Raw genomic sequence first — 56,832 nt, forward strand, 5'->3', positions numbered from 1 at the left:
CCCAGGTTGGTGGTGGCGACCTCGTAGTCGCCACCCCCGGAGGGGTAGGCGTGGACGTTCTGCCGGTAGGACGCGACCACCGTGAACATCAGTACGACCACCGCGACCGCGATCCACGGGCTGAAGTGGTAGGCGGAGACGCCGGCGATCGAGAGGACGAGGAGCACCTCGCCGGGCGCATAGGCGACCGAGGAGAGCGGGTCGGAGGCGAAGACGGGGAGCGCGAGCCGCTTGGGCAGCAGCGTCTCGCCCAGCCTGTCGCTGCGCAACGCCCGGCCGATCAGAATCCGTTTCGGCAGGTCGGTCAGTTTGGACACCCCGCGATGTTAAGGGATGTCCCCGGCCCCCGTGCCTCCGAGTGCCGCACCGAGTGTGAAGAACCTGCGTCCGGCGCCCGCACGGAACTTCTGCGGGCCCGCGGCCCTGTGTAGCTTTGGGCGCGGTCCGAGACTTCGAGGCACGGTCTGAGAGTCTTGGACCAAATTGTGTTGGCAGCCGGAAGGACGGTCGTGCACGTCGTGATTATGGGATGCGGGCGAGTGGGTTCCGCTCTCGCGCACTCCCTCGAACAGCATGGTCATACGGTCGCGGTGGTCGACCAGGACCCGACGGCTTTCCGCCGCCTGGGGTCCGGGTTCGGCGGGCGCCGGGTGACCGGAGTCGGGTTCGACCAGGACACGCTGCGCGAGGCCGGTATCGAGGAAGCGGGCGCCTTCGCGGCCGTGAGCAGCGGCGACAACTCCAACATCATCGCGGCCCGGGTGGCCCGCGAGATGTTCGGCATCGAGAACGTGGCGGCCCGGATCTACGACCCCAAGCGCGCCGAGGTCTACCAGCGCCTGGGCATCCCGACCGTCGCCACGGTGCGCTGGACCGCCGACCAGATGCTGCGCCGGCTGCTCCCGTCGGGCGCGGAGCCGCTGTGGCGCGACCCCAGCGGCGGGGTGCAGCTCGCCGAGGTGCACACCTCCACCGCGTGGATCGGCCACAAGGTGAGCCGGCTCCAGGAGGAGACCGGGGTCCGTGTGGCCTTCATCACGCGCCTCGGCGAGGCCATGCTGCCGACCTCCGAGACGGTGCTCCAGGAGGGCGACCTCGTGCACGTCATGATGCGCACCGACGGAGTGGCCGCGGTGGAGGCGGCGTTCGCCGCGGGACCCGAGGGAGAGCAGTCATGAGGGTCGCCATCGCGGGAGCCGGTGCGGTCGGCCGCTCCATCGCCGGGGAGCTGCTGGAGAACGGCCACGAAGTGCTGCTGGTCGACAAGAACCCGACGTCGATCTCCGTGGAGCGGGTGCCGCAAGCGGAGTGGCTGCTCGCCGACGCCTGCGAGATCACCTCGCTGGACGAGGCCGCGCTCCAGCGCTGCAACGTGGTGATCGCCGCCACCGGCGACGACAAGGTCAACCTGGTCGTCTCGCTGCTGGCCAAGACCGAGTACGGCGTGCCGCGGGTGGTCGCGCGCGTCAACAACCCCAAGAACGAGTGGCTGTTCAACGAGTCCTGGGGGGTGGATGTCGCCGTGTCCACGCCGCGCCTGATGTCGGCGCTGGTCGAGGAGGCGGTGAGCGTCGGCGACCTGGTCCGGCTGCTGCGATTCAGCCAGGGTGACGCGAACCTCGTGGAGTTGACGCTGCCGGAGGAGGCCGCGCTGGTCGGCACCCGGGTCGGTGACGTGGAGTGGCCGACCGACACCTCGCTGGTGACGATCATCCGCGGCAACCGGGTGCTCACCCCCGCCAGGGACGACGCCCTGGAGGCGGGCGACGAGCTGCTGTTCGTCGCCGCACCGCACCGCGAGGAGCAGCTGGAGGACCTGCTGTCGGTCCAGGACGCCGACAAGGAGTAGCGCCCGGCCCGAGGGGGCGCCGGGCGCGCGGTCAGGACGACGCGGACGCCTGGCGCTCCTTCTCGGCCTTCTCCGCCTTCTCGGCCGCCTCCATCTCCGCGATCACGTCGATCGGCGGCGGCGCCTTCACCAGGAAGATCCAGGTGAGGTAGACCGACAGCAGGAACGGCGGGATGCCCAGCGCCACCTTGACCCAGCCGAGCTGGGTGGCGTTGCCCCACCAGTACAGCGGGAAGAGGATCGCGGACTTCGCGAGCAGGATCAGCCCCCACGCCCAGCTCGCCTTGGTGTAGGCGCGCAGCCGGCCCGGGTTGCGGGTGCGCCAGGAGAGGTTCTCCTTGAAGATCGGCCCGAGGATCAGGCCGAGGAGCGGCACCTTGGCGGCGGCGGTGACGATGTAGGCGACGGCGAGGCCGAGCGTGTAGAGCATGCCCGGCAGGTAGAAGTTCTTCGCGTTGCCCGACATCATCGCGAAGACCGCGCCGAAGGCGACCCCGAACACCCCGCTGAAGGCGTGCTTGAGGGTGTCGCGCCGCAGCAGCCGGGCGGCGCCCATCACGACGGACAGCGCGAGCGAGGCGACGGCGGAGATCTTGATGTCGTGGTCGACCGTGTAGATCGCCACGAAGACCAGCCCGGGCACGGTGGTCTCCACCATGCCGCGCACGCCGCCGAACGCCTCGAAGAGCGCCGCCTCGGTGACCGCGCGGGCCGCCTCGTCGGTGCCCGGCGGCTGGTCGGCGCCCACCGTCTGGTCCGTGTTGTCGATCGACGTCACCTGGTTCACTCCTGTCCGACCGGACGCAGTTCGTACTTGGGGTTGAACAGCACCGGACGGCCCCGGTTCATCGAGATCCGTCCGGACGCGATGATCATGCGTCCGGGTTCTATGCCGACGATGCTGCGGCGCCCCAGCCACACCACGTCGAGTGCGGCCGAACCGTCGAACAGCTCGGCTTCCAGTGCGGGCACGCCGGCCCGGGGACGGAGCGTGACCGTACGCAGCGTACCGGTCACCGACACGATCTGCCGGTCCGAGCAGTCGGAGATCCGCGTGCAGCCGACCTCGAGGGCCTGCTGCCGCAGTTCCTCGGAGTGCAGTTCCTCCTGCGAGGAGGACAGCCGGTCGAGCATGCGGCGAAAGCGGCCCGCGGGCCGATCGGGACGGATGCCACCACTCATGCCGCCAAGGGTACCGGGATGTCCGCGCGGGACCAGAGCCCGGAACCCGCCTGCGTACGGCCGGGGCCGGGGCCGGGCACCGCGGCTACGGCTTCCCCGTCCCCGCGCCCGGGGCGGCGTCCGTGCCCTCGTCGGCATCCGCGCCCGGGGCGGTCTCCTGACCGGCGTCGACGATCCGCCCGTCGCGCAGTTCCAGCACCCGGTCGGCCAGCGCCAGCAGCTGCGTGTCGTGCGTGGCGACCAGCGCGGTCACGCCCTCGCTGCGGACCACCGCGCGCAGCAGCTCCATCACCGCGAGCCCGGTGTCCGCGTCGAGCTGGCCGGTGGGTTCGTCGGCGATCAGCAGCACCGGGCGGTTGGCGAGGGCGCGGGCGATCGCCACGCGCTGCTGCTGGCCGCCGGACAGCTCCCCCGGCCGCTGCGCGGCGTGCTCGGCCAGCCCCACCAGGCCCAGCAGCAGCGCGACCCGCTCCTCGCGCTCGCGGGCCGGGGTCCTGCGCAGCCGCATCGGCACCCCGACGTTCTCGGCCGCGGTCAGGATCGGGATCAGCCCGAAGGACTGGAAGACGAAGCCGATCCGGTCGCGGCGCAGCGCCAACAGCTCGTCGTCGCCGAGCCCGGCCAGGTCCGTGCCGTCGACGGTGATCCGCCCGCCGTCGGGGGTGTCCAGGCCGCCGACCAGGTTGAGGATCGTGGTCTTGCCGGACCCGGAACGGCCCTTGAGCGCGACCAGTTCACCGCGCGGCACCCGGAAGGACACCCCGCGCAGCGCCGCCACCGCGGTGTCGCCCGAGCCGTAGGTGCGGCGCAGGTCCTCGACGACGACCATGTCGCCGTCGGCCGCCGCCGGCTCCGCCACGGCGACGGCGGACCCCGTCGCGGCTGCTGCCGCCCGGTCGCGGTCGGTGGACTGCTCGCTCATCGGTGCTCCTCCCCCGGTGCCGGCCCGCCCCCTGGTCGCGCCGCGCCACGCTGTGCCGGCAGCCCCCGGCCGCCGCGTATCCCGTACCGTACGCTGCGGTCGGGCCGAATCCAGCCGGGCGGCCGATAACGATCCCGAAGGGTCCGCGGAAACGACGCACCCGGCTGCCGTACGCGACGGCGGCCGGGTGCGCGGGGCTGAGCGCGGCGGTTCAGTGCAGCTCGGTGATCTCCGGACCGCGCCGCATCGGGTCGATGCCGTCGCCGAACTTCGACGGCTCGCCCTGCTCGGCCGCGGCGCCGTCGGGCACCATCTGCGCGTCGTTGGGGAGTTTGAGCACGATCGGGTCGCGGGGCGCCATCGGGGCCTCGCCGCGCAGCACGACGGTGTCGCGGAAGACCGACTCCAGCACGCCCGCCGCGGCCGGCTGCACCGCGCCCTGGCCGGAGATGACACCGCGCAGGAACCAGCGCGGGCCGTCGCAGCCGACGAAGCGCACGAGCTGCACCCCGTTGGTGCCGTCGGGCAGCTGGACCGGCACCTGCGCGCGCAGCTCCCAGCCGAGCGGACCTTCGACCTCGTCGACGACGCCGCCCTGCTGGGTGATGCCCGAGGCGATCTCCTCGCGCACCTCGCCCCAGATGCCCTCGGACTTCGGGGCGGCGAACGCCTGGAGCTGGACGGCGCTGTCGCGCAGGACCACGGTCGCGGCGACGATGGACTCGCCGGCCACCTCGACCCGCAGTTCCATGCCCTCGACGCCGGGCACGAACAGGCCGCCGAGGTCGACCCGGCCCTCGCCGGGCTCCTGGACCTCGCTGATGTCCCAGGGGCCGTCGGGCCGCGGGGCGGGCGGGAGGTTGTACCCGGGCGACTCCTCGGAGTCGTCCGGCTCCGCGGCGTCCTCGGCCGAGTCCTCCGGGCCCTCGGCCTCGTCGAGCTCGTCGATGGCGTCTTCGCGCTCCTTGCGACGACGGAACACGGTCACTGTCCTTCCCGGTCGCTGCCGACCGATGCGTATCCGTTGCTGGACGTGCCCGCCGACGGTGTCTGCACCGCGGCGTGACCCCCCGTGGAGCCGAAGCCCCCCGCGGCCCTGGCAGATCCCGGCAGTTCCGCGACCTCGTGGAAGCGGACCCGTTCGACCTGCTGGACGACCAGTTGGGCGATCCGGTCGCCCGGCTGGAACCTGACGGTCTCGCGCGGGTCGAGATTGACCACGATCACCTTGATCTCCCCACGGTACCCGGCATCGACCGTTCCCGGGGCATTCACCATCGCGACCCCGCAGCGCGCGGCGAGGCCCGAGCGGGGGTGGACGAAGGCCGCGTAGCCGTCCGGCAGTGCGAGGGAGATGCCGGTGGGCAGCACCGCCCGCTCGCCGGGCGCGAGTTCGGCGGCCTCGGTGGTGATCAGGTCGGCGCCGGCGTCTCCGGGGTGCGCGTAGGCGGGGACTGGCACCGACGGGTCGAGCCGGCGCAGCAGCACGTCGACGGGCGGCTTGCTCATGGGTTCACCTCGAAGGCGCGGGCGACCTTGACCTGGTCGGGGTCGGACAGTGCGGCCTGGATCTCGTCGGGGCGGCCGTTGCTGGTGAAGTGGTCGATCTTGACCTCGACGAAGAGCGCGTCGGCGCGGACGGCGACCGGGCCGTCGGGCCCGCCGATCCGGCCGACGGCACTGCTGTAGATCTTGCGGCCGTCCACCGCGGTGCAGCGCGCGGACAGGTGCAGCGTCGCGCCGACCGGGACCGGCCGGACGAAGTCCGACTCCAGCCGCCCGGTCACCGCGATGACCCGGAGTATCCAGCTCAGCGAGCCGAGCGTCTCGTCCAGCGCGGTGGCGAGCACCCCGCCGTGCGCGAGGCCGGGCGCGCCCTGGTGGGCGGGCTGGACGGTGAACTCCGCGGTGACGCTGACGCCTTCGCCGGCCCTGGCCGCCAGGTGCAGCCCGTACGGCTGGCTCTCACCGCAGCCGAAGCAGTGCTCGTAGTGCGCGCCGAGCAGTTCGCCGGGCGCGGGCGCCTCGGGGTGGCGTACGGGCGCGACGGCGCCGGGGGGCGGCACCAGACTCGATCGGCCCGGGTTGGGGGGTGTTGTGGCTGCACTCACGCCGCAGACCTTATCGCGCGAAGGTGTGAGCGCCCCCGGTTCGCGGCGACCCCGCCTCGCCCGTACCCGGGCCCGCGTCCGCGGGCGGGCGTGGGACGCTTGTGCCATGTCCGTTTCGCAGCCTTACGACGAACGCCTCACTGTGCCGCGCTCCTGGTGGTTCATGGCCGTCGGCGCCGGGGTCGGCCTGGCGCTGGTGTTCTTCCCCTTCGGTGTGCTCGCGATGCTCGGCGGGTTGGTGGTGGGCGGCGCGCTGGCGATGATGACGGTCAGCTCGTACGGGTCCGCGCGCATCCGCGTGGTGGCCGGGTCGCTGGTCGCCGGCAAGGCCCGCATCCCGCTGGAGGCGCTGGGCGACGCGCTGGTGCTCGACCCGGCGGAGGCGGTGGCCTGGCGGTCGTACAAGGCGGACCCGCGGGCGTTCATGCTGCTGCGGTCGTACGTGCCGACGGCGGTGAAGGTCGAGGTGACCGATCCGGCGGACCCGACGCCGTACGTCTACTTGTCGACGCGTTCGCCGAAGCGGCTCGCGGAGGCGCTGAACAGCCTCAGGACGGCCGGGCGGGCGGTCTAGGCGAGCGGGGCTCGCGGGCGGGCGCCGAGGGGCTCACAGGGCCCTGTGGCGCGCTCGCCGGGGGCGGTCTAGCCGCCGGTGCCGGTGGGCGCGGGGGCGTCCGTGAGCGGCGGCCACGGAAGCTGGTGCGCGCGCAGGTCCTTGCGGACCCGGTGGGCGAGTTTGCGGGTGTCGCGCCGGTTCATCACCGCGCCGACGGCGGCACCGATCATGAACGGGGTCAGGGCGGGCATGTGCCGCAGGCTGCGGCGCATCAGCCGCTGGCGCATCTCGCGCTTCATGCCGCTGCCGAGGGCCACGTTGAGGGTCGAGGGCCGCAGCGCGTCGATACCGCGCTGCTCGGTCCACGACCATAGGTACGCGGTGGCCCGCTGGCGGACGGTGCCGGGCGCGCGCAGGCCGTAGACCTCGTGCAGCTCGGCGATGAGCTTGTACTCCACGGCGGCCACGCCCAGGGTCTCGGTGGCCAGTTCGGTCGGCATGGCGGGCGGCACCGGCAGCATGGCGGCAGCGCCCACACCGGCGCCCACCGTCATGGTGCCCTTCACCGCGGCCGCGATCAGCCGGTCGGCGATCTCGTCCGGGCCCAGCCCGGGGAACTGGGCGCGCAGGGTGGCCAGTTCGCGCACCGGGATGCGCGGAGCGGTCTCGATGAGCCGCTCGGCGACCGACGTCATCCCGGCCCTGGCCAGCCGGCCGCTCGCGCGTGCTCCACCGCCGACGCCCCGTGTGACCCCGCGGGCGGTCGCGGCCGCGAGCGAGGCCGCACGGCCCCGCTCGACGTTCCCTCTCTTCTCCTCCGGTGTGCCGGTCACGGCGCCGACCGGTCAGGCCGCGCAGTCGCGGCAGATGGGGTTGCCGTTCTTCTCCGCGGCGAGCTGGCTCCGGTGGTGCACCAGGAAGCAGCTCATGCAGGTGAACTCGTCGGCCTGCCGGGGCAGCACGCGGACCGACAGCTCCTCGTTGGAGAGGTCGGCGCCGGGCAGCTCCAGGGACTCGGCCTGGTCGAACTCGTCGACGTCGACCGCGGAGGTCGACTTCTCGTTCCGCCGGGCCTTCAGCTCCTCGATGCTGTCCTCATTGACGTCATCGTCGGTCTTGCGTGGGGTGTCGTAATCCGTAGCCATTTCGCTCTCCCCCTGTGGGTGTCTGTGGTGTCTCCAGCGCACGTAACGCGCGGGAGGCCGGACTTGTGCCCGACCCGAGGCGGAGATTTTGCCTCACATCAAGGCTCGTTACTCAATCGACACCCAATGACGCCCCCGAAGAGGTGATCACCGAGGTGGCCGATCATGGTCCGCGGCGGCCTGAAAGCCCTCCGCCAGGGATGCCTCTCCGTGTACTTCCCGTGATCATGACCTGCGGAAACATGGAATTTGCCGCCGTTTCTCCCAGATCTGTGCTCACCGAGCGTACACACTGTAAGAGATCCGTGTGCAATCGATCACAGGTGCGGCACGGCCGCGCCAGAAGTGTCGATTACTCGCAAAGCGAACAGCATCCCGGCCGGCCCGGCGTGGCGCTGCCCGCCCGGGCGTGACGCGCTTCACAGCTCACATCGGGATCGCGACCCGCATGACCAGGCCGCCTCCCTCACGCGGCTCGGCGGCGATCACCCCGCCGTGGGCTCTGGCGACCGAGCGGACGATGGACAGCCCCAGCCCGACGCCCTTGTCGCTGCCCGTGCGCTCGGTGCGCAGCCGGCGGAAGGGCTCGAACATGTTGTCCACCTCGTACGCGGGCACCACCGGTCCGGTGTTCGCCACCACCAGCAGCGCCTGGCCGTGCTCCGCGCTGGTGGTCACATCGACCCAGCCGCCCTCGGGCACGTTGTAGCGCACGGCGTTCTGCACCAGGTTCAGCGCGATCCGCTCCAGCAGCACGCCGTTGCCCTGCACGACCGCGGGAGCCAGCGACTCGCGCAGCGCCACGCCCTTGTCCGCGGCCTCCCCGCGGCTTTGCTCCAGCGCTCTGGAGGCCGCCTCGGCCAGGTCGACGGGCTTGCGGTCCACGATCTCGTTCTCGCTGCGGGCCAGCAGCAGCAGTCCCTCGACCAGCTGCTCGCTGCGCTCGTTGGTGGCCAGCAGCGTCTTGCCCAGCTGCTGGAGGTCCGGCGAGGCGTTCGGGTCGGCGAGCTGCACCTCCAGCAGGGTGCGGTTGATCGCCAGCGGGGTGCGCAGCTCGTGCGAGGCGTTGGCGACGAAGCGGCGCTGGGCGGTGAAGGAGCGCTCCAGCCGGTCCAGCATGCCGTCGAAGGTGTCGGCCAGCTCCTTCAGCTCGTCGTCCGGGCCGTCCAGCTCGATGCGGCGCTTGAGGTCGGAGCCGACCACGCCGCGCGCGGTGCGGGTGATCCGGCCGAGCGGCGCCAGCACCCGGCCGGCCATCACGTAGCCGAAGGCGAAGGCGACCACGGCCAGGCCGATCAGGGCCAGCAGCGACCGCTTGAGCAGGGTGCCCAGCGCCTCGTCGCGCTGGTGCTGCATACAGGCGTTGATCGCGTTGATCACCTGGTCGTTGGTGGTCTGCGGGGTGACCTGCACGCAGCTGCCCGCGACCGAGCGGATCTGGATGCCGGCGATCTCGAACGGCAGCTCGGCGCCCTTGTGGATCGCCTGCGCCGCCAGCAGGTAGATGATCCACAGCAGCACGACGCCGGCGATCAGGAACATCCCCCCGTACAGCACGGTGAGGCGTATCCGGATCGTGGGCCGCAGCCAGGGCGGCCGGTTCTCGGCGGGCGCGGGGTCCCAGGTCGGGCGCGGCGGCGCGGACGGCCGGGTCGGCGTCGGCCCCACGGGGCCCGGGGAGGAGGGGTGGGCCATGGCGGATCAGATCCGGTAGCCGGAGCCGGGCACCGTGACGATCACCGGCGGCTCGCCGAGCTTGCGGCGCAGGGTCATCACGGTCACCCGCACCACGTTGGTGAACGGGTCGGTGTTCTCGTCCCACGCCTTCTCCAGCAGCTGCTCGGCGGAGACCACCGAGCCCTCGCTGCGCATCAGGACCTCCAGGACGGCGAACTCCTTGGGCGCGAGGTGGACCTCCCTGCCGTCGCGGAACGCCTCCCGGCGGTTGGGGTCCAGCCGGATGCCGGAGCGCTCCAGCACCGGCGGCAGGGCCGTGGTGGTCCGCCGCCCGAGCGCGCGCACCCGGGCGGTCAGCTCGGTGAAGGCGAACGGCTTGGGCAGGTAGTCGTCGGCGCCCAGCTCCAGGCCCTCGACCCGGTCGCTCACATCGCCCGCCGCGGTGAGCATGAGCACCCGGGTCGGCATGCCGAGGCCGACGATCTGGCGGCACACCTCGTCACCGTGCACCACCGGCAGGTCGCGGTCGAGCACCACCACGTCGTAGTCGTTGACGCCGATCCGCTCCAGGGCGGCACCGCCGTCGTAGACCACGTCGACGGCCATGGCTTCGCGCCGCAGGCCGGTGGCAACCGCATCGGCGAGCAGTTGCTCGTCCTCGACGACCAGTACGCGCAAGGCGCTGTCCTTCCGTGAGCTGTGGGAATCTTCATCCATCCTGCACCGGGCCCCCGTAAATCGGCGGTAAGGGGGAGGGCCCGCGGGCCCGAGGGGTGGGACGCCGCGGACCGGTGGACGGGACGCCGCGAAGGGGTGGAAATTCGTTTCCGCGGGTGAGGTTTCCGGGGCCGGCGGGGTGGGGAGGACGGCTTTACACCCACCCACCACGCCTTGCCCCGCGCTTCCCGCGCGAGGGCGACGGGCTTGACACTCGCGTGTCAACGGAGACGACGAGGGGGCGCACCATGGACGCGTTCACGAATGGCATCCTCCAGCGCATACACAGCACGGAGTCCGATCTGCGCCGGGCCCGGGAGACGGGCGACGACTTCCTCGCCGAGGTCGAGCAGGGTGAGCTGGACGACCTGCGCCGCCTGGCCGCCGAGCACGGGGTGGACGTACGGCCCAAGGTCGCCTGAACCTCCGGCTCCCCAAGCCGCACGCCCCGGCCGCCAGGAAGGCGCCGGGGCGTTCGCATGCCCGGCCGGACCCGCCGCGCTCGGCGAACGGGGACGGCGAAGGGCCCGCTCAGGGGCGTACCAGGGGGTCTGTACGCCCGTGTGCGGGCCCGCCGCCCGGTCCGGGTGGATCTAGTCGTGCCAGGCGCCCAGCTCGTCCAGGCGGCGCTGGAGCGGCTCGAAGAGCCCGGGCGGTGCGGCCACGGCCAGCTCCCCGGACGGCGGCTCGCCCGGCCGCCCGCCGGTCAGCGCCCCGGCCTCCCGGGCGAAGAGGTCGCCGGCCGCCAGGTCCCAGGGGTTCAGGCCCCGCTCGTAGTACGCGTCCAGGCGGCCGCAGCCGACGTCCGCGAGGTCGATGGCCGCCGAACCGGCCCGGCGGATGTCGCGGACCTGCGGCAGCAGCCCCTTGATCACCTCGGCCATCGCGACCCGGCGCTCGCGCAGGTAGCTGAAGCCGGTGGCGACGAGCGCGTGCTCGAAGTCCGGCGCAGGGCGGCAGTGCGCCCGCACCCCGGCCACGTACGCGCCGCCGCCGCGCACCGCCTGGTACGTCTCGCGGCGCATCGGCGCCTCCACGACGCCCACGACGGTCTGCCCGTCGCGCTCCGCGGCGATGCTCACCGACCAGGAGGGCAGGCCGTAGAGGTAGTTCACGGTGCCGTCGAGCGGGTCGATCACCCAGCGCACCCCGCTGGTGCCCGGGCTGCTCGCGCCCTCCTCGCCCAGGAAGCCGTCGTCGGGGCGCAGCCGCCCGATGTACGCGGTGATCAGCTTCTCGGCGGCGATGTCCATCTCGGTCACGACGTCGATCGGGCTGGACTTGGTGGCGGCCACGCCCAGGTCCGCGGGGCGGCCGTCCCGTAGCAGCGCGCCGGCCCTGCGGGCCGCCTCCAGCGCGATCGCCAGCAGTTCGGCGTCCTCACCGGTGGCGGCGGGACCGGCGGCGGGCGCGTCCTGCTCCGCCGCGCCGTTGGCAGATGTGCTCATTCCGGTCTCCTCAGTCGGTTCCTGCGGCGGCGGGCCGGCTCGGCCGGCCCCGGTCGGCGGCCGGGCAGCAGCCCGCGGGGCACACGTCGTGGCTCGGGCCCAGCCGCCCGAGCGCGCAGCGGACCGGCGCCAGGCCCCGCTCGGTCGCCGCGCGCTCCAGCACCAGCTCGCGCACCGCGGCGGCGAAGCGCGGGTCGGCGCCCACGGTGGCGGCGCGGCTGACCGGCAGCCCGAGCTCGGCTGCCTTGGCCGCGGCCTCGGTGTCGAGGTCGTACTTGACTTCCATGTGGTCCGAGACGAAGCCGATCGGCACCATGACCACCGCGGGCGCGCCGTCGGCGTGCTCGCTCTCCAGGTGGTCGCAGATGTCCGGCTCCAGCCACGGGATGTGCGGGGCGCCGGAGCGCGACTGGTAGACCAGCTGCCAGTCGCGGTCGGCGCCGGTGGCCTGCCGGACGCGGTCGGCGACCAGCCGGGCCGTCTCCAGGTGCTGCGCGACGTACGCGCCGCCGTCGCCGTGGGCGGCGACCGGTCCGGAGGTGTCGGCCGCGGCGGTGGGGATGGAGTGCGTGGTGAAGGCCAGGCGCGCGCGGTCGCGGACGTCGGCGGGCAGCGCGGCGAGCGCGGCGAGGGTGTTGTCGACCATCGGCTCCACGAAGCCCGGGTGGTTGAAGTAGTGCCGCAGCTTGTCCACCCGCAGCGCCGGGCGGCCCTCCTCGGCGAGGACGGCCAGCGAGGCGGCGAGGTTCTCCCGGTACTGGCGGCAGCCGGAGTACGACGCGTAGGCGCTGGTGGCCAGCACCAGCACCCGGCGGTGCCCGGCGTCGGCGATCTCGCGCAGCGCGTCGGTCAGATAGGGCGCCCAGTTCCGGTTGCCCCAGTAGACGGGCAGGTCGACGCCCTGGTCGGAGAACTCCTTGCGGAGCGCGGCCAGCAGCTCGCGGTTCTGCTCGTTGATCGGGCTGACCCCGCCGAACAGGAAGTAGTGCTTGCCGACCTCCTTCAACCGCTCGCGCGGGATGCCGCGCCCCCGGGTGACGTTCTCCAGGAACGGCACCACGTCGTCCGGGCCCTCCGGCCCGCCGAAGGAGAGCAGCAGCAGAGCGTCGTAGGGGCCGGTGTCCGGTCCGTTCGGCGCCGCGGGTCGGTCCGGCGCGGCGTTCGGGTCACGCTGATCAGGCATGCCTCCGATCCTGCCACCTCGCCCCGCCCCGCCCGGCGCCCGGGCTCCGCGGAACTCCTCCGAACTCCTCAGACACTCCGCAGAAAAACGACTTGCCGCGCTCCGTAAGCTGTACTCGCCAGCTCTGTTCCTTACGCGGGACCCCCTACCGTCCTGCCTGTCCCGACGGCGACGACGCCGGGGAGCGCCACGTGACCAGCCCCTACCGCGCGATCTACCGGACCCCGGGCGCCATGGCGTTCAGTGTGGCCGGGCTGGTCGGCCGGATGCCCCTGTCGATGCTCGGCATCGGCATCGTGACGATGGTCTCCCAGGTGACCGGGCGGTACGGCCTGGCCGGCGCGCTGTCGGCCACCCTGGCGCTGTCCGGCGCCGTGACCGGGCCGCGCATCTCCCGGCTGGTCGACCGCCACGGGCAGCGGAGGGTGCTGCGCCCGGTCTGCGCGGTGACGGTGGTGTCGGTGGCCGGGCTGCTGGCCTGCACCTGGGCGGGCGCACCGGACTGGGCGTACTTCGTGTGCGTGCTGGGCGCCGGGACCACCCCGAGCACCGGCGCGATGGTGCGGGCCCGCTGGTCGGAGCTGCTGCGCGACACCCCGGAGCAGCTGCACACCGCGTACTCGGTCGAGGCGGTCGTCGACGAGATCGTCTTCATCGTCGGCCCGATCCTGTCGGTGGGCCTGAGCACCGGCTGGTTCGCCGAGGCCGGGCCGCTGCTGGCGGCGGTGTTCCTGGCCGCGGGGGTGCTGGCGCTGACCGCGCTGCGCGGCACCGAGCCGGTGCCGCACCCCGACGCGCACCGGGCGGGCGGCTCAGTGCTGGCCGCGCCGGGGCTCGCAGTGCTGGTCGGGGTCTTCGTCGGCACCGGCGCGATGTTCGGCGCGGTGGAGGTGGTCACCGTCGCGTTCGCCGACGAGCGCGGCCACAAGGCGCTGGCGAGCGTGGTGCTGGCCACCTACGCGCTCGGTTCGTGCGTCGCGGGGCTGGTGTTCGGGCTGAGCCGGCCGCGCGGGACCGTCGCCGGCCGGTTCCGGGCGGGCATCGCGCTGATGGCGGTGAGTATGATCCCGCCACTACTGGTCGGGAGTCTCCACTTCCTGGCCTTGGCGCTGTTCGTCTCCGGCCTGACCATCGCCCCCACGATGGTGAACGCGATGGGCCTGGTCGAACAGCTGGTACCCCGGGGGCGGTTGACCGAGGGCATCACGTGGACCAGCACGGGTCTCGCGGTCGGCGTCGCCGCGGGCGCCGCGCTCGCCGGTCGGGTGATCGACACGCACGGTGCCTCGGCCGCCTACTGGGTGAGCACCTCCGCCGCGGTCTTCGCGGCGGCGGTGGCGTTCCTCGGCTACCGCCGGCTGCGGCCGGCACCGGATCGGGAGGAGCACGACCACGATGGGCCGGACCGCAAGCGCACTGAGGACCAGCGACGGCAAAACGGCGCCCGCGAGGGCGAGGGAGTGGCGTAACTGGGCGGGCAACGTCCGCGCGCGCCCCGGGCGGGTCGCCGCGCCCGCCTCCGTCGACGAACTCGCCGCGGCCGTGCGGAAGGCCGCCGCCGACGGGCTGCGGGTGAAGGCGGTCGGCTCCGGCCACTCCTTCACCGCGGCCGCGGCCACCGACGGGCTGCTGGTGCGGCCCGAAGGCCTGACCGCGATCCGGTCGATCGACGCCGCGGCCGGCACCGTGACGGTGGAGTCGGGGGTGCAGTTGCGGCAGCTCAACGCGGCGCTGGCCGGCGCCGGGCTGTCGCTGCGGAACATGGGCGACATCATGGCGCAGACGGTGGCCGGCGCCACCAGCACCGGCACCCACGGCACCGGCCGCGACTCCGGCTCGATCGCCGCGCAGCTGACCGCGCTGGAACTGGTCACCGCCGACGGGTCGGTGCTGCACTGCTCGGCCGGCCAGCACCCGGAGGTCTTCGCCGCCGCCCGGGTCGGGCTGGGCGCGCTCGGCGTGGTCAGCGCCCTCACCTTCGCCGTCGAGCCGCTGTTCCTCCTCACCGCCCGCGAGGAGCCGATGACCTTCGACCGGGTCACCGCGGACTTCGACCGGCTCGTCGCGGAGAACGAGCACTTCGAGTTCTACTGGTTCCCGCACACCGAGGGCTGCACCACCAAGCGCAACAACCGCACCGCCGGCCCGGCCGCCCCGGTGCCCGCGCTGCGCGGCTGGATCGACGACGAACTGCTGTCCAACGGCGTGTTCCAGGCCGCCTGCGCGCTGGGGCGGGTCGCCCCCGCGGCGATCCCCGGGATCGCGAGGCTCTCCAGCCGCGCGCTGTCCGCCCGGACGTACACCGACATCCCCTACAAGGTCTTCACCAGCCCGCGCCGGGTGCGGTTCGTGGAGATGGAGTACGCGGTGCCACGCGAGGCCGCGGTGCCGGTGCTGCGGGAGTTGAAGGCCATGGTGGAGCGCTCGGACCTGCGCGTCAGCTTCCCGGTGGAGGTGCGGGTGGCGCCGGCCGACGACATCGCGCTGTCCACCGCGTCCGGCCGGGACAGCGCCTATGTCGCGGTGCACATGTACCGCGGCAGCCGCTACCAGGAGTACTTCACCGCGGTCGAGCGGATCATGGTCGCGGCCGGCGGTCGGCCGCACTGGGGCAAGATGCACACCCGGGACGCGGCGTACCTGCGCGCGGCCTACCCGCGGTTCGACGAGTTCACCGCGCTGCGCGACCGGCTCGACCCGGAGGGGGTCTTCGACAACGACTACCTGCGCCGGGTGCTGGGGCCCCGTACGTGACGGGTGACGACGACTTCGCTCCGTACGTCCCCTTTTGGGTGATGAACGACGCGCTCCCGTGTGAGACGGGTCACCCAACTCCCGCTCCCCGCACGACATTCGCTGGCGCGGCAGCCGCCCCGCGGTGGCCCGAATGGAGTACCGTGACGAATCCTGGCTGCCGGTGCCCGGCCGGCGCCCAGGACGCGTGGCGGGGAGTCGGGAGCACTCGTCCCGGGGTGCCATCATTGGTCACACACGGTGGCCAACTGACCACCGTCCCATGACGGCGTGTCACCATCTCGTCCCGACACGCCGGATAACTCGGCAAGGTTGTGGCACGCTGCACCCGGGCAGGCCACACTCGTTCAACGGGAGCAGCGACGCACGTGACGTCGGCAGGCACCACCCGGGAGGTAACCGTGCCCGAACTGCGGGTCGTGGCCGTCAGCAACGACGGCACCCGACTGGTGCTCAAAGCTGCCGACAGCACGGAGTACACCCTCCCGATCGACGAGCGGCTGCGCGCCGCCGTGCGCAACGACCGCGCGCGGCTCGGGCAGATCGAGATCGAGGTCGAGAGCCATCTGCGGCCGCGGGACATCCAGGCCCGGATACGAGCCGGCGCTTCGGCCGAGGAGGTCGCCCAGCTCGGCGGCATCCCGGTGGAGCGGGTGCGGCGGTTCGAGGGGCCGGTGCTGGCGGAGCGGGCCTTCATGGCCGAGCGCGCCAGGAAGACCCCGGTCCGCCGCCAGGGCGAGACCACCGGGCCGCAGTTGGGCGAGGCGGTCGCCGAACGCCTGCTGCTGCGCGGCGCGGAGAAGGACACCGTGCTGTGGGACTCCTGGCGCCGCGACGACGGCACCTGGGAGGTCCTGCTCGTCTACCAGGTCGCCGGCGAACCGCACTCGGCGTGCTGGACGTACGACCCGCCGCGCCGCCTGGTGCAGGCGGTCGACGACGAGGCACGGGCGCTGATCGGCGAGACCGCGCAGACCCAGGGCCAGGAGCCGAGCTTCCCGTTCGTGCCCCGGATCGCCCGGCTGCCCAGGGACCGCCCGCTGGACCGCCCCGGCCAGGAACGGCCCGAGCGGCCCGAGCGGCCCGAACGCGACCGGCAGGACCGCGAGGCGCGCGCCGAGGAGCAGCCGGAGGAGCGCGACTCGCTCACCAGCCTGCTCGAAGCGGTGCCGAGCTTCCGCGGCGACATGGTGGTGCCGGCTCCCCCGGTGCCGCCGGACGCCGCTCCGGCGGTGGAGGTGCCGCAGGAGGAGTCGGAGGAGGCCGCTCCGGCGGCCAGCGCCGGCGCGGGGTCGGCGTATGCGGACGTGCTGATGCCGCGCGCCGTGGCGGGCCACCGGGACCGCCTCAAGGGCACCACCGACCGCCAGGCCGAGGCGGACGGTGTCCGGCCGGGCCGGCGCGCCACGGTGCCGAGTTGGGACGAGATCGTCTTCGGCAGCCGCCGCAAGAAGCAGGAGTAGACCGGCTCCTTGCGGGGAATCGGGACACCAGACCGGGAGCCGACGGCCGTAAGGGGCAGCCACCATGGTGGCTGCCCCTTACGCGTACGGTCCCGGCGCGTATGCGCGGCTCAGCCCGGCTGGTCGCCCGTGGCCACCGGGCGGGACGGGTCGGCGCCCCACTCGCTCCAGGAGCCGACGTACAGCGCCGCGGGGACGCCCGCCACGGCCAGCGCGAGGATCTCGTGCGCGGCGGAGACGCCCGAGCCGCAGTAGACGCCCACCTCCGCGCCGGGGGTCGCGCCCAGGGCGCGGAAGCGCGCCGCGAGTTCGGCCGCGGTGCGGAAGCGGCCGTCCTCGGTGACGTTCTGCGTCGTGGGGGCGCTCACCGCGCCCGGGATGTGGCCGGCGACGGGGTCGATCGGCTCGCTCTCGCCGCGGTACCGCTCCCCCGCCCGGGCGTCCAGCAGCAGCCCGCGGCGGGCGAGTTCGGCGGCGCCGGCCGCGTCGAGCACCGGCAGCGCGCCGGGCCGCGGCACGAAGTCCCCGTCGCCCGGCGGCGGTTCCTCGGTGCTCAGCGGCAGCCCCGCCGCCTTCCACGCCGCCAGCCCGCCGTCCAGCACCCGCACCCGCTCGTGGCCCGCCCAGCGCAGCAGCCACCACGCGCGGGCCGGCCCCCAGCCGTTCCAGTCGTCGTAGAGCACCACGTCGGTGTCCGCGCCGACGCCCGCCGCGCGCATCGCCGCGCCGAGCACCTCGACGTCCGGCAGCGGGTGGCGGCCGCGCGGGCCGGGCGCCGCGGCGAGGGCGGCGTCCAGGTCGACGTAGCGGGCGCCGGGGATGTGGCCGGCCGCGTACTCGCCGTGCCCGGGCGGCCCGCCCATCCGGTAGCGGACGTCGAGCACGGCGGTGGCGGCGGGCGCCGCGGCCAGTTCTGCCGCGGTGATGATGGGTTCCATGCCCCCATTGTGGGCGGCGGCCGGGGCCGGCGCCGCGGTCCGGGCGCGGCAGCCCGGCGGTTCAGCCCGGGTGGTTGACCGGCAGCACGTCCGGCGAGAGCGTGCCTGCCGCGGCCGACGCGCTCGTCATCCGGCGCCGGTGGTGGCGGCGGCAGAGCACTTCGTAGCCGACCTCGGCGGCGCGGTCCACGTCGCCGATCACCACCTGGGCGCCCTCGACCACCATGACGCCGCCGATCGTGCGCGCGTTGTGGGTGGCGCGGGCTCCGCACCAGCACAGCGCCTCCACCTGGAGCGTCTCTATCCGGTCGGCCAGTTCCATCAGCCGCCGCGAACCGGGGAAGAGCCGGGTGCGGAAGTCGGTGGTGATGCCGAACGCGTAGACGTCCAGGTCGAGTTCGTCCACCACCCGGGCCAGCTGGTCGATCTGCTCCGGCGCGAGGAACTGCGCCTCGTCGACGACCGCGTAGTCCACCCGGCCGCCGCGGCTGATCACCCCGACCAGGTGGCTGTACAGGTCCATGCCGTCGGCCACCTCCACCGCGTCGGTGACCAGGCCGAGCCGGGAGGAGAGCTTGCCCTGTCCGGCGCGGTCGTCCCGGGTGAAGATCACCGCCTGGAGGCCGCGGGCGGTGCGGTTGTGGACGATCTGCAACGCGAGGGTGCTCTTGCCGCAGTCCATCGTTCCGGAGAAGAAGACCAGCTCGGACATGGGAGGGACGACGGCCTTTCGGTGCGGCGGAGGGGGCGGACGGGACGCGGCGGCAAGGACGGTCAGGGCACGGACGGGCGGTCAGAGCACGGGCGGGCAGGGCTCAGGCGGGCAGGACACGGACGGCGGCGCGGCGGACGCCCTCAGGAGCGTACTTCGAGCAGCGGCACCAGCTGCTCGACGGGGGCCATGGAGCCGTGCAGGCCCACCATCTTCGACTCCCCGGGTTCGCCGCGGCCCGCCACGATCGCGATGTCGTCGCGCGCCACGGCCACCACGTCCCCGATCCGGCCCAGCACCCGCGGCTCGCACTGCGGCCCGAACCAGCCCGCGGCCACCGCCTCCGCGCGGCCGGCCACCCACATCCGGTCGCCGAGCACCTCGCGCCACACCGCGAGCACATCGGCCGCGGCGCCGGGCACCGCGTACACGTGCCGGGCCCGGCCCTCGCCGCCCAGCACCGCGACCCCCGCGCGCAGCTCCCAGTCCTCGTCGAAGTCGATCCTGGACTCCTCGTCGAACGGGATGTCGATCATGCCGTGGTCGGCGGTGACGTACAGGGCGCTGCGCGGCGGCAGTTTCTCGGCCAGGCGCTGCGCCAGCCGGTCGACCATGGCCAACTGCCCGCGCCAGGCGTCGGAGTCGACGCCGTAGCGGTGGCCCATGCCGTCCAGTTCGCTGTAGTACGTGTAGACCAGCGCGCGGTCGGCGGCGGCGAGCCGGTCGGCGGCCAGGTCCATCCGCTCCTCGCCGGACAGCCGCCCGTGGAAGGTGCCGCCGGACAGCGCGACCTTCGTCAGCGGGGTCTGCGCGAAGGCCGGCGAGGAGACCTGGCAGGTGGCGATGCCGGCCGCGTCGGCGAGCCGGAAGACGGTCGGGTGCGGCTGCCAGGCGCCCGGCGCGGTCCACGGCTGCCAGCGCAGCTGGTTCATCAGCTCGCCGGTGGCGGGGTTGAGCGCGGTGTACCCGGCCAGGCCGTGTGCGCCCGGCGGCAGGCCGGTGCCGACGGAGGCGAGCGAGGTGGCGGTGGTGGACGGGAAGCCGGCGGTGAGCGGGCGGCCGCTGCCGCCGAGCGAGGTGCCCAGCAGCGAGGTGAGGTAGGGCGCCTCGTCGGGGTGGCGCAGGATCAGCTCCCAGCCGAGCCCGTCCACCAGGAACACGCAGACCCGGTCGGCCGGTTCGAGGACCAGTCCGGTGGCCGGCATGCCGGGGACGCCGAACCCGGCGACCGCGGCGGGGATCACGTCGCACAGCGCGGCGGTGCCGTAGGCGGGGACCGGGGCGGTGCGCGGGTCGAGCGGCTCGGGGTCGTGGGTGTCGGGCGGTGCTCCGGCCATCAGTCCGTGGCCGCTGTCGCCTCGGAGAGGGCCTGCGCGAAGGCAAGGGCCTGCCGCACGGTGTCGGGGCCGTCCCCGGCCTCGCTCACCCGCAGCGAGAGGTCGTCCACGGTGGAGGAACCGGTGTAGCCGTGGTCGGCCTCGCAGTTGGGGTCGCCGCAGGCGGCCGGCTCCAGGTCGATCCGGGAGACGGCGCCCCAGCCGATGGTGAGCACCACCTCGCGCGGCAGGGTGCCCGGCTGGCCGGGGGTGCCGGGCGTGTAGGACTCGGGGTTGGCCACCACCCGGCTGACCACCACCGAGGAGATCCGGCCGATCTTCACCGATTCGGTGGAGGTGGTCGCGTACGGGCTCGGCGAGGTGTCGTCGGCGGCCTGCTCGTCGGTGTGGCTGACGATGAAGCGGCTGCCGGTGAGCACCAGCACCGTCACGTGCCGCCGCACCTCATTGGCGTCGAAGGTGGTCTCCTGGTGGACCAGGTACGACGTGACCGGCTCGCGCCCCACGGCCGCCTCTACGGCCTCGGCCACCAGGGCCGGGTAGTAGCCGCTGCGCTCGATGGCCGTGCGCAGTCCCTGCGTCGTCGTACCGGTCTTCGCCATGCCGTCCATCCTATGCGCGCGCCAGGGCGTTCAGTACGTCGTCAGGGCGCGCGGGCCCAGGTCCGTACGGGCCGGCGGGGTTGCCAGCCGGACCCGCGCGCCGAGCACGCTCAGGCCGCGCGGGGCGACCACCACGGGCTCCAGGTCGACCGCGACCACTTCCGGCAGGTCGTCGGCGAGCATCGACACCCGCAGCAGCAGTTCCTCCAGGGCCGCGGTGTCCACCGGTTCGGCGCCGCGCCAGCCGAAGAGCATGGGCGCGGACTTGATGGAGCGCACCAGTTCCGCGGCATCGCGGTCGGTGGCCGGAACCAGCCGGTGCGCCACGTCGCCCAGCAGTTCGGAGGGTGCCCCGGCCAGCCCGAAGGAGAGCACCGCCCCGGCCGCCGGGTCCACCCCGGCCCGTACCACCGTGTCGACTCCGCGCGGGGCCATCGCCTGGACCACCGGGCGCAGTTCGGCGGGGCCGCCCAGCCGCGTGGTCAGCTCGCCGTAGGCCCGCCGCAGGTCGTCCTCGTCGGCGAGGTCGAGCCGTACGCCGCCGAGGTCGGCCCGGTGGCGCAGGTGGGGCGCGGTGGTCTTCAGCGCCACCGGGTAGCCGAGCGCGGCGGCGGCCTCGGCGGCGGCGTCCGGGTCGGGCGCGGGCCGGGCCAGCCGGACCTCGATGCCGTAACGGCCGAGCAGGGCCGCGGTGTCGGCGTCGGTGAGGGTGACGCCCTCGTCGGGGGGCGTGCCCGGGGGCAGCAGCCGGCGGACGTCGGCGGCCGCGCCGTCCTCGTCGATGCCGTCCAGCTCCGGCACGCGGCCGGGGTCGGCCTCGCCGGCGCGCCAGGCGGCGTAGGCGGTGGCCTCGGCGAGCGAGCGGACGGCGCGGTCCGGGGCGCGGTAGGCGGGGATGCGGGCGGCGGGCGGGCCGCTGTCGTCGGCGGGGGCGCCGAGCCGGTCGGCCATGGCGTCCAGGGCGAGGTGGACCACGACGACGGGCTTGGCCGCGCCGGCGGCGGCGGCGCGCAGGGCGGCGGCCAGTTCCGGGTCGTCGCCGGCCTCGGGGTCGGATGCGGGGCCGGGTACGGGGTCAGGACCGGGTCCGGTGGCCGGGGCGGCGCCCGGATCGGGGGTGCCGGCCGGGGTGGCGCTCGCTTCGCGCGCGGGGCTCGGCGGGGTGGGGAGCGTGGCCGCGTCACTGGGGTCGCTCGGGTCGGCGGTCAGCAGGTCGGTGCCGACCCGCGGGATCGCGGTGACCACCACCGCGTCGCTGCCGGGGTCGGCGAGGGCGGCGGTGAGCGCGGCGGCGAAGTCGTCCGGGCCGGCCGCGGTGGTGAGGTCGGCCGGGGCGGCGGGGCGCAGCCCGGCGGTGAGCGCCGAGTCGTAGGTGAGCAGGCCCAGTGACTCGGAGTTGCCGAGGATGGCGACGCGGTCGCCGGCCGGGAGCGGCTGGAGGGCCAGGAACAGCCCGGCGTCCAGGAGTTCGGTGACGGTGTCCACCCGCATCACCCCGGCCTGCCGGAACAGCGCGGACACCGTGGAGTCCGGGATGCGGGGGGACGGCACCTCGTGTCCTGCGGGCACCGCGCCGGAGTGCAGGGCGCCCTTCACCACGACCACGGGCTTGTCGGCGGCGGCGCGGCGGGCGAGCCGGGTGAACTTGCGCGGGTTGCCGAACGACTCCAGGTACATCAGCACCGCGCTGGTGTCCGGGTCGTCCTGCCAGTACTGGAGCATGTCGTTGCCGGAGACGTCGGCGCGGTTGCCCGCCGAGACGAAGGCGGACGGGCCCAGCCCGCGGCGGTGCAGCCCGGACAGCAGGGCGATGCCGATGGAGCCGGACTGGGTGAACAGCCCGAGCTTGCCGCGGCGCGGCATGTCGGGCGACAGCGAGGCGTTCAGCCGGGAGTCGGGCGCGGTGTTGATCACTCCGAACGCGTTCGGCCCGATCACCCGCATGCCGTGGGAGCGGGCCTGCCGGACCAGTTCGCGCTGCCGGGCCCGGCCCTCGGGGCCGGTCTCGGAGTAGCCCGCGCTGACCACGACCAGGCCCCGTACCCCGGCGGCGCCGCAGTCGGCGACGGCCTCGGGCACCCGCTGGGCGGGCACCGCCACCACCGCGAGGTCGACGCTCGCACCGCTGTCCGCGATCCGACGGACCGAGCGGTGCCCGGGCACCCCGCCGAGGTCGGTGCCGCCCTCGGGGAAGGCGTGGTTGACCGCGTAGAGCCGCCCGGTGAAGCCGCCGGCCGCGATGTTGCGCAGCAGCGTGCGGCCGATGCCGCCCGGGCGGCGTCCGGTGCCGACCACCGCGACGGACTCCGGCCGCAGCAGCCGCTGGACCGAGCGGGCCTCGGCGCGGTGCTCGCGGGCGCGCATCACGCGTACCGACTCGTCGGTGGGTTCCAGGTCGAGGTCGAGGTGGACCACGCCGTCGGCGAAGCTGCGCTGCTGGGTGTAGCCGGCGTCGGTGAAGACCTTGACCATCTTGCGGTTGGCGGGCAGGACTTCGGCGGTGAAGTGCAGGATGCCGCGCTCCCGGGCGACCGCGGCGATGTGTTCGAGCAGCGCGGAGGCGACGCCGCGGCCCTGGTGCGCGTCCTGGACGAGGAAGGCGACCTCGGCGCGGGTGGCGGCCGGGCCGGAGGCGGCGCGCCCCTGGTCGTCGGTGCGGTCGTAGCGGACGGTGGCGATGAACTCGCCCCCGACGGTGGCGGCCAGGCCGACCCGGTCGTTGTAGTCGTGGTGGGTGAAGCGGTGCACGTCCCGGTCGGACAGCCGCGGGTAGGGCGCGAAGAACCGGTAGTACTTCGACTCGTCGGAGACCTGTTCGTAGAAGTGGACCAGCCGTCCGGCGTCCTCCGGGCCGATCGGCCGGATGCGGGCGATGCTGCCGTCGCGCAGCACCACGTCGGCCTCCCAGTGGACGGGGTACGGCTGGTCGCTCATGTCCCCAGCGTATGCGCCGGAGCGCGTGGGGTGTCTGCTCGCGCCGCCGACGCGCAGGGGGCAGTCTGGGGGAGGCCGTTTCCCGCGCGGGCCGGCCGGCGCACGCAGCGCCGGGGGCCTGCCGGGGCGGCCGGGACCTGCTGGACCACCTGTGCGGACCGCACCGACCCGAAGGGCTTCACCATGGCTGAGCGGCACGTCAACGTCGGTTGGGCGGACGGCCTGCACGCCCGCCCCGCTTCCATCTTCGTGCGCGCGGCGACGGCCGCCGGGGTGCCGGTGACGATCGCCCGGGCCGGCGGCGAACCGGTCAACGCCCGCTCGATGCTGGCGGTGCTGGGCCTGGGGGTGCAGGGCGGCGAGGAGGTCGTGCTCGACTCGCCGGCCGAGGGCGCCGAGGCGGCGCTGGACCGGCTGGTGAAGCTCGTCGCCGAGGGCCTGGAGGAGTTGCCCGAGACGGTCTGAGCGCCCCGCTCCCCGGGCGGGCCGCGGCCGGGCCGCGGGCGCACGGAATTCCCCCGGCGCGGCGGAATTCACCGGCCCTCGCATATCCAGTCGGAAAGAGCGCCCGCAATCCGCACCCGGCCACCGCCCGAAAAACACCGGGGTGCCGACCGGCCCGGTTTTCCGGCGCGACCGGGGAGAGCAATTCACGTTCTTGTATACGGCGCCATTGTTAAGCGCGGCGGCGCCCCACGTGTACGGCGTGTTTCGGGGTTCTCACCGCGGTGGCGCGCTCCACATGCAGCGCGGCCAGCCGGCGGGCCCGCTCGGCGTCGCCGCGGGCCACCGCGTCCACGATCGCCGCGTGCTCCTCCCACGCCTGCGCGGCGCGGTCGGCGCTGCCCCCGCCGTACACCCAGGCGATCTTGTGCCGCAGCTGGGTGAGCAGCGCGGCCAGCGTGGGGCTGCCGGACGCCTGCGCCAGTGTCTCGTGGAACCAGCCGCCGAGGGCCGGCAGATCCGACAGCTGGCCCTGCACCGCCCGCTCCTGGCCCAGTCTGACCAGGCCGCGCAGCACCTTCAGGTGCGCCTCGCCGCGCCGCTGCGCCGCTCTCGCCGCGCCCAGCGGCTCCAGCAGGCCGCGCAGCTCCAGCAGGTCCGCGGCCTCCTGCTCGGTCGGCTCGGCCACCGACGCGCCGGCGTGCCGCCGGGTGCGGACGAAGCCCTCGGACTCCAGGGTGCGCAGCGCCTCGCGCACCGGCACCCGCGACACCCCGTACCGCTGCGCGAGCAGTTCCTCGGTCAGGCGGCTGCCGGGCGGGAAGAATCCGCCCACGATGTCGTCGCGGATCGCCGTACACACCACCTGGGCCGAGATACGCCGATCGGTGCCCCCCGCGCCGTTCACATCCGTTTCCGCATCACACGAACTCCGCTCTCTCCCCGTAAGCGTTCTGCCGCGACTCTATTGCAGCAGGGGGCGGTTGGGAAAGCAGCCCCCGAATTACCGGAAAGTCCGGTTCGTTTTCGGACAGCGGGGGCGTGAAGGCGCAAAGGCGGTGACGCCGGAACCCCGGCGCGCCGGGGTGGGCGGGCCGGGGTTCCGGTGGGGCGTGCGTGCGGCGGCGGGCGCCGTTCACGACACGGCGGCCGAACGGCGATCGGACAGCAGTCGGACAGCGGTCAGGAGACGACGGTCACCGGGCCGATGCCCAGCTCCCGTACCGGCTCCGTGATCGCGGCCGCGTCGCCGACCAGGACCACCACGAGGCGGTCGAGCGGGAAGGCGTTGACGACCGCGGCCGTCGCCTCCACGGTGCCGGTCTCGGTCAGCCGGGCGTACAGCGCGGCCTGGAAGTCGTCGGGCAGTTCCTGCTCGACCTGGTCGGCGAAGGTGTCCGCCACCGCGGCGGCGGTCTCGTAGCGCAGCGGCGCCACCCCGACGAGGTTCTGCACGGCCACGTCGCGCTCGGCGTCGGTCAGCCCGCCCTCGCCCAGCTCGCGGATCACCCGCCAGGTGTCGGCCAGCGCCGGGCCGGTCACCTCGGTGGCGACCGAGCCGCTGATGGCCAGCATCGCGGCGCCCGTGCCGTCCGCGGAGGACAGCAGCACCTGGGCGGAGGCGCGCACCCCGTAGGTGTAGCCCTTCTCCTCGCGCAGCACCCGGTCCAGCCGGGAGGTGAGGGTGCCGCCGAGGCAGTAGGTGCCGAGCACCTGCGCGGCCCACACCGGGTCCTGGCGGTCCGGTCCGGTCCGGCCGATGAGCATCTGGGTCTGCACCGAGCCGGGCCGGTCCACGATCACCACGCGGGCGGTGTCGTCGGCGGTGATCGCCGGGCGGGCCGGCGGCTCGGCCTTGGCGCCGGTCCAGCGGCCCAGGGTGCTCTCCAGCAGCGCGGGCAGCGCGATCCCGGTCAGGTCGCCGACCACCACGACGGTGGCCGTGACCGGCCGCACGTGCGCGGTGTAGAAGGCGCGCACGGCGGCCGCGTCGATCCGCCGCACTGTCTCCTCGGTGCCCTGCCGGGGCCGGGAGTTGCGCGCCTCGGGCGGGAACAGCTCCTTGGACAGCGCCATCGCGGCCCGGCGGCCGGGGTTGGCCAGCTCGTGCGGGATCTCGTCGAGCCGGTTGGCGACCAGCCGCTTGACCTCGTCGTCCGCGAAGGCCGGGGCCCGCAGTGCCTCGGCGAGCAGGTCGAGCGCCTTGTCCAGCCGGGACGCGGGCACTTCGAGGGAGACCCGCACGCCCGGGTGGTCCGCGTGCGCGCCCAGCGTCGCGCCGCAGCGCTCCAGCTCGGCGGCGAACTCCTCCGCGGAGTGCTGGTCGGTACCCTCCGACAGCGCCCTGGCCATGATGGTGCCGACCCCGTCCAGGCCCTCGGGTTCGGCGGCCAGCGGGGCGGCGAGCAGCACCTCGACCGCGACGACCTGCTGGCCGGGGCGGTGGCTGGTGAGCACCGTCAGGCCGTTGGCCAGGGTGCTGCGCTCGGGGGCGGGAAAGGCCCACGGCCTGGGCTCGCCGGCCTGCGGCTGCGGGTGGAACGTCATGGTGGCGGCGGTGTCGCTCATGCCTCGGCACCCTCTCCCTGCTCGTCCTGGTCGTCCTGCTGCTCGGCGCTGCCCGCGGTGGGCTCGTAGACGAGGACGGCCCGGTTGTCGGGGCGCAGCCGCGCGGCGGCGACCGCCCTGACCTCCTCGGCCGTCACGTCCAGCACCCGCTGCACCGCGGTGAGGGCGAGCTGCGGGTCGCCGAACAGCACGGCGAACCGGCACAGTTCGTCGGCGCGGCCGGCCACCGTGGCCAGCCGGTCCAGCCACTCGCGCTCCAGCTGGGCCTGCGCGCGCTCCATCTCCTCGGCGGTGGGCCCCTCTTCGGCGAAGCGGGCCAGCTCCTCGTCGACGGCCGCCTCGATGACGGGCAGTTCGACGCCGCTGGACGCCTTGACGTCCAGCCAGCCGAGCGAGGGCGCCCCGGCCAGCCGGAGCAGGCCGAACCCGGCGGTGACCGCGGAGCGGTCCCGGCGTACCAGCCGGTTGTGCAGGCGGGAGGACTCGCCGCCGCCCAGCACCGTCAACGCCAGGTCGGCGGCGTCACTCTCCCGGGTGCCGTCGTGCGGCAGCCGGTAGACGGCCATCAGGGCGCGCGAGGGGACGTCCTCCTCGACGACCTCGCGGACGCCCTCGCCGACCAGGTCGGGCAGCGAGCCGTCGCGCGGCGCGGGCTTGCCGTCGTGCGCCGGGATGGTGCCGAAGTACTTCTCGATCCAGGCGAGCGTCTGCTCCGGGTCGATGTCGCCGACCACCGACAGCACCGCGTTGCCGGGCGCGTAGTACGTGCGGAAGAAGGCGCGGGCGTCCTCCAGCGAGGCCGCGTCGAGGTCGGCCATCGAGCCGATCGGCGTGTGGTGGTAGGGGTGCCCGTCCGGGAAGGAGAGCGCGCTGAGGCGTTCGAAGGCGGTGCCGTAGGGCACGTTGTCGTACCGCTGGCGGCGCTCGTTCTTCACCACGTCCCGCTGGTTGTCCAGGCTCTCCTGGTCCAGCGCGGTCAGCAGGCTGCCCATGCGGTCGGCCTCCAGCCACAGGGCGAGTTCGAGCTGGTGGGCGGGCATCGTCTCGAAGTAGTTGGTGCGCTCGAAGCTGGTGGTGCCGTTGAGCGAACCGCCCGCGCCCTGGACGAGCTCGAAGTGCCCGTTCCCCTGCACGTTGGCCGAGCCCTGGAACATCAGGTGCTCGAAGAGGTGGGCGAGGCCGGTGCGGCCCTTGACCTCATGGCGCGAACCGACGTCGTACCAGAGGCATACCGCGGCGACCGGGGTGAGGTGGTCCTCGGAGAGCACCACGCGCAGGCCGTTCGCCAGGCGGTGCTCGGTGGCTGTCAGGCCGCTGGAGTGTGCCTCCGGGGTGGCCGTGTGACCCATGGGCAAGCTGTCCTTCCGGTCGCTGCTGCGTGACTGCGTAGAGTGCTGCCACTCTAGGCAAGCGTGCCCGCGCTGCGCGAAGTTCCCGCTCGGAACGTCCTCCGTGCCGGGTCGCGGTCCGCGCTGTCGGTGCCGCGGTCCACAATGGACCGCGCCGCACCGCGGCGTACGCCTGCCGCAGCACCCGAACGAAGTACCGCCCGCACCAGCACCACGCACCTGTAGGCACCACGCAAGGCAAAGGAGCGCCGCCGAGATGGCCCGCCGCACGACGAAGAGCCCGGCTCCGGACGACGACTTCGAGGAGCGCATCCTCGACATCGACGTCGTGGACGAGATGAAGGGCTCCTACCTTGAGTACGCCTACTCGGTGATCTACGCCCGCGCGCTGCCCGACGCCCGTGACGGCATGAAGCCGGTGCACCGCCGCATCGTCTACCAGATGAACGAGATGGGCCTGCGCCCCGAGCGCGGCTTCGTCAAGTGCGCCCGCGTGGTCGGCGAGGTGATGGGCAAGCTGCACCCGCACGGCGACGCGTCGATCTACGACGCGATGGTGCGGATGGCGCAGCCCTTCTCCCAGCGGCTGCCGCTGGTCGACGGGCACGGCAACTTCGGTTCGCTCGACGACCTGCCCGCCGCGATGCGCTACACCGAGGCCCGCATGTCGGGCCCGGCCCAGCTCATGGTCGAGTCGATCGACGAGGACACCGTCGACTTCGCGCCCAACTACGACGGCCAGGAGCAGGAGCCCGAGGTCCTGCCGGCCGCCTACCCGAACCTGCTGGTCAACGGCTCGTCCGGGATCGCGGTCGGCATGGCCACGAACATGCCGCCGCACAACCTGGGCGAGGTCGTCGCCGCCGCCCGGCACCTGATCCGCCACCCGAACGCCGACCTCGACGCGCTGATGCGCCACGTCCCCGGGCCCGACCTGCCCACCGGCGGCCGGATCATCGGGCTGTCCGGTATCCGCGACGCGTACGAGAGCGGCCGCGGCACCTTCAAGATCCGCGCCACCGTGGCCGTCGAGGACGTCACCCCGCGCCGCAAGGGCCTGGTCGTCACCGAACTGCCCTTCACCGTCGGGCCCGAGAAGGTCATCGCCAAGATCAAGGACATGGTCGGCGCCAAGAAGCTCCAGGGCATCGCCGACGTCAAGGACCTCACCGACCGCGAGCACGGGCTGCGGCTGGTCATCGAGATCAAGAACGGCTTCAACCCCGAGGCCGTCCTCGAACAGCTCTACAAGCTGACGCCGATGGAGGACTCCTTCGGCATCAACAACGTGGCCCTGGTGGACGGCCAGCCGCTCACGCTGGGCCTCAAGGAGCTGCTGGAGGTCTACGTCGACCACCGCTTCACCGTGGTCCGGCGCCGCTGCGAGTTCCGCCGCACCAAGCGCCGCGACCGGCTGCACCTGGTGGACGGCCTGCTGGTGGCGCTCGTCGACATCGACGAGGTCATCTCCATCATCCGCTCCAGCGAGAACGCGGCGCAGGCCAAGGAACGGCTGATGGCGCGGTTCGGCCTGTCCGACATCCAGACGCAGTACATCCTCGACACCCCGCTGCGCCGGCTGACCCGCTTCGACCGGATCGAGCTGGAGGCCGAACGCGACCGGCTCAACGAGGAGATCGCCGAGCTGACCCGCATCCTGGAGTCGGACGCCGAGCTGCGCAAGCTGGTCTCGGCGGAGCTGGCCGCGGTCGCGAAGAAGTACGGCACCGAGCGGCGCACCGTGCTGCTGGAGTCGGCGGGCACGCCGGCCGCCGCGGTGCCGCTGGAGGTCGCCGACGACCCGTGCCGGGTGCTGCTGTCCTCCACCGGCCTGCTGGCGCGCACCGCGGCCGGCGGACCGGAGCAGGACACCTCGGCCAAGCGCGCCAAGCACGACGTGATCCTGTCCGCGGTGTCGACCACCGCGCGCTCCGACCTCGGCGTGGTGACCTCGACCGGCCGGCTGCTGCGGCTGACCGTCATCGACCTGCCGATGCTGCCGGACACCGCGGGCGCGCCCTCGCTGGCCGGCGGGGCGCCGCTGTCGGAGTTCGTGGCCTTGGACGACGGGGAACGGGCGCTGTGCCTGACCACGCTCGACGAGTCCTCCCCCGGGCTGGCGCTCGGCACCGCGCAGGGCGTGGTCAAGCGGGTCGTGCCGGACTATCCGGCGAACAAGGACGACCTGGAGGTCATCACCCTCAAGGAGGGCGACACCCTCGTGGGCGCGGTGGAACTGCGCACCGGTGAGGAGGACCTGGTCTTCATCACCGACGACGCCCAACTGCTGCGCTATCCGGCCGGGCAGGTCCGGCCGCAGGGCCGCCCGGCGGGCGGTATGGCGGGCATCAAGCTCGCCGATGGCGCCCGGGTGATCTCCTTCACCGCGGTCGATCCGGCCGTGGAGGCGGTCGTGTTCACCGTGGCCCGTTCCGAGGGCACCCTCGACGACGGGGGCGAGGGCACCGCGAAACTGACCCCGTTCGACCAGTACCCGCGCAAGGGGCGGGCCACCGGCGGAGTGCGCTGCCAGCGGTTCCTGCGCGGCGAGAACGGGTTGCTGCTGGCCTGGGCCGGTCCCGCGCCCGCCCGCGCGGCCACCTCCACGGGGGCGCCCGCCGAACTGCCCCCGAAGGACCCGCGCCGTGACGGCTCCGGGGTGCCCCTGGCGAAGCCGGTGGCGGCGGTCGCAGGCCCGGCGTGATCCGGACCCTGTGCCCGGGGCCGAGCCAACCCCGGGCACAGGGAGCCGCACGGGCGCGGCGGCGGCGCCCACTAGGCTCGGCGGGGTGAGTCTTTGCACCAGTGCCTCGATCGAACTGGCCGAACCGACGGCCGCCACCGCGGCAACCGCACGGACCTGGCTGCTGATCGAGCAGCCGGGGCCCTGGGGCGCCAAGGCACTCCGGGCCAGCCACCTCGACCCGGCACTGGGCCGCGAGCTGGAGCGGCTCGCCGACGGCACCGGGGTCCGGCTCGGCCTCATCCGCCGTCCCGGCCGGCACGCCGACACCCGCCGGCCGCGCCACCGGGTCATCGCCGCGCACACCGCGCCCGGGCGCTCCTGGGTACGCAGCACCGACGTGGCCGACCCCGCCGACCTGGCCGCCCTGGACTTCCAGGCGCTCGGCGCGGGCCTGCCCGCCGGCTTCGGCGCCCCCGCCGACGGTCCCGGGCACCCGCCGATCGCCCTCGTCTGCACCAACGGCACCCGCGACCGCTGCTGCGCCGTCCAGGGCCGCCCGCTCGCCGCCGAACTCGCCGCCGACAGCAGCCTCGACGTGTGGGAGACCACCCATCTCGGCGGCCACCGCTTCGCCCCGACCATGCTGGTCCTCCCGCACGGCTATGCCTATGGCCGCCTGGACGCCGCCACCGCCAAGGCCGCGCTGACCGCCGCGCACTCCGGCCGTATCGCCCTCGAAGGGTGCCGAGGCCGCTCCAGCTGGTCCCGGCCGGGGCAGGCCGCTGACCTGGCGGTGCGCGCGCTCATCGGCGAGGACGGCGCGGACGCGCTGGCGGTGCACTCCGCCGATCCGGTCCACAATGTCCGCCCGGATAACCCGGCAGCGGAGTCCGCCGCCTGGTCGGTGCACGTACGGCACACCGACGGACGGGAGTGGCGGGCGCTGGTCGCCCAGCACGCCGCCACTCCCCCGCGCCCCGAAAGCTGCGGGGCCGCCCTCGGCACGCCCGCCCGGATGGACGTCGAGTCCATCGAGCAGACCGCCCCGGGAACGCCGGCCCCGTAACCCCGTGGGCGCCCTACACCGCGCCCGCTCCCGTCAGCGACCGCACCTCGGTCTCCGCGAACGCGGCCTCGTCCGCCGGCTCCCGGGTCAGCACCGTGCCCAGCCAGCCGGCGAAGAACCCGAGCGGAATCGAGACCAACCCGGGGTTCTCCAGCGGGAAGAGGTGGAAGTCCACCCCCGGGAAGAGCGAGTCGGCCCGTCCGGACGTCACCGGCGACAGCACCACCAAGGTCAGCGCCGGAAGCAGCCCGCCGTAGATCGACCACACGGCGCCCTTGGTGGTGAACCGCCGCCAGAACAGCGAGTAGAGCAACGACGGCAGGTTCGCCGACGCCGCCACCGCGAACGCCAACCCCACCAGGAACGCGATGTTCTGATCCTGCGCCAGCAGGCTCAGCGCGATCGCCACCGCACCGATGCCGACCGCCGAGAACCGCGCCACCCGTACCTCGTCCTCCTCCATCCGGCCGCCCGGGTTCCCGGCGTCGCCCCGGGCCGCGGCATGGCGCGGTGCGCGCCGCACCGTCGCATACAGGTCGTGCGCCACCGAGGCGGAGGACGCGAGGGTGATCCCCGCCACCACCGCCAGGATCGTCGCGAACGCCACCGACCCGACCACCGCGAAGAGCACCGCGCCGCCGGTCGTGCCCGACCCACCGCCCAGGGCCTCCGCCAGCAGCGGCACCGCGGTGTTGCCCGCCTCGTTCGACGCCCGCACGGTGTCCGAACCGACCATCGCCGCCGCCCCGAAGCCCAGTACGATCGTCATCAGGTAGAACGCCCCGATCAGCCCGATCGCCCACACCACCGACCGCCGCGCCGAACGCGCCGTCGGCACCGTGTAGAACCGCGACAGAATGTGCGGCAGCCCGGCCGTGCCCAGCACCAGCGCCAGTCCCAGGCTGATGAAGTCCAGCCGCGACGTCCCGCTGATCCCGTACTTCAGCCCCGGCGCCAGGAACGCGTCGCCCTGCCCGCTCCCCGTCACCGCCGAGCGCAGCAACCCGTCCACGTTGCCGTGGTACTTGACCAGCACCATCACCGTCAGCGCCACCGTCCCGCCCATCAGCAGCACGGTCTTGACGATCTGGATCCACGTGGTCGCCCGCATCCCGCCGAACGACACGTAGACCACCATCAGCGCCCCGACCCCGATGACCGTCCAGGTCCTGGCCGCCCCGGTACCGCCGAGCAGCAGCCCGACCAGGCTGCCCGCCCCGACCATCTGCGCCACCAGGTACAGGATCGACACCGTCACCGACGCCGTCCCCGCCGCGATCCGCACCGGCCGGTGCCGCAGCCGCGCCGACAGCACATCGGCCAGCGTGTACCGGCCGACGTTCCGCACCAGTTCGGCGACGAGCATCAGCACGATCAGCCACGCCACGAAGAACCCGACCGAGTACAGCAGCCCGTCATAGCCGAACAGCGCGATCAGCCCGGAGATCCCGAGGAACGACGCCGCCGACATGTAGTCCCCGGCGATCGCGAACCCGTTCTCCGCCGGGGTGAACAGCCGCCCGCCGGCGAAGAACTCCTCCGACGAACTGCGCCGCCGCCCGGCCCACGCCGTGATCGCCAGCGTCACCGACACGAACACCGTGAACAGGACGATCGCCAGCCCCTGGTGGTCCCCGGTCGTATCGGCCAGGTACGCCACCTCGGCCCGCTGCCCCACCAGCTGCCCCGCCAACTGCCCCGTCAACTGCCCTGTCACCGCACCCGCTCCTGCCCGGTCCTGGTGGCCAGCGTCCACCGAAGGTCAAGCGCCGCCTGGTCCCGCCGCAGCCGCGCATGCCGCGCATACGCCCAGGTCAGCAGGAAGGTCGTCGCGAACTGCGCCAGCCCCGCAACCAGCGCCACGTTCAACTCGCCCACCACCCGGCGGGCCATCACACCCGGTGCGGTGGTTGCTGCCACCACGTAGACCAGGTACCAGGTGACGAACGCCGCCGCCGCCGGAAACGCGAACCCCCGGTAGCGGTCCCGCACCTGGCTGAACGCCGCGCTGTGCTGCACCTCGAGGTACACCGCCGCCCGCGCGTCCGCCTCGTCCGCCGAGCGCGCCCTCGGCAGCACCACAGGCGGTGTCACCTGCTCTCTGACCGCGCCCGACCCCGCATCCGTATCCGGCACCGGCGTCCACTGCCGTGCCACCGCGGCCTGTCGCCACGGGCTGTCCACCCCCAGCGTCCCCGGGTCTCCCCCGCCGTGCTCGTCCACCGAAATCTCCTCGATCCGCCGACCGGTCGGTCGTGCGGCCCATCATGGGCAGACCGGGAAGATCCAGAACCAACATGCCCAAACCTTCACACCATCAGGTGATCCCGTGCCGGTAGGCGTATCCCACGGCCTGAGCCCGATCGCGTGCCCCGGTCTTGGCAAACAGGTTGTTGATGTGCGTCTTCACGGTGGCCATGCTGACGTGCAACCGCTCGGCGATCTCCGCGTTGGACAGCCCCTCGGCAACCAGCGCCAACACCTCTGCCTCCCGTATCGTCAGCCCGTCAGGCAACTCCTCTCCCTCACGCCGCACCAGCCTCGCCGCCGCGGGCTCACCCTGTGCGAGCACATCCAGCACCCGGCGCTGCACCGACGACGACAATCCCGCCCGCCCTGCCGTCACATCGGCAATCACCCTCGCGATCTCCTCACCGCCCGCATCCTTCGTCAGATAGCCCCGTGCTCCGGCCCGCAGCGCCGGGAACAACGAGTCGTCGTCCGCGTACGTCGTCAGCACCACCACCTGCGTGCCCGGATACCCGACCCGAATCCTCCGGGTCGCCTCGACTCCGTCGCACCGCGGCATCCGCAGATCCATCAGCACCACGTCCGGATGCTGCTGCGCCACCAGCCGCACCGCCTCCTCCCCGTCGCCCGCCGCTCCCACCACCTCGATCCCGGGCAGCAGCCCCAGCAGCATCACGATCCCCCCACGCACCACCGTCTGGTCGTCCGCGACCACCACCCGCGTCATGCGGGCACCCGCAAGCGCACCACGAAGCCCTCCTCCACCGGTCCGGCATCCAGCGCGCCGCCCAGCAGTTCGGCGCGCTCCCTCATTCCACGAAGACCGTAGCCCGATCCGGAAACGCCCAGAGAGTTATCCACAGGCGATCTGCCGCCGAAGTCCCGGAACTCCAACTCCACCTCGTCCGGCCGGTACTCCAGCCGCAGCACGACGTCCGCACCCGGCGCGTGCTTCCGCACGTTCGTCATCGCCTCCTGGGCGACCCGCCGCACCGTCAGCCCCGCCTCGGCCGGCAGCCGCCGCGGCTGCCCGTCCACCTCCAACCGCGCTCCCTCCGACGCCACCAACTCCCGCAGGAACTCCTCCACCGGCGCCATCTCCCCGCGCAGCGCGGACAGTGCCTGCCGGGTCTCCGCCAGCCCCTCCCGGGCCATCCGCCGGGCCGCCACCACCCGCTCCAGCACCACCTCCCGGTCCTCGCCCCGCTCGATCAGCAGCCGGGTCGCCTCCAGATGGACGGTCTGCGCGGACAGGCTGTGTGCGAGCACGTCGTGGATCTCCCGGGCGATCCTGGCCCGTTCGGCGAGCGCGGCCGTCTCCGCCTCGGCTTTCCGCGCGGCCCGCTCCTGGGCCAGCAGCCGCTGGGTGTGCCCCCGTGCTTCCGCGTCCAGCCGCACGGTGTAGCCCACGAGTGCCACCCCGAGCGCGGTCAGCATCGTCACCAACCAGCTGTCCGCCCGGTCGAGCACCACGAACAGGGTGAGCGAGGCCGCTGCCACCGGTATCCCCGCTGCCAGGGGCAGCCGCTCCAGTGCCAGCACCGCGGACCCGCACCACAGCAGCACCGCGGGCAGCGGCGCGTCCACCGCCGTCGCGATGGCGCCCCCCGCGAGCAGCAGCGCGGCCATACCGAGCGCGGGCCACAGCCGGTGCCGCAGCGTGGTCCGGAAGTAGGCCCACACCACCCCGTACAGCACCAGCAAACCGAGGCACGCGCCCACGGCGGCCCACGGGCGCAGCCCGCCTTTGGCGACCACGGCCCACAGCGCCGCGGCCATCAGCGCGACCCTGATGCCCCGACCGACCTGCCGCCGCGCCTGCGGCCGCAGGTCGCGGGAGAGCGCCTCGCGTGACGGCCAGGCCGTCCAGGTGCTCATGAGACCGTGCACCGCAACGGTGTGCGGGGCCGGTCCCGCCCGAAGAGCGCCCGCCCGCTTATCGGGGACATCGCGGGGCCGGCGACGGACGCGACAGACGCGACGGCTGCGACAACCACCAACGCATGGACCGGACCGGACATGGCACGTGCCTCCGTAGACGATTCGACGATGTTGCTATGTCTCGAATCTACGGAAAATCGCTGGTCAATTGATCAAGCCAGGGGTGGAAAAACGCTCTCCACCCGGGGGTGGAGAGCGTTTCGGCCCGTTCGAGACGGGCGGAGACCGGCGAAGCCGGGTTGAGTCGGGTACAGCTGGTGGCCGGCCGCCGGTCAGACGTCGATCCGCGCGCGGTCCAGGGTGGAGGCGGAGCTGGAGATGAACTCCTTGCGCGGCGCCACCTCGTTGCCCATCAGGAGGTCGAACGCCTGCTCCGCGGCTTCGAGGTCGCTGATGTTGATCCGTCGCAGGGTGCGGTGGCGCGGGTCCATGGTCGTCTCGGCCAGTTGGTTGGCGTCCATCTCGCCGAGGCCCTTGTACCGCTGGATGCTGTCCTTGTAGCGGACGTTGCGCCGGTTGAGGTCCTGGAGGGTCTGGCGCAGCTCGGCGTCGGAGTAGGTGTACAGGTACTTGTCCTGGCCCTTCTTGGGCTGGACGAGCTCGATCCGGTGCAGCGGCGGGACCGCGGAGAAGACCCGGCCCTCCTCGACCATGGCGCGCATGTAGCGCTGGAAGAGGGTCAGCAGGAGGCAGCGGATGTGGGCGCCGTCGACATCGGCGTCGGCGAGGAAGATCACCTTGCCGTAGCGCGCCTGGTCGATGTCGAAGGTGCGCCCGGAGCCGGCCCCTATGACCTGGATGATCGCACCGCACTCGGCGTTCTTGAGCATGTCCGAGACGGAGGACTTCTGCACGTTGAGGATCTTGCCGCGGATCGGCAGCAGGGCCTGGAACTCGGAGTTGCGGGCCAGCTTGGCGGTGCCGAGCGCCGAGTCGCCCTCGACGATGAACAGTTCGCTGCGCTCCACGTTGTCGCTGCGGCAGTCGGCGAGCTTCGCGGGCAGCGAGGAGGTCTCCAGCGCGGTCTTCCTGCGCTGGGCCTCTTTGTGCTGCCGGGCGGCGATCCGGGTCCTGGCGGCCGCGACGGCCTTCTCCAGGACCGCCCGGGCCTGGCCCTTGGTGTCCCGCCGGGTGGAGGTCAGGAACTCCTTGAGCTCCTTGGCCACCACGGCGGCCACGATCCGGTTGGCGGCGGAGGTGCCCAGCACCTCCTTGGTCTGCCCCTCGAACTGCGGCTCGGCCAGCCGGACGGTGACCACCGCCGTCAGCCCCTCCATCGCGTCGTCCTTGACGATGTCGTCCTCGGCGACGCGCAGCAACTTGGTGGCGCGCAGCACCTCGTTGACCGTCTTGGCGACCGACCGCTCGAAGCCGGTCACATGGGTGCCGCCCTTGGGCGTGGCGATGATGTTGACGAAGGACTTGAGCGTCGTGTCGTATCCGGTGCCCCAGCGCAGCGCGATGTCGACGCCGAGTTCGCGGGTGACCTCGGTGGGGGTCATGTGGCCGCGGTCGTCGAGTACGGGGACGGTCTCCTTGAAGGTGCCGCTGCCGGTGAGCCGCTGCACGTCGCTGATCGGCTTGTCGGGGGCGAGGTACTCGCAGAACTCGCTGATCCCGCCGTCGAAGTGGAAGACGTCCTCGACCGGCTTGTCCTCCTCGATGCCGCGCTCGTCGCGCACCACGATGGTGAGGCCGGGGACGAGGAACGCGGTCTGCCGGGCACGCTGGTGGAGGGTGTCCAGGGAGAGCTTGGCGTCCTTGAGGAAGATCTGCCGGTCCGCCCAGTACCGCACGCGGGTGCCGGTGCGGGTGCGGGGGATCTTCTTGGTGCGGACCACGCCGCTGGCCGGCTCGAAGGGAGCGTCGGGGCCGGACTCGGTGAAGATCCCGGGCACACCGCGGCGGAAGCTGATGGTGTGCGTGTGGCCGCCGCGGTCCACCTCGACGTCAAGGCGCGAGGAGAGGGCGTTGACCACCGAGGCGCCGACGCCGTGCAGACCGCCGGAGGCGGCATAGGAGCCGCCGCCGAACTTGCCGCCGGCGTGCAGCTTCGTCATGACGACCTCGACGCCGGACAGGCCCGTCTTCGGCTCCACGTCCACCGGGATGCCGCGGGCGTTGTCGCGGACCTCGATGGACCCGTCGGCGCCGAGGACCACCTCGATCCGGTCGCCGTGGCCGGCCAGCGCCTCGTCGACGGCGTTGTCGATGATCTCCCAGATGCAGTGCATCAGGCCGCGGCTGTCCGTGGACCCGATGTACATACCGGGCCGCTTGCGAACCGCTTCGAGGCCTTCGAGGACGAGGAGGTGCCGCGCGGTGTAGTTGGAACCGTCACGATCTGCGCCCGTCAGCATCGAGGCGGGCGGCACGGAGGTTTCGGCGGTCACGCGGGCAGCTCCTCGGTCAAGATATTCAGGCGTGTCGGTGAGAGGGTACCGATGCGGGGTGGGCGGGCACCGACGCGACCCGGTATCCGGATGATCCATCTTAGCCGTTTTCGATCGCGCGTTCGATAACCCGCACGAGTGATACACATGTCACGTTCCCAAAGAGGCATGAACCATTTAGGCTCCGGGCACGTCCTCTCCAACAACCCGGTTGCCAGCCGGGGGACGACCCGGACAACAGCTCCACACCCGACATCCGACGCAACTGACTCCTATTCGCCGCCAATCGGTAACACCCGGTCACACCGAGGACGGTTCCGAGAAAATGCCGTCAGCGGGAACGTTTTCGGCCTGGTTGGATGTTGACCCTGGTACGACAGCTCGTCGAGCTAGAGAAGAGGCGACGTGACTACTGTTCTGACCCCCGCGAGTCCGCTGACAGCGGGCGACCGCTGCGACCGCTGCGGCGCTCAGGCCTACCTGCGCGTCACACTCATCAGCGGTGGAGAGCTGCTCTTCTGCGCCCATCACGGCCGCAAGTTCGAGCCTGAACTGAAGAAGATCGCAGCCGAGATACAGGACGAGACCGGTCGGCTGACCGAGAACCCGGCGTCATCGGGAGACGACGAGCGCTGAGCCTTCGCACCAGCGACGAATCGGAGCCGCGGGCGGACAGACCCCTTGAGGGGGTGTCCGCCCGCGGGTTTTCACCGATCTCCAGGCCGCGTCGGCCGTTCTGTACCATCGCTCCCCCGCGCCGGCCGCCCCACCAGGCCGACGGTGCCCTGCACTGCGGCCCGTGACAGCAGCTCGCGCCTGCCGTGGATCACTCCACGTCACGACTCACATGTGCTGCGCGATCAGCGCTTCCATCGCGGAGACCCGCGTGTACACGCCCGGGTAGTTCGCCAGCGCGCAGCCGTTCCCCCACGACACCAGGCCGACCAGGCGGCCGGCGACCACCAGCGGTCCACCGCTGTCGCCCTGGCAGGCGTCCCGCCCGCCCTGCTTCTCCCCCGCGCACATCATCGACGCGGGCACATAGGTGCCGACGCTCCCACCGGGATACGCCTGTTCGCACGCCGAGTCGTCAAGGACCGAGATGTCGGCGGTACGCAGTGTGGTCGCGTAGTCGCCGCCTCCGGTGGTGTCGCCCCAGCCATAGACCTCGGCCTGGGTGCCGGGGCGGTAGGAATCCGTGTCGGAGGAATCCGCCATCGGGATGGCCGCCCCGCTCGGCAGTGGCTCGGCCAGGGTGATCACCGCGACGTCGTTGGCGTTGGTGGCCTGGTCGAAGTCCGGGTTCACCCACACCTTGGACAGCTGTAGCTCCTCGCCACTGTCGCTGGTCAGATCGGTGCGGTCCGCGATGACCCGGAGGTCCGGCAGTTGCTGCCAGTCGGACACGCCGAGCGCTTCCTCGCCGAAGCAGTGGGCGGCGGTCACCACGGTGCGTGGGCCGACCGCGACGCCGCCGCAGAACTGGCCGGAACGGTCACTGCCGAAGCGCGAACGGCTGGACAGCGCGACCACCCAGGGCTCCTGCTGGGTCGTGGTCGGAGTACCGCCCACGACGACTTCATGGGCCGCCGCCGACGTGGCGGGCAGTGCGAGGGGCACCGCCAGAGCCGGCAGCAGCGCGACTATCGACGCGATGACGGTACGAACACGGAAACGCATACGGCCTCCTGACGCTGTGACTCACTCTGCACACCCAGAGTCATGGACAGGTCGGGAGGCCGCATCCGCAGAGAACAGCCGCGGGGGCGGGCCGAAGGTCGGCTCGCCCCCGCGGCTGGGTGGTGATGTGGCGATCAGTCCAGGTAGTCGCGCAGCACCTGCGAGCGCGACGGGTGGCGCAGCTTGGACATCGTCTTCGACTCGATCTGGCGGATGCGCTCACGCGTCACCCCGTAGACCTTGCCGATCTCGTCCAGCGTCTTGGGCTGCCCGTCGGTGAGGCCGAAGCGCATGGAGACCACGCCCGCCTCGCGCTCCGACAGGGTGTCCAGGACGGAGTGGAGCTGCTCCTGGAGGAGGGTGAAGCTCACCGCGTCGGCCGGCACGACCGCCTCGGAGTCCTCGATCAGGTCACCGAACTCGCTGTCGCCGTCCTCGCCGAGCGGGGTGTGCAGCGAGATGGGCTCACGGCCGTACTTCTGGACCTCGATGACCTTCTCGGGGGTCATGTCGAGTTCCTTGGCCAGTTCCTCCGGGGTGGGCTCGCGGCCCAGGTCCTGGAGCATCTGGCGCTGGACGCGGGCCAGCTTGTTGATGACCTCGACCATGTGCACCGGGATGCGGATGGTGCGGGCCTGGTCGGCCATGGCGCGGGTGATCGCCTGCCGGATCCACCAGGTCGCGTACGTGGAGAACTTGAAGCCCTTGGTGTAGTCGAACTTCTCGACCGCCCGGATCAGACCGAGGTTGCCCTCCTGGATCAGGTCGAGGAAGAGCATGCCGCGGCCGGTGTAGCGCTTGGCCAGCGAGACCACGAGGCGGAGGTTGGCCTCCAGCAGGTGGTTCTTCGCCCAGCGGCCGTCCTCGGCGATGATCTCCAGCTCGCGCTTGAGCTTGGGCGCGAGCTTGTCGGCGGCCGCGAGCTTGTCCTCGGCGAAGAGGCCGGCCTCGATCCGCTTGGCGAGCTCGACCTCCTGCTCGGCGTTGAGCAGCGGGACCTTGCCGATCTGCTTCAGGTAGTCCTTGACCGGGTCGGCGGTGGCGCCGGCGACCGCGACCTGCTGGGCAGGCGCGTCGTCCTCGTCGTCGTCGGAGAGCACGAAGCTCTCGGACTCCGGCTTCTCGGCGTCCTCGTCGCCCTTGCCGGGCGCGACGTCCTCGAGTGCCTCGTCCGGCTCGACCGCCTCGTCACCGGACCCGGCGGACTTCTTCGCCGTCGCCTTCTTGGCCGGTGCCTTCTTGGCAGCCGTCTTCTTCGCCGCGGTCTTCTTCGCGGGCGCCTTCTTGGCTGGGTTCTCCGCCTCCACCGATGGCTCCACCGTGGTCTCGGCCTCGGTCACCGCCTCCGGGGCGGGGGCCTTGGGCGCTACGGTCTTCTTGACAGGGGCCGCCGTCTTGGTGGCGACCGTCTTGGTGGCAGTACGCTTCGCCGGACTCTTGGCTGCGACGCTCTTGCGGGTGCGCTTGGGCGCCTCTGCCGCGGTCACCATGAGCGTCACCCCCTCCTCGTCGAGGACCTGGTTGAGGCTGCGCAGAACGTTCTTCCACTGGGTTGCCGGAATCTGGTCCGCTTCGAACGCCCGACGCACATCGTCGCCGGCGATCTGGCCCTGGGCCTTACCCTGCTCGATGAGCGCCATCAGAGACTCGGATTCGGCGATCTCGGACGGGAGCGTACGGGATGTGCTGGCCGACACGAACAACCTCTCGGAACGATGGGAACGACTGAGTGGTACCGCACAGCGACTCGGCGTCAGTCCTGATGCCGAATATTCGGTTGAACATTGCGTGTGCGGCGGCCACCTCTTAAGTCATCGCACTGCCTCGCCAAGCGTTACGCCAAGCTTACGTGGCCCGAGTCACACCCCATAACACGCTTATACATACCAGAGTGGGACATCACATACACGTGGAGCCGCCGCCGACTCCCGGATCGGGGTCCGCGGCGGCGCCAGATGCAGGTCAGTTCTTCTCTCGCGGCGCCGGGACGACATGGTCGGCGGCGGGCGCCGGGACCGGCTCGGCCGAGGCGGCCAGCAGTTCGCGCATCGCCGCCTCGGCGGTGCCCCCGTCGCCCTCCGCGAGCGCCTCGACGATCCGCTGGTGCAGACCGACCGAGGTGTCCCCCGGACGCTCGCACCCGGTGGCGAGGCCGCCGGAGACGTGCAGGGCGGCCGACACGATGCCGGACAGGTGCTCCAGCATCCGGTTGCCGGCCACCTGGAGCACCAGGGTGTGGAACTCGGCGTCGGCACGGGAGAAGGTGAGAGCGTCACCCTGGGAGCTGGCGTGCGCCATGATCTCGGCCATGTCGGCGAGCCGCTGCTGCACGTCCTCCCGGCCGTGGCCGGCCGCGAGCCGGGCGGCGACCGGCTCGATGGTCGCGCGCAGTTCGAGCAGTTCGCGGCGCTGGTCGTCCCGATGGGGTCCGAAGGCGCGCCATTCGATGATGTCGGGGTCGAGCAGGTTCCAGTCGCTGACCGGACGGACCCGGGTGCCGACGTTCGGCCGGGCGCTGACCAGGCCCTTGGCCTCCAGCACGCGCAAGGACTCGCGCACCACGGTGCGGGAGACCTCGAAACGCTGGCCGATCTCCTCGGGGACCAGCGGGCGATCGGCGCCCAGGTCACCGGAGACGATCATCTGACCGAGCTGCTGGACGAGTTGGCCGTGCAGACCCCGGCCGCGGCTGCCTCCGGCACGGCGGCCGACCCGGCCCATGTCGGGCTCGACCCCTTCCCAGGCGTTGAGCCCGGGACGGTCTCCACCGGGGGCTTCGGGGTACGGATAGCGATCGAGCTCGCCCGAACCGGCAATGCCGGAGTCGGCAGAACGGGCCGCGGTCATCATGGAATGCGCAAGGGTACTCACGCATCCTTTGTCGGCGATGCCGAACCCGGCCTTGAGGGCTTTGCTGAAAAGCACACGAAAGGGTGAGCACTCATCACCTGATCATTGACGTCTTTTCTGGAGGAATCACCCCTCGTCCCCGGGAAGCGGCGCACTTCCTCCGGTGGGCACCGCAGTTGACCGCCGCCCTTGCCGCCGCCCGCGCAACGCGCTTGCCGCGAAGGCCGCAACAAGCACAACCAGCAGCAACACCAGCCCCAGGAAGAGGGGTTGCCCGGCGAAGCGCAGCGCCTTGGCCACGCCCCCGCCGCCGCCCTGCGACACTCCGCACACCACCGACCACAACGCCCCGCCGGCGTCGCCGAGTTCCTTCAGCTGCGGCCCACCGAGCAGTGCTCGTACGGCCGGTACGGCGAGCAGCGGCACCGCGAGCACCGCGGACACACCGAGCGCGGTGGTACGGAAGACCGCAGCGGCCAGCACACCGGCCCAGCAGCACCCGACCGCCAGCGCGGCGCTCCCGGCCAGCGCGGCGGGATGGGCCCAGGGGTCGGGCACGCGGCCGCGGGCGGTGAGCAGCCTCAGTACGCCGACGTCGACGGCCGTGGCCGCGGCGGTGAGCAGCAGGGCGGACACCGCCCCTACGACAAGTTTGGCGCCGAGCAGCCGGGAACTGCGCGGCTCGGGACCATGACCGGGCGCGAGAGCGGGATAGCGGAACTCCTGGCCGTAGCTGAGCGCACCGAGCAGTCCGGACCCGATCGCCGCGGCAGGCAGCGGCAGTTCGGGGGCCCAGCCCGACAGCACCCGCAGCACCGAGGTGTGCGCCACACCGGCCCGGGCGATCAGCACGCCGGCGAGCGCCGAGCACAGCAGTGCGCCGAACACGGTGGGCCAGGGCGTGCGCACCCCGAACGCGCGCCGGAGCTCGTAGCGGATCGGCCGGACCGGACCCGGGCGGCGCCCGACCCGCCGGGGCTTGCGGCGCTCGCCGCGCTGCCGCGGCAGGGCGGACTGCGGCACCGCGGGCTGCGGCGGCTCGGCCTCGGCCCGGGTCCGGTCGAGCCGGTCCGCCGAGGTGTCGGCCAACTCGTGCAGCAGGATGCCGTGCCGGTAGGCGGTCTCGCCCACCGCCGCGGAGGTCGTGCCGTACACGGCGATACGGCTGCCGCTCGCGCTGACCACTTCGGCGCCGTCGTCGCTGAGCAGTGCCGCCAGCCGCTGGGCGTACGGCGACCGGACCGCCACGTACGGCCGCATGCGGCTGCGCGCGAACTGCGCCGCCGCCTCGTCGGCGACGAGCCGGCCGCCGTCCAGCGCGAGTACGCGGTCCGCTGTGCGGGCCAGCGCGCCCGCGTCCCGGCCCGCGAGCAGCACAGCGCCGCCTTCGGCCGCGTGCCCGCGCACCAGTTGGTGGACCCAGGCGGCCTCGCGCGGCGGCAACTCGTGCGCGGGGTCATCCAGGATCAGGGCCCTCGGGCGGGAGAGCAGCGCGACGGCGAAGCCGAGCCGGCGGTCCATGGCGAGCGAGTGCGTGTCGAGCCGTTCGTCCGCGACCGCGTCCAACCCGACCAGTTCCAGGACCTCGTCGGCGCGCGAGAGCGGCAGCCCGTGGGCGGAGCAGAGCATGCGCAGATGTCCGCGGGCGCTGCGGCGGGGGTGGCCGGGGACGTCCCCCAGCACCGCGCCGATCTCGTCGGTGGGGCGGGCCAGTTCGTGCAGGGGGCGGCCGTCGACGAGGGTGGCGCCACGGCCCTGCTGCACCCCGAGCAGGAGCCGGAGCGCGGTGGACTTGCCCGCACCGGCCGGTCCGAGCAGGCCGGTCACCTCGCCCTCCCGCACCTCGAAGGTCAGGTCGGCGACGGCGGGCGGGGTGTTGCGGCGGGACAAGCTGGTCAGTCCGATGGCCTGGATCACCCCAGCACCATAACGCCGAAATGACCAGCAAAATGGACAAAACCCCCGAAACTACACCTCTGGTCGGAGCATCGGCGGATTCAGCAGCGCGGCGCCACCCGCCCTGAACAGCTGCGCCGGGCGCCCACCCTGACGTGTCGTCGTGCCCCCGGTCGGCACCAGGAACCCGACCGTCCCCGTCACCTTCCGGTGGAAGTTGCGCGGGTCGAGCGCCACGCCCCAGACCGCCTCGTAGACCCGCCGCAGCTCGCCGACGGTGAACTCCGGCGGGCAGAACGCCGTGGCCAGCGAGGAGTACTCGATCTTCGACCGGGCCCGTTCCACCCCGTCGGCGAGGATGCGCCCATGGTCGAAAGCGAGCGGCGCCGCCTCTCCCAGGTCCTGGCCGTTGTCCGTCAGGAGCGTGTCGACCGGCGCCCAGCGGGCGCTGCGCGCGTCGCCACCGGCACGGGGCGCCGGCAGGTCCGGGGCCAGCACCAGATGCGCGACGCTGACCACCCGCATCCGCGGGTCGCGCTGCGGATCGCCGTACGTGGCGAGTTGCTCCAGGTGGGCACCGCTTTGAGCGTGCAGACCCGTCTCCTCGGCCAACTCGCGGGCCGCCGCCTGCGAGAGGTCCTCCTCGTCGCGGACGAAACCACCCGGCAGCGCCCATCGGCCCTGGAACGGAGCCTCTCCCCTGCGCACCGTGAGCGCGCACAGCGCGTGATGCCGAACCGTGAGCACCACCAGGTCGACGGTGACGGCAAAGGGCGGGAAGGCCGACGGGTCGTAGGGCGACATGACGCGATCCTAGTCGTCTCCCTGACGATAAACAGCCGGATCGGCGATCTTGACAGCCGGCCGGCGGAGATTCCCGTCCGCCGCCCGTCGCGCCTCCCCCGCTCCGCCCGCCGCCGCCTGCGCCCGACGGCTTCCCGGTGGCGTGCGGCGCGGTGTCCGCGCGCCGCGGGCCCGCCGGAAGCACACGAGCTGTGCGGCTGCTCACCGGCGGGTCCTGCTGCGGCGGCCCTTGGGCGCGCGGTGGGCGGGGCCGCGGCCGGCCGGACCGATCGGGCCGCGGTGCAGCGCGGCCCTTCCGAGCACCCGTTTGCGCCGCTCCTGGCGCATGCTGCGCCGCAGCAGCTCGGGGTCCAGGCCCTCGTTGACGGAGGTGTGCAGCAGCCGGGCGAAGGTGTAGTCCGGGTCGAGGTCCAGCGCCATCCGCAGGGCGACCCGGGCCTCGGTCTCGTCCCCGGTGGACCAGGCGACCCAGCCGGCGAGGGTGAGCGGAGTGGCCGCATGGTCCTGGTAGGGGCCGACGCAGCGCCGGGCCAGCGCACGCCACAGCCGCACCGCCGCGTCGGCCTGCCCGGGCTCCGCCCACTCCGCGGCACGGTCGCGGACGGCCTTGTCCTGGAGGCCGAGGATCATGACCGCCGCCTCGTCCTCATCGAGGAGAGCGTCGTCCTGCTCGTCGGCCCGGACCGGTTCGTCGAGCCGCGGCGCGGCCCGGAACCTCTCCAGCGCCGCACGGGTCAGCCCGAGTGTGCGGCGGCGGGCTTCCTCGACGCGGTCGCCGGTCAGCATCCGCGGCAGCAGTTCGGCGCACGCGATGTCGAGCGCGACCTCCTGTTTGTGGTGGTCGTCGGCCGCCGACGGCCGCAGCCGCGCCTCGATGTCCCGCAGCGGGCCGGGCACCGGCAGCCCGACGGACGCGGCGGTGACGGCCATTTCGGTGCTGCCCGGCGGTGGGAGGGCGGTGCCCTCGGCGGGCGACGGCGTGCGGTCCGGCAGGCAGTAGGACCACCAGCGGCCGGCCGACACGCACAGCGCCTCGATCACCGGCACGTCCAGTTCCCCGCAGGCGACCCGCAGCCGCTGGGCGAGCGGGCGCAGCCGCTCCACCACGTCCGACGGCCGCTCGCCCTCGGCCGGGTCCTGGCAGAGGAAGACCACGGCCGCGTCGGGGCGCCCGGTCCGGCGGGTGCTGTTCCGCACCAGGCACTCGGCGAGGCGGCCGGCGCAGACCGGCCACTCCTCCGGGCTCTCGGGCAGGGCCACCCGCAGCCTCCCGCCGAAGCGGCCGTGCTCGCCGTGCAGGGCCACGAGGACCAGGCTGTCGGTCGGTTGGAAACCGAGCAGATAGGGCAGCGCGTCCGCCAGTTCTCCGGGGCCGCGCAGCGTGACCTTGACCTCCGTCGGGCGATCCGATGACTCTCCGTGCTGAATTTCGTCGCTCTGTGTCATGACTCGACGATGACGCATCGCCCGGCCTTCCCGCGGCCGACCACCCGTTCGGCTGTGGACAACTTCCGGGCAGGACGTCCGCACGGCGCCCGGACCATCCGTCCTTCGGGCCCGGCGATCAGCCCGCCGCGGCGAGGACCAGCGGAAGGACCGGCCCGCTGCCCGCCTGCCGCAGCAGCCGCGCGCAGACCGCGAGGGTCCACCCGGAGTCGGTCGAGTCGTCCACCAGCAGGACGGAACCCGGCGACGCCGCCAAGGCGCCCGCCAACTCCTCGGAGACCGTGAACGCTCCGGACAGTGCCTTCAGCCGCTGCGCGGAGTTGCTCCGGCGTGCGGCGTGCGCCCCGTTCCCGCCGGTGTACGTCAGGCTGCCCAGGAACGGCATGCGGCCGACCGATGCGATCCCCTGGGCCAGTGAACCGACCAGCTGGGGGCGGGTGAGGGACGGAACGGCGACGACACCGACCGGCCGCGCCGGGGCGTCCGGCGCACCGGATGACCATCCCCCGGCGGAGCGGGCCCAGTCGGCCAGCACCGCCACGGCGGCACGCAGGACCTCGTCGGGCACCGCGACGTCGGGCGCGTCCTCGGCCAGCAGCGGCCGCAGCCGGTTGCCCCACCCGATGTCCGACAGCCTGCCCAGGGCCCGCCCCGTCGAACACTGCTCCTGGGCCGGGATGCGGCCCTTGAGGTCGACGCCGAGCGCGGCCATCCCGGTGGGCCACATCCGCCGCGGCTCGACCTCCACTCCGGGCCGGTCCAGTTCCTTGGCCGCACCGGTCAACGCGCCCGCGGAGACGGCCGCCTCGATCCACGCGCCCGCGCAGTTGTCGCAGCGGCCGCAGGGAACCGCGCCCTCGTCGTCGAGCTGCTGCCGCAGGAACTCCATCCGGCACTGGGTGGTGCCGACGTAGTCGCGCATGGCCTGCTGCTCGGCCGCGCGCTGCCGGGCCACCCAGGCGTAGCGCTCCGCGTCGTAGACCCACTCGTCGCCGGTGGACGCCCAGCCGCCCTTCACGCGCCGGACCGCGCCGTCGACGTCCAGCACCTTCAGCATCGTCTCCAGCCGGCCGCGCCGGAGGTCCACCGCCGCTTCCAGAGCAGGTACGGACAGCGGCCGGCCCGCGTCGGCGAGGGTCGCGAGGGTCTGCCGGACCTGTCCCTCGGGCGGGAAGGCGGTGTCGGCGAAGTAGCGCCAGATCGCCTCGTCCTCCCTGCCGGGCAGCAGCAGCACGTCGGCGTGCGCGACACCGCGCCCGGCACGGCCCACCTGCTGGTAGTAGGCGATCGGCGAGGACGGAGAGCCGAGGTGGACCACGAAGCCCAGGTCCGGCTTGTCGTACCCCATGCCCAGTGCCGATGTCGCGACCAGCGCCTTGACCCGGTTCTCCTGCAGGTCCATCTCGGCCTGCAGCCGCTCGGCGTTCTCCGTCTTCCCGGTGTACGAGGCCACCTCGAAACCGCGCTGGCGCAGGAACGCGGTCGCCTCCTCGGCCGCGGCGACCGTGAGGGTGTAGACGATCCCGGAGCCCGGCAGCTCCTCGAGGTGCTCCGCGAGCCAGGCCAGGCGGTGCGCGGCGTCGGGGAGCCGGATCACGCCCAGCCGCAGGCTCTCCCGTTCGAGCGTGCCCCTGAGCACCAGCGCCTCGCCGGCGCCGGTGCCCAGTTGCTCGGCCACGTCGGCGGTGACGCGCGCGTTGGCGGTCGCGGTGGTGGCCAGCACCGGTACGCCGGTCGGCAGCTCGGCGAGCATCGCCCGCAGCCGGCGGTAGTCGGGCCGGAAGTCGTGGCCCCAGTCGGAGATGCAGTGCGCCTCGTCGACCACCAGCAGACCGGTCGTGGCCGCGAGCTCGGGCAGCACCTGGTCGCGGAAGTCGACGGAGTTGAGGCGTTCGGGGCTGACCAACAGCACGTCCGTCTCCCCCCGCTCCACCTCCCCGTAGATCGTCTCCCACTCCTCCGGGTTGGCAGAGTTGATCGTCCGCGCCCGGATGCCGGCGCGGGCCGCCGCCTCGACCTGGTTGCGCATCAGAGCCAGCAGCGGGGAGATGATCACCGTGGGACCGGCGCCGCGTCGCCGCAGCAGCGCCGTGGCGACGAAGTACACCGCCGACTTGCCCCAGCCGGTGCGCTGGACCACGAGCGCGCGCCGGCGCTCCTGCACCAGCGCGGCCACCGCCTGCCACTGGTCCTCCCGCAGCCGCGCGGCGCCCTCCGCGGCGCCCACCAGCTCGGCAAGGATCAGATCGGCCTCCGCGCGCAGCTCCTGGTTGCTCATGCCCCCATGCAACCCCACAGCACTGTCATCGTCCCAATCCCCACCCCCAGGGACGGACCGTCCGACACCGCGGGTCCGGAGGCGGCCACGGCGGGCGACGGGGGTGCCGCCCCCGGTTTCCGCCGCGTTCCCGCTGGTCCCGGCAGTGCGCGGCCGAGTCGATCATCCGGGTGGGATCTATCCGGCGGACGTTGCCATACCGGTCGTTGCCGCCAATTGCCCGTTGCCGCAAGGCAGTACGAGAGGAAGAATTGGCCGTGGATTCCCGATCGGCTCTCCGAGCCCCTTGACCGGCGTGCGCCCGCGCCCGGTCCACGGGTGCATCCGCGAAGGGAGGACCGTGACCATCGGGTTCGTTCCTGAGACCTCGTCCGCCGGTTCCCCCCGGGTGTCGCGCAGCATGGAGCCGGCCGAGTGGGCCGGCAGCGGTGTGCCGATGCTGGCGAGCCCGCGCGATGTCATCAAGGACCTGCACGCCAGACACCTGCCCACGCCGTCGACCGCGGTCGTCGCGGTCTACGACCCGGACGGCAGGATCAGGGCCAGCGCCTCGTTCACCGGCCGCGACGGGGTGCTCGACGGGTGGGAGCGCCGCAACGCCCTGCTCTCCCACCTGCGCCGGGTCATCCCGCACGACCTGCGGCTCCGCCACCCCGTACGGGTCGCGGTCCTCATGGTGTGCCGGGAGGGCGGTCCCGGGTGGACCGCGGAGGACGGCGCCTGGATGTGGGGGCTGCGCGACGCCTGCACGCTGCACGGGCTGCGCTGCGGGTCGTACGTCACCCTCACCGACGACGGCTGGAACGTCATCGGCGAGAGCCGCGCCGGCCGTACCCCCAACGCCCACTCCGCACCCGCCCGGTCGGCGAACCCGCCGGCGCACGCCCCGCTGCCGCAGGACGCCCCGATGGCCGGGCGCCGGGCGGCCGTGCGCTGAGCCCGGCGGAAAGCTCCCGCGACAGGGCGAGACCGCGGCAGGGACCCGGCCGGAAAGGCGCGGGGCCTTCCTACCGCGGCCCGGCCGAGCGCCCGTTCAGGCGCTGGCGCCGAGCAGTCCGTTGATCCGGGCAGGGTCGCCGCACACGATCAGCAGCACACCGGCACGGGCCAGTGCCCCCGCCAGCGCACGCGACATGCCCTCGTCGTCACCGCCGTTGAGCGCGACGACCACGACGGGGCGACCGGTGGCCCGGTCGGCGCGGATGTCGGCGTAGAACACGTCGTCGGCTGCTTCGTGCTGCGCCCAGTAGGACGCCTCGCCGAAGGACAGCTCGTGCGCGGCCCACGGGTGCTGCTCGCCCGCGGTCAGCACCAGGATCTCGCCGGGCGGACGCCCGGTGTCCAGCAGCAGGTCAACCGTTTCGTCGGCCGCGTCGACCGCACCGGACTCCGGCGCGGGGATGAGCTGGATCTGGGCGGACGCGCTCTTGGCGGCGGGCTGTTGTGCGGAGGGGGCGGCGGGCGGCGCGGCCGGGGTCACCGGTCCGCTCTTGCCCGCGGGCCGGTTGGGTCCGGGACGGCCCGGACCGACACCCGCGGCCGCGGATTCCCTGGACGGCGTGGGGCGCGGAGCCGCGGGTCGCGGCGGGCCGGGGACTGGACGGGGGGTCGACGCACTCCGGCCGGCGGCCGGAGCAGTGCGGGGACCCGGGACGCTCTCGTGAATCTGAGGCTCCTCGGGGGTGAGAGGCATGAGTTGATGTCTATCAAACGCGCTGTGGATGCGCAGCGGGGGGTGGCGCCCGAATCAGAAATCGAAACCGAGTTGTTCCCCTGTGTCGGCGTCGTTCCGCACCTTCTTGAGGTGCTGCCAGCGCGGCATCGTGTCCAGGTACGACCAGGACAGCCGGTGCTGGGAGGTCGGGCCCAGTTCCTCCAGTGCCGCACGGTGCACCGGTGACGGATAACCGGCGTTGTCCGCGAACGCGAACGGGGTGTATTCCACGCCGAGTTCGGCCATCGCGGTGTCACGCCGCACCTTGGCGATCACGGACGCGGCCGCCACCGCGACACATGACTGGTCGCCTTTGATGACGGTCCGCACCTTCCAGGACCCGCCCAGGTAGTTGTGCTTGCCGTCCAGGATGACCGCCTCCGGCCGCTCGGGCAGCGCCTCCAGGGCGCGTTCCGCCGCCAGCCGCAGTGCCGCCGTCATCCCGAGGCCGTCGATCTCCTCGGGGGACGCCTGGCCGAGCGCGTAGGACGTCACCCAGTCGGCGAGCAGAGCCGCGAGCTTGGTCCGGCGCTTGGGCGTGATCAGCTTGGAGTCGGTCAGCCCCTCGGGCGGCCGCCGCAGTCCGGTGACCGCCGCGCACACGGTGACGGGTCCGGCCCAGGCGCCGCGGCCCACCTCGTCCACACCTGCGACGGTGCGTACGCCGAGGGTGGCGCGCATCGAACGCTCGACGGTGTGGGTGGGTGGTACGTACGGCATGACGCAGTCAGCGTACCTCTCGGCAACGTCCCGCCCATAGAGGGGTGATCGGCCGGCAATGGACGCCTGGTCCCACGTGTCCCTCAGGACACTCCGGCCCACTGCGGTAGCGGTTCGGTACGCCGTGTCCAGGTCGCGGGCGGCGCACCACCGGGGCGGGCGGCGACGATGCCGCCGACGATCGCGCAGTTGGTGTCCACGTCGCCGCCCACCCGCGCGGTGGTCCAGAACGCCCGCTCGTAGTCGTCGAAATGGCGCGCGGCGGCCCACAAGGCGAAGGGCACTGTGTCGGGGGCGCTGGTGCGGCGGCCGCAGCCGAGGACCGCGGCGACGGTCGCCGCGTCGTCGTAGTCCAGCATGCTGCGGGCGCGTTCCACCCCTGCGCGCACGGCGCTGCGGGGCAGCAGGTCGAGCACCGAGCCCAGGAACGCGTCCGGGGTGCCGGGACCCGCCGGTCCCGCGGCCAGTGCGGCGGCGACGGCCACGGCCACGGCGCCGGCCACGGCCTCCTGGTGCCGATGGGTGGTGACGGCGGAGGCCGCGGCCTGCCGGGCCGCCTGCTCGGGGTCGTCGGCGTACCAGGCGCCCAGGGGCGCTATCCGCATCGCCGCTCCGTTTCCCCAGGAGCCCTGCCCGTCGAACAGCCCGGCGGCGAGTTCGCGCCAGTCGCCGTTCTCCTGCCGGATCAGCCGCAGCATCCGGTTCACGGCCGGACCGTAGCCCCGGTCGAAGTCGTGGTGCTCGGCGAAGGACCGGGCGAGCGCGTCCTGGTCGATCCGGCCGTGCGCCATGAGCACGGCCAGCACCGAGCAGGCCATCTCGGTGTCGTCCGTCCATGCCCAGGGTCCGGGTGGCAGTTCGCCGCTTTGGAGGGCGGGGCGGTTGGCCGGTACGAAGAACTGCGAGCCGAGCGCGTCGCCGACCGCGAGGCCGCGCAGGCCGGCACTCGCCCGTGCCAGGCGTTCGGCGTCCATGCCCGCGTAGGAGGCGGCAGCCGGGCCGGAATCGGAAGCGGGCGGGTCCTGCTCGGGGGTGGAATCGGGGATCATCGTGCTGGAGCCTTGGGAGTCATCCGAGGCATCGTACTGGTGTGCCCGTCCGACGCCAGGGTGCGGCACGAAGCAGCTCCGGGTGGTGGCGCCCAGGCACACAGGGCGCGGGGTGGAGGCGGTCTTCGCCGCCGCCGTCACTGCAGGCCGCCGCCGGGCGGGCAGGGGGTGCCCCAGCGCTCGAACGGCCGGTCCAGGATGTAGCGGCCCGAGGGCTGCCGCAGGAGCATCCGGGTCTCGGCGTTGGACGGGTTGGACAGCGTCTCGAACTCCTCGACCGTCCAGTGGAACCAGCGCATGCAGAACAGCCGCATCGTCAGCCCGTGCGTGACCAGCAGGACGTTCGGCGGGAAGTCCGGCTTGTCGAAGGCCCGGTAGAGAGTCTCCAGGAACGCTCCCACCCGGTCGTGGACGTCGGCGCCGCTCTCCCCCATCGCGAAACGGTAGAAGAAGTGGCCGTAGGCGTCGCGGGCCTTGCGCTGGCGCTGGATGTCCTCCTGGTCCTGCCAGTTGCCCCAGTCCTGTTCGCGCAGCCGGGGCTCCTCGCGCGCCTGTGCCAGCGCCGGGTCCAGGCCCAGCTCCTCGTAGGTGTGCCAGGTGCGCCGGTACGGGGAGACGAACGCCTGCACCCGCTCCCCGCCGAACACCTCGCGCAGACGGGCGCCGGCCCGCGCGGCCTGCCGTCGGCCGTTGGCGGTCAGCTCCAGGGCGTGGTCGGGCACCCGTTCGTAGATGCTGTCGTCCGCGTTGCCCTGGGACTCTCCGTGCCGGATGAGCACGATGCGTTGAGGACGTCCCATACCGGCCAGCCTATTGCGCCCGCCGGCCCGGCGCCTTTCCGCCCCCCGGACCGCCCGGACCGGTCCGAGCGGGCCTCGCGCTCAGACCGTCCACTCCGGCACCACGTCCACCACGTCGCCGGCCACGGACAGCACGTCGGCGTCCAGCCCGGCGCGCTCGGACAGCCGCTCGACGGCCCCTTCCCGGTACTTGCCGTGCTCCGTGGCCGAATCCCACATCGACAGCACCAGGAAGTCGTCCGACTCCCCCCGGCCGAAGGCGCCGCGCAGCATCCCGGGTGATCCGGCCATGGCCGGGTTCCACACCCGCTCCTGCATCTGCGTGAAGTGCTCGACCCGCTCCGGCCGCACCTTGCACAGCGCGACCCTGAGCAGATCGGTGTCGGCGAAGAGCGGCTCGAAACCGACCTTCACATCCAGCTGGTGTTCGAACAGCCGCACCGCGAGCATTTCGTACGTGCCCTGCTGTCCGGCGACGAAGCCGCCGTGCGGGCCGGCCATGAAGGCGTCGTACGCGCTCCGGCCGTCCCAGAACCCGAAGATGTGCGCCACTCCCGGCTGGGCGCGGCTCCAGCCGCCGCCCTGGCCGAGGAACCCGGGCTGCTGCCGCAGCGCCGCCCACCGCCGTTGTCCCCGGTCGAATCCGGGCCGATCGACGACCCCGCAGCGTATCCACTTGACCAACACCGCGCCATCGTAGTCGCGCCGGGCGCCCCAGCCGTCGTATTCCGGCTGCGCACATGCCGGCGGCGTCTCTGCGGGCCCGCCCCGGGGCCGCGAACGACACGCGAAGGGGCGCCGACGGAATGTCGGCGCCCCTTCGCGCTGCTCTCAGCGCGGCTCAGCCGTCCCTACCGGAGGTCACGGCAGATCGGCAGATCCGCCTTCCAGCTCAGCTGCAGCCGCTGGTGGAGCCGCAGCCCTCGCAGAGGTAGCAGCTGCCGGCGCGGCGCATCTTGGTGCCGCAGGAGAAGCACAGCGGCGCGTCGGCGTTCAGACCGAGCTGGATCTCCAGCAGCTCCGTGGAGTTGTGCGCCTCCTTGGGAGCCGGGGCCTCCGCGGGAGCCGCGGGCTTGGCCGCCGACAAGGGCTTGGGGGCCTCCACGTGGCGCGGCGCGGACTGCGCCAGGCCCTCGACGTCGACGTCGTCCTCACCGGCTTCGTAGGAGCCGGTGTCCAGGTGCCGCTGACGCTCCTCGGCCGAGTGGATGCCGAGCGCCGAGCGGGTCTCGAAGGGCAGGAAGTCCAGCGCCAGGCGGCGGAAGATGTAGTCCACGATGGACTGCGCCATCCGCACGTCCGGGTCGTCGGTCAGGCCGGCCGGCTCGAAGCGCATGTTGGTGAACTTCGAGACGTAGGTCTCCAGCGGGACGCCGTACTGCATGCCGACGGAGACGGCGATGGAGAAGGCGTCCATCATGCCCGCGAGGGTCGAGCCCTGCTTGGACATCTTCAGGAAGACCTCGCCGAGCCCGTCGTCCGGGTAGGAGTTGGCCGTCATGTAACCCTCGGCGCCGCCGACGGTGAAGGAGGTGGTGATCCCCGGGCGGCCCTTGGGCAGGCGCTTGCGGACCGGGCGGTACTCGACGACCTTCTCGACCTGCGCGGGAAGTGCTTCCTCGGTGCCGGCGTCGGCCGTGGTGTCCGGCTTCTTCTTCGCCGACAGCGGCTGGCCGACCTTGCAGTTGTCGCGGTAGATCGCCAGCGCCTTCAGGCCGAGCTTCCAGCCTTCGTAGTAGACTTCCTCGACCTCCTCGACGGTCGCGGACTCCGGCAGGTTGACCGTCTTGGAGATGGCACCCGACAGGAAGGGCTGCGCCGCGGCCATCATCCGGACGTGGCCCATGGCCGAGATCGCGCGGTCGCCCATGGCGCAGTCGAAGACTTCGTAGTGCTCGGTCTTCAGGCCGGGCGCGTCGATCACGTTGCCGTGCTCGGAGATGTGGGCGACGATCGCCTCGATCTGCTCTTCCTGGTACCCCAGGCGCTTGAGCGCGACCGGGACGGTGTTGTTCACGATCTGCATCGAGCCGCCGCCGACCAGCTTCTTGAACTTCACCAGCGCCAGGTCGGGCTCCACGCCCGTGGTGTCGCAGTCCATCATCAGGCCGATGGTGCCGGTGGGGGCGAGCACCGAGGCCTGGGCGTTGCGGAAACCGTTCTTCTCGCCGAGGCGGATGACGTCCTGCCACGCCTCGGTCGCCGCGGCCCACACCGGGGTGTCGAGGTCGTCCATGCGCTTGGCGACGGAGTTGGCGTCGGAGTGCTGCTTCATGACGCGCTTGTGGGCGTCGGAGTTCCGGGCGTAGCCCTCGTACGGGCCCACGACCGCGGCCAGTTCGGCGGACCGCTTGTAGGAGGTGCCGGTCATCAGCGAGGTGATCGCTCCGGCGAGCGCGCGGCCGCCGTCCGAGTCGTACGCGTGGCCGGTCGCCATGAGCAGCGCGCCCAGGTTCGCGTAGCCGATGCCGAGCTGGCGGAAGGCGCGGGTGGTCTCGCCGATCTTCTCCGTCGGGAAGTCCGCGAAGCAGATCGAGATGTCCATCGCGGTGATGACCAGCTCGACGACCTTGGCGAAGCGCTCCGCGTCGAAGGTCTGGCGGCCCTCGTCGTCGTGGCGCAGGAACTTCAGCAGGTTGAGCGAGGCGAGGTTGCAGCTCGAGTTGTCCAGGTGCATGTACTCGCTGCACGGGTTGGACGCGGTGATGCGGCCGCTCTCGGGCGAGGTGTGCCAGTGGTTGATCGTGTCGTCGTACTGGATGCCGGGGTCGGCACAGGCCCAGGCGGCCTCGGCCATCTTCCGGAACAGCGACTTGGCGTCGACCTGCTCGATGACCTCACCGGTCATCCGGGCGCGCAGGCCGAACTGCCCGCCCTTCTCGACGGCCTTCATGAACTCGTCGTTGACGCGGACGGAGTTGTTCGCGTTCTGGTACTGGACGGAGGTGATGTCGTCCCCGCCGAGGTCCATGTCGAAGCCGGCGTCGCGCAGCGCGCGGATCTTCTGCTCTTCCTTGACCTTGGTCTCGATGAACGCCTCGACGTCGGGGTGGTCGACGTCCAGGACCACCATCTTGGCGGCACGGCGGGTGGCGCCGCCCGACTTGATGGTGCCGGCGGACGCGTCGGCGCCGCGCATGAAGGAGACCGGCCCCGAGGCGTTGCCGCCGGAGGAGAGCAGTTCCTTGGAGGAGCGGATGCGGGAGAGGTTCAGGCCGGCGCCGGAGCCGCCCTTGAAGATCATCCCCTCTTCCTTGTACCAGTCGAGGATCGAGTCCATCGAGTCGTCGACGGACAGGATGAAGCAGGCGGAGACCTGCTGCGGCTGGGCGGTGCCCACGTTGAACCACACCGGGGAGTTGAAGCTG

At 72.8% G+C, this 56,832-nt stretch carries 50 protein-coding genes and 1 pseudogene (2 of these 51 only partly in view); 12 read left to right on the forward strand and 39 right to left on the reverse strand.

Going from position 1 to position 56,832, the window contains the following annotated elements:
* Window positions 1-317: the start of an APC family permease gene (locus tag AC3EVP_RS14550; RefSeq protein WP_335979026.1), read on the reverse strand. Its footprint begins 1,750 nt before the window's first position; 317 of the gene's 2,067 nt are visible here — the first part of the coding sequence; it begins with the start codon at window positions 315-317; its stop codon lies off the left edge, out of view.
* A 192-nt stretch (window positions 318-509) separates the two neighbouring features.
* Between AC3EVP_RS14550 and AC3EVP_RS14555 the strand changes: the two genes are divergently transcribed.
* Together AC3EVP_RS14555 and AC3EVP_RS14560 are read left to right on the forward strand one after the other, a co-directional pair.
* The gene (locus AC3EVP_RS14555; protein WP_335979024.1) at window positions 510-1,178 is read left to right on the forward strand and encodes a potassium channel family protein; all 669 of its coding nucleotides are present in this window, start codon (window positions 510-512) and stop codon (window positions 1,176-1,178) included.
* The gene (locus AC3EVP_RS14560) at window positions 1,175-1,849 is read left to right on the forward strand and encodes a potassium channel family protein (protein ID WP_335979022.1); all 675 of its coding nucleotides are present in this window, start codon (window positions 1,175-1,177) and stop codon (window positions 1,847-1,849) included. Before AC3EVP_RS14555 ends, AC3EVP_RS14560 begins: the two co-directional genes overlap by 4 nt.
* A gap of 31 nt (window positions 1,850-1,880) precedes the next feature.
* Here AC3EVP_RS14560 and AC3EVP_RS14565 read toward each other — a convergent pair whose 3' ends face one another.
* The 6 genes and pseudogenes from AC3EVP_RS14565 to AC3EVP_RS14590 form a co-directional block, all read right to left on the reverse strand.
* Window positions 1,881-2,627 carry a DUF3159 domain-containing protein gene (locus AC3EVP_RS14565; protein WP_435130144.1) on the reverse strand — a complete coding sequence of 249 codons (747 nt, stop codon included), beginning with the start codon at window positions 2,625-2,627 and terminating at the stop codon, window positions 1,881-1,883.
* A 5-nt stretch (window positions 2,628-2,632) separates the two neighbouring features.
* Complete coding sequence (locus AC3EVP_RS14570) at window positions 2,633-3,031, reverse strand: OB-fold nucleic acid binding domain-containing protein (protein ID WP_335979021.1); 399 nt, start codon at window positions 3,029-3,031, stop codon at window positions 2,633-2,635.
* Window positions 3,032-3,197: 166 nt separating this feature from the next.
* Window positions 3,198-3,953, reverse strand: a pseudogene (locus AC3EVP_RS14575) (ABC transporter ATP-binding protein); the annotation flags it as partial.
* Between the two features lie 211 nt (window positions 3,954-4,164).
* A complete protein-coding gene (locus AC3EVP_RS14580; RefSeq protein WP_335979019.1) occupies window positions 4,165-4,935 on the reverse strand; it encodes a DUF3710 domain-containing protein in 771 nt (256 codons plus the stop codon).
* A 2-nt stretch (window positions 4,936-4,937) separates the two neighbouring features.
* Window positions 4,938-5,462 (reverse strand): dUTP diphosphatase, encoded by a 525-nt coding sequence (gene dut, locus AC3EVP_RS14585; protein ID WP_335979016.1) that lies wholly within the window; start codon window positions 5,460-5,462, stop codon window positions 4,938-4,940.
* Entirely contained in the window at window positions 5,459-6,064 is a 606-nt protein-coding gene (locus tag AC3EVP_RS14590) for a PaaI family thioesterase (protein WP_335979014.1), read from the reverse strand. Before AC3EVP_RS14590 ends, dut begins: the two co-directional genes overlap by 4 nt.
* Window positions 6,065-6,170: 106 nt before the next feature.
* On the opposite strand from AC3EVP_RS14590, the gene AC3EVP_RS14595 reads away from it, so the two are divergent.
* On the forward strand, window positions 6,171-6,638 hold the full coding sequence (locus AC3EVP_RS14595) for a DUF3093 domain-containing protein (protein ID WP_335979011.1): 468 nt from the start codon (window positions 6,171-6,173) through the stop codon (window positions 6,636-6,638).
* Window positions 6,639-6,706: 68 nt separating this feature from the next.
* On the opposite strand, the gene AC3EVP_RS14600 is transcribed toward AC3EVP_RS14595, so the two are convergent.
* From AC3EVP_RS14600 to AC3EVP_RS14615, 4 genes are all read right to left on the reverse strand, one after another.
* Window positions 6,707-7,453 carry a hypothetical protein gene (locus AC3EVP_RS14600; RefSeq protein ID WP_335979009.1) on the reverse strand — a complete coding sequence of 249 codons (747 nt, stop codon included), beginning with the start codon at window positions 7,451-7,453 and terminating at the stop codon, window positions 6,707-6,709.
* Window positions 7,454-7,465: 12 nt separating this feature from the next.
* On the reverse strand, window positions 7,466-7,765 hold the full coding sequence (locus AC3EVP_RS14605; protein WP_103884889.1) for a DUF4193 domain-containing protein: 300 nt from the start codon (window positions 7,763-7,765) through the stop codon (window positions 7,466-7,468).
* A gap of 426 nt (window positions 7,766-8,191) precedes the next feature.
* Window positions 8,192-9,460, reverse strand: coding sequence for a sensor histidine kinase (locus AC3EVP_RS14610; RefSeq protein WP_435130151.1), 1,269 nt, complete (start codon window positions 9,458-9,460; stop codon window positions 8,192-8,194).
* Between the two features lie 6 nt (window positions 9,461-9,466).
* A complete protein-coding gene (locus AC3EVP_RS14615) occupies window positions 9,467-10,120 on the reverse strand; it encodes a response regulator transcription factor (RefSeq protein WP_335979003.1) in 654 nt (217 codons plus the stop codon).
* Window positions 10,121-10,407: 287 nt separating this feature from the next.
* On the opposite strand from AC3EVP_RS14615, the gene AC3EVP_RS14620 reads away from it, so the two are divergent.
* Window positions 10,408-10,581 (forward strand): hypothetical protein, encoded by a 174-nt coding sequence (locus AC3EVP_RS14620; RefSeq protein WP_335979001.1) that lies wholly within the window; start codon window positions 10,408-10,410, stop codon window positions 10,579-10,581.
* Window positions 10,582-10,752: 171 nt separating this feature from the next.
* Here the strand turns inward: AC3EVP_RS14620 and AC3EVP_RS14625 are convergent, their stop codons facing one another.
* Entirely contained in the window at window positions 10,753-11,607 is an 855-nt protein-coding gene (locus AC3EVP_RS14625; protein ID WP_335978999.1) for an inositol monophosphatase family protein, read from the reverse strand.
* 10 nt (window positions 11,608-11,617) lie between these two features.
* The gene (locus tag AC3EVP_RS14630) at window positions 11,618-12,790 is read right to left on the reverse strand and encodes a ferrochelatase (RefSeq protein ID WP_435130156.1); all 1,173 of its coding nucleotides are present in this window, start codon (window positions 12,788-12,790) and stop codon (window positions 11,618-11,620) included.
* Window positions 12,791-12,882: 92 nt separating this feature from the next.
* Between AC3EVP_RS14630 and AC3EVP_RS14635 the strand changes: the two genes are divergently transcribed.
* The 3 genes from AC3EVP_RS14635 (at window position 12,883) to sepH (ending at window position 17,007) form a co-directional block, all read left to right on the forward strand.
* Entirely contained in the window at window positions 12,883-14,259 is a 1,377-nt protein-coding gene (locus AC3EVP_RS14635; protein WP_435130159.1) for an MFS transporter, read from the forward strand.
* Entirely contained in the window at window positions 14,186-15,544 is a 1,359-nt protein-coding gene (locus AC3EVP_RS14640) for a D-arabinono-1,4-lactone oxidase (RefSeq protein WP_435130162.1), read from the forward strand. Before AC3EVP_RS14635 ends, AC3EVP_RS14640 begins: the two co-directional genes overlap by 74 nt.
* Window positions 15,545-15,912: 368 nt before the next feature.
* Complete coding sequence (gene sepH / locus AC3EVP_RS14645) at window positions 15,913-17,007, forward strand: septation protein SepH (RefSeq protein WP_435130165.1); 1,095 nt, start codon at window positions 15,913-15,915, stop codon at window positions 17,005-17,007.
* A gap of 110 nt (window positions 17,008-17,117) precedes the next feature.
* Here the strand turns inward: sepH and AC3EVP_RS14650 are convergent, their stop codons facing one another.
* From AC3EVP_RS14650 to AC3EVP_RS14670, 5 genes are all read right to left on the reverse strand, one after another.
* Window positions 17,118-17,945, reverse strand: a complete 828-nt coding sequence (locus AC3EVP_RS14650) for a sulfurtransferase (protein ID WP_435130168.1) — start codon at window positions 17,943-17,945, stop codon at window positions 17,118-17,120.
* Between the two features lie 61 nt (window positions 17,946-18,006).
* A complete protein-coding gene (locus AC3EVP_RS14655) occupies window positions 18,007-18,657 on the reverse strand; it encodes a thymidine kinase (protein ID WP_435130171.1) in 651 nt (216 codons plus the stop codon).
* A 143-nt stretch (window positions 18,658-18,800) separates the two neighbouring features.
* Window positions 18,801-19,994: an alkaline phosphatase family protein gene (locus AC3EVP_RS14660; RefSeq protein WP_435130174.1), complete on the reverse strand. Its 1,194-nt coding sequence runs from the start codon at window positions 19,992-19,994 to the stop codon at window positions 18,801-18,803.
* Entirely contained in the window at window positions 19,994-20,596 is a 603-nt protein-coding gene (locus AC3EVP_RS14665) for a DUF5998 family protein (RefSeq protein WP_335978983.1), read from the reverse strand. Before AC3EVP_RS14665 ends, AC3EVP_RS14660 begins: the two co-directional genes overlap by 1 nt.
* Before the next feature lie 30 nt (window positions 20,597-20,626).
* Window positions 20,627-23,530 (reverse strand): bifunctional acetate--CoA ligase family protein/GNAT family N-acetyltransferase, encoded by a 2,904-nt coding sequence (locus AC3EVP_RS14670; protein WP_435130178.1) that lies wholly within the window; start codon window positions 23,528-23,530, stop codon window positions 20,627-20,629.
* A 183-nt stretch (window positions 23,531-23,713) separates the two neighbouring features.
* On the opposite strand from AC3EVP_RS14670, the gene AC3EVP_RS14675 reads away from it, so the two are divergent.
* A complete protein-coding gene (locus tag AC3EVP_RS14675; protein WP_335978977.1) occupies window positions 23,714-23,995 on the forward strand; it encodes an HPr family phosphocarrier protein in 282 nt (93 codons plus the stop codon).
* A 211-nt stretch (window positions 23,996-24,206) separates the two neighbouring features.
* On the opposite strand, the gene AC3EVP_RS14680 is transcribed toward AC3EVP_RS14675, so the two are convergent.
* The 3 genes from AC3EVP_RS14680 to AC3EVP_RS14690 form a co-directional block, all read right to left on the reverse strand.
* Entirely contained in the window at window positions 24,207-24,881 is a 675-nt protein-coding gene (locus AC3EVP_RS14680) for a GntR family transcriptional regulator (protein ID WP_435130182.1), read from the reverse strand.
* Window positions 24,882-25,156: 275 nt separating this feature from the next.
* On the reverse strand, window positions 25,157-26,542 hold the full coding sequence (locus AC3EVP_RS14685) for a M16 family metallopeptidase (protein WP_435130185.1): 1,386 nt from the start codon (window positions 26,540-26,542) through the stop codon (window positions 25,157-25,159).
* Window positions 26,539-27,891 carry a M16 family metallopeptidase gene (locus AC3EVP_RS14690; RefSeq protein ID WP_435130188.1) on the reverse strand — a complete coding sequence of 451 codons (1,353 nt, stop codon included), beginning with the start codon at window positions 27,889-27,891 and terminating at the stop codon, window positions 26,539-26,541. The genes AC3EVP_RS14685 and AC3EVP_RS14690 overlap by 4 nt, the downstream gene beginning before the upstream one ends.
* Window positions 27,892-28,147: 256 nt before the next feature.
* Here AC3EVP_RS14690 and AC3EVP_RS14695 point away from each other — a divergent pair, with 256 nt between their 5' ends.
* The gene (locus AC3EVP_RS14695; RefSeq protein ID WP_435130191.1) at window positions 28,148-30,595 is read left to right on the forward strand and encodes a DNA gyrase/topoisomerase IV subunit A; all 2,448 of its coding nucleotides are present in this window, start codon (window positions 28,148-28,150) and stop codon (window positions 30,593-30,595) included.
* Between the two features lie 85 nt (window positions 30,596-30,680).
* On the forward strand, window positions 30,681-31,643 hold the full coding sequence (locus tag AC3EVP_RS14700) for a ferredoxin family protein (RefSeq protein ID WP_435130194.1): 963 nt from the start codon (window positions 30,681-30,683) through the stop codon (window positions 31,641-31,643).
* A gap of 13 nt (window positions 31,644-31,656) precedes the next feature.
* Here the strand turns inward: AC3EVP_RS14700 and AC3EVP_RS14705 are convergent, their stop codons facing one another.
* The 5 genes from AC3EVP_RS14705 to AC3EVP_RS14725 form a co-directional block, all read right to left on the reverse strand.
* Entirely contained in the window at window positions 31,657-33,294 is a 1,638-nt protein-coding gene (locus AC3EVP_RS14705) for a solute symporter family protein (protein WP_435130244.1), read from the reverse strand.
* Window positions 33,295-33,356: 62 nt separating this feature from the next.
* Window positions 33,357-33,866 (reverse strand): DUF485 domain-containing protein, encoded by a 510-nt coding sequence (locus AC3EVP_RS14710; protein WP_435130197.1) that lies wholly within the window; start codon window positions 33,864-33,866, stop codon window positions 33,357-33,359.
* 94 nt (window positions 33,867-33,960) lie between these two features.
* Entirely contained in the window at window positions 33,961-34,620 is a 660-nt protein-coding gene (locus AC3EVP_RS14715; RefSeq protein ID WP_435130200.1) for a response regulator transcription factor, read from the reverse strand.
* Window positions 34,617-35,771 carry a sensor histidine kinase gene (locus tag AC3EVP_RS14720; protein ID WP_335978961.1) on the reverse strand — a complete coding sequence of 385 codons (1,155 nt, stop codon included), beginning with the start codon at window positions 35,769-35,771 and terminating at the stop codon, window positions 34,617-34,619. Before AC3EVP_RS14720 ends, AC3EVP_RS14715 begins: the two co-directional genes overlap by 4 nt.
* A gap of 335 nt (window positions 35,772-36,106) precedes the next feature.
* Window positions 36,107-38,227, reverse strand: coding sequence for a DNA gyrase/topoisomerase IV subunit B (locus AC3EVP_RS14725; RefSeq protein WP_335978959.1), 2,121 nt, complete (start codon window positions 38,225-38,227; stop codon window positions 36,107-36,109).
* A gap of 405 nt (window positions 38,228-38,632) precedes the next feature.
* Here AC3EVP_RS14725 and AC3EVP_RS14730 point away from each other — a divergent pair, with 405 nt between their 5' ends.
* Window positions 38,633-38,863 carry a DUF7455 domain-containing protein gene (locus AC3EVP_RS14730; RefSeq protein WP_435130205.1) on the forward strand — a complete coding sequence of 77 codons (231 nt, stop codon included), beginning with the start codon at window positions 38,633-38,635 and terminating at the stop codon, window positions 38,861-38,863.
* 207 nt (window positions 38,864-39,070) lie between these two features.
* Here AC3EVP_RS14730 and AC3EVP_RS14735 read toward each other — a convergent pair whose 3' ends face one another.
* The 7 genes from AC3EVP_RS14735 to AC3EVP_RS14765 all read right to left on the reverse strand — a co-directional run bounded on the left by AC3EVP_RS14735 (window position 39,071) and on the right by AC3EVP_RS14765 (window position 49,181).
* A complete protein-coding gene (locus AC3EVP_RS14735) occupies window positions 39,071-39,907 on the reverse strand; it encodes a S1 family peptidase (RefSeq protein ID WP_435130208.1) in 837 nt (278 codons plus the stop codon).
* Between the two features lie 134 nt (window positions 39,908-40,041).
* On the reverse strand, window positions 40,042-41,604 hold the full coding sequence (locus tag AC3EVP_RS14740) for an RNA polymerase sigma factor (protein WP_335978954.1): 1,563 nt from the start codon (window positions 41,602-41,604) through the stop codon (window positions 40,042-40,044).
* A gap of 265 nt (window positions 41,605-41,869) precedes the next feature.
* Window positions 41,870-42,778: a FadR/GntR family transcriptional regulator gene (locus tag AC3EVP_RS14745; protein WP_435130211.1), complete on the reverse strand. Its 909-nt coding sequence runs from the start codon at window positions 42,776-42,778 to the stop codon at window positions 41,870-41,872.
* 105 nt (window positions 42,779-42,883) lie between these two features.
* Complete coding sequence (locus AC3EVP_RS14750) at window positions 42,884-44,674, reverse strand: ATP-binding cassette domain-containing protein (RefSeq protein ID WP_435130214.1); 1,791 nt, start codon at window positions 44,672-44,674, stop codon at window positions 42,884-42,886.
* A 51-nt stretch (window positions 44,675-44,725) separates the two neighbouring features.
* Window positions 44,726-45,457, reverse strand: a complete 732-nt coding sequence (locus AC3EVP_RS14755; RefSeq protein ID WP_435130217.1) for an NUDIX hydrolase — start codon at window positions 45,455-45,457, stop codon at window positions 44,726-44,728.
* A 201-nt stretch (window positions 45,458-45,658) separates the two neighbouring features.
* Complete coding sequence (locus AC3EVP_RS14760) at window positions 45,659-46,903, reverse strand: DUF4192 domain-containing protein (protein ID WP_435130220.1); 1,245 nt, start codon at window positions 46,901-46,903, stop codon at window positions 45,659-45,661.
* Between the two features lie 118 nt (window positions 46,904-47,021).
* The gene (locus AC3EVP_RS14765; protein ID WP_435130223.1) at window positions 47,022-49,181 is read right to left on the reverse strand and encodes a RecQ family ATP-dependent DNA helicase; all 2,160 of its coding nucleotides are present in this window, start codon (window positions 49,179-49,181) and stop codon (window positions 47,022-47,024) included.
* A 340-nt stretch (window positions 49,182-49,521) separates the two neighbouring features.
* On the opposite strand from AC3EVP_RS14765, the gene AC3EVP_RS14770 reads away from it, so the two are divergent.
* Entirely contained in the window at window positions 49,522-50,118 is a 597-nt protein-coding gene (locus AC3EVP_RS14770) for a hypothetical protein (protein WP_435130226.1), read from the forward strand.
* A 96-nt stretch (window positions 50,119-50,214) separates the two neighbouring features.
* On the opposite strand, the gene AC3EVP_RS14775 is transcribed toward AC3EVP_RS14770, so the two are convergent.
* The 6 genes from AC3EVP_RS14775 to AC3EVP_RS14800 all read right to left on the reverse strand — a co-directional run.
* A complete protein-coding gene (locus AC3EVP_RS14775) occupies window positions 50,215-50,874 on the reverse strand; it encodes a hypothetical protein (protein WP_335978944.1) in 660 nt (219 codons plus the stop codon).
* Between the two features lie 54 nt (window positions 50,875-50,928).
* Window positions 50,929-51,615 carry a ribonuclease HII gene (gene rnhB, locus AC3EVP_RS14780; RefSeq protein ID WP_335978943.1) on the reverse strand — a complete coding sequence of 229 codons (687 nt, stop codon included), beginning with the start codon at window positions 51,613-51,615 and terminating at the stop codon, window positions 50,929-50,931.
* Window positions 51,616-51,698: 83 nt separating this feature from the next.
* Window positions 51,699-52,589, reverse strand: coding sequence for an ADP-ribosylglycohydrolase family protein (locus tag AC3EVP_RS14785; protein ID WP_435130247.1), 891 nt, complete (start codon window positions 52,587-52,589; stop codon window positions 51,699-51,701).
* Window positions 52,590-52,801: 212 nt separating this feature from the next.
* Entirely contained in the window at window positions 52,802-53,464 is a 663-nt protein-coding gene (locus tag AC3EVP_RS14790) for a phosphoglycerate mutase family protein (protein WP_335978941.1), read from the reverse strand.
* 81 nt (window positions 53,465-53,545) lie between these two features.
* Complete coding sequence (locus AC3EVP_RS14795) at window positions 53,546-54,151, reverse strand: YdbC family protein (protein WP_335978939.1); 606 nt, start codon at window positions 54,149-54,151, stop codon at window positions 53,546-53,548.
* A gap of 205 nt (window positions 54,152-54,356) precedes the next feature.
* A protein-coding gene (locus AC3EVP_RS14800; RefSeq protein ID WP_435130231.1) for a vitamin B12-dependent ribonucleotide reductase crosses the window boundary here: on the reverse strand, window positions 54,357-56,832 show its 3' portion. 416 nt of this gene lie beyond the right edge of the window; only the last 2,476 of its 2,892 coding nucleotides appear in the window; its start codon lies beyond the right edge, outside the window — the gene reads right to left on this strand; the stop codon is at window positions 54,357-54,359.

The sequence above is a fragment of the Actinacidiphila sp. bgisy144 genome (assembly GCF_057708105.1).

Bases quoted from the DNA above. Each gene is read 5' to 3' on its own strand.
- rnhB (WP_335978943.1), bottom strand. From the start codon at position 51,615: ATGCCGTACGTACCACCCACCCACACCGTCGAGCGTTCGATGCGCGCC.
- AC3EVP_RS14665 (WP_335978983.1), bottom strand. From the start codon at position 20,596: ATGGCGAAGACCGGTACGACGACGCAGGGACTGCGCACGGCCATCGAG.
- AC3EVP_RS14650 (WP_435130168.1), bottom strand. From the start codon at position 17,945: ATGGAACCCATCATCACCGCGGCAGAACTGGCCGCGGCGCCCGCCGCC.
- AC3EVP_RS14690 (WP_435130188.1), bottom strand. From the start codon at position 27,891: ATGGGTCACACGGCCACCCCGGAGGCACACTCCAGCGGCCTGACAGCC.
- AC3EVP_RS14560 (WP_335979022.1), top strand. From the start codon at position 1,175: ATGAGGGTCGCCATCGCGGGAGCCGGTGCGGTCGGCCGCTCCATCGCC.
- dut (WP_335979016.1), bottom strand. From the start codon at position 5,462: ATGAGCAAGCCGCCCGTCGACGTGCTGCTGCGCCGGCTCGACCCGTCG.
- AC3EVP_RS14685 (WP_435130185.1), bottom strand. From the start codon at position 26,542: ATGAGCGACACCGCCGCCACCATGACGTTCCACCCGCAGCCGCAGGCC.
- AC3EVP_RS14640 (WP_435130162.1), top strand. From the start codon at position 14,186: ATGGGCCGGACCGCAAGCGCACTGAGGACCAGCGACGGCAAAACGGCG.
- AC3EVP_RS14785 (WP_435130247.1), bottom strand. From the start codon at position 52,589: ATGGACGCCGAACGCCTGGCACGGGCGAGTGCCGGCCTGCGCGGCCTC.
- AC3EVP_RS14720 (WP_335978961.1), bottom strand. From the start codon at position 35,771: ATGAGCACCTGGACGGCCTGGCCGTCACGCGAGGCGCTCTCCCGCGAC.
- AC3EVP_RS14755 (WP_435130217.1), bottom strand. From the start codon at position 45,457: ATGTCGCCCTACGACCCGTCGGCCTTCCCGCCCTTTGCCGTCACCGTC.
- AC3EVP_RS14605 (WP_103884889.1), bottom strand. From the start codon at position 7,765: ATGGCTACGGATTACGACACCCCACGCAAGACCGACGATGACGTCAAT.
- AC3EVP_RS14735 (WP_435130208.1), bottom strand. From the start codon at position 39,907: ATGCGTTTCCGTGTTCGTACCGTCATCGCGTCGATAGTCGCGCTGCTG.
- AC3EVP_RS14670 (WP_435130178.1), bottom strand. From the start codon at position 23,530: ATGAGCGACCAGCCGTACCCCGTCCACTGGGAGGCCGACGTGGTGCTG.
- AC3EVP_RS14675 (WP_335978977.1), top strand. From the start codon at position 23,714: ATGGCTGAGCGGCACGTCAACGTCGGTTGGGCGGACGGCCTGCACGCC.
- AC3EVP_RS14610 (WP_435130151.1), bottom strand. From the start codon at position 9,460: ATGGCCCACCCCTCCTCCCCGGGCCCCGTGGGGCCGACGCCGACCCGG.
- AC3EVP_RS14695 (WP_435130191.1), top strand. From the start codon at position 28,148: ATGGCCCGCCGCACGACGAAGAGCCCGGCTCCGGACGACGACTTCGAG.
- AC3EVP_RS14570 (WP_335979021.1), bottom strand. From the start codon at position 3,031: ATGAGTGGTGGCATCCGTCCCGATCGGCCCGCGGGCCGCTTTCGCCGC.
- AC3EVP_RS14715 (WP_435130200.1), bottom strand. From the start codon at position 34,620: ATGACGCGGGTGGTGGTCGCGGACGACCAGACGGTGGTGCGTGGGGGG.
- AC3EVP_RS14660 (WP_435130174.1), bottom strand. From the start codon at position 19,994: ATGGCCGGAGCACCGCCCGACACCCACGACCCCGAGCCGCTCGACCCG.
- AC3EVP_RS14595 (WP_335979011.1), top strand. From the start codon at position 6,171: ATGTCCGTTTCGCAGCCTTACGACGAACGCCTCACTGTGCCGCGCTCC.
- AC3EVP_RS14630 (WP_435130156.1), bottom strand. From the start codon at position 12,790: ATGCCTGATCAGCGTGACCCGAACGCCGCGCCGGACCGACCCGCGGCG.
- AC3EVP_RS14625 (WP_335978999.1), bottom strand. From the start codon at position 11,607: ATGAGCACATCTGCCAACGGCGCGGCGGAGCAGGACGCGCCCGCCGCC.
- AC3EVP_RS14765 (WP_435130223.1), bottom strand. From the start codon at position 49,181: ATGAGCAACCAGGAGCTGCGCGCGGAGGCCGATCTGATCCTTGCCGAG.
- AC3EVP_RS14760 (WP_435130220.1), bottom strand. From the start codon at position 46,903: ATGACACAGAGCGACGAAATTCAGCACGGAGAGTCATCGGATCGCCCG.
- AC3EVP_RS14790 (WP_335978941.1), bottom strand. From the start codon at position 53,464: ATGGGACGTCCTCAACGCATCGTGCTCATCCGGCACGGAGAGTCCCAG.
- AC3EVP_RS14620 (WP_335979001.1), top strand. From the start codon at position 10,408: ATGGACGCGTTCACGAATGGCATCCTCCAGCGCATACACAGCACGGAG.
- AC3EVP_RS14775 (WP_335978944.1), bottom strand. From the start codon at position 50,874: ATGCCTCTCACCCCCGAGGAGCCTCAGATTCACGAGAGCGTCCCGGGT.
- AC3EVP_RS14655 (WP_435130171.1), bottom strand. From the start codon at position 18,657: ATGTCCGAGCTGGTCTTCTTCTCCGGAACGATGGACTGCGGCAAGAGC.